61 protein-coding genes and 1 riboswitch (1 of these 62 only partly in view) are annotated in these 57,671 nt (G+C 34.4%); of the genes, 25 read left to right on the forward strand and 36 right to left on the reverse strand.

Annotation, left to right across the window (positions count from 1 at the left end):
* The 3 genes in view from rplI to rpsF are tightly spaced (at most 12 nt apart) and all read right to left on the reverse strand, a layout consistent with a single transcriptional unit that may run on beyond the window.
* Window positions 1–177, reverse strand: the 5' end (the start) of a protein-coding gene (gene rplI / locus CLV90_RS12695; RefSeq protein ID WP_133687839.1) for a 50S ribosomal protein L9. It extends 276 nt beyond the left edge of the window; the window shows 177 of its 453 coding nt (coding positions 1–177); its start codon is at window positions 175–177; the stop codon falls past the left edge of the window.
* A 12-nt stretch (window positions 178–189) separates the two neighbouring features.
* Window positions 190–486, reverse strand: a complete 297-nt coding sequence (rpsR, locus tag CLV90_RS12700; RefSeq protein ID WP_027067300.1) for a 30S ribosomal protein S18 — start codon at window positions 484–486, stop codon at window positions 190–192.
* 5 nt (window positions 487–491) lie between these two features.
* Window positions 492–833, reverse strand: coding sequence for a 30S ribosomal protein S6 (gene rpsF, locus CLV90_RS12705; protein WP_027067301.1), 342 nt, complete (start codon window positions 831–833; stop codon window positions 492–494).
* A 230-nt stretch (window positions 834–1,063) separates the two neighbouring features.
* On the opposite strand from rpsF, the gene CLV90_RS12710 reads away from it, so the two are divergent.
* Window positions 1,064–1,756: a LytR/AlgR family response regulator transcription factor gene (locus tag CLV90_RS12710; protein WP_027067302.1), complete on the forward strand. Its 693-nt coding sequence runs from the start codon at window positions 1,064–1,066 to the stop codon at window positions 1,754–1,756.
* A gap of 55 nt (window positions 1,757–1,811) precedes the next feature.
* Here CLV90_RS12710 and priA read toward each other — a convergent pair whose 3' ends face one another.
* From priA to nadC, 4 genes are read right to left on the reverse strand one after another with little or no spacing between them, the layout of a single operon-like run.
* Window positions 1,812–4,268: a replication restart helicase PriA gene (gene priA, locus CLV90_RS12715; protein WP_133687995.1), complete on the reverse strand. Its 2,457-nt coding sequence runs from the start codon at window positions 4,266–4,268 to the stop codon at window positions 1,812–1,814.
* A gap of 2 nt (window positions 4,269–4,270) precedes the next feature.
* Window positions 4,271–4,711, reverse strand: coding sequence for a DUF2147 domain-containing protein (locus CLV90_RS12720; protein WP_133687840.1), 441 nt, complete (start codon window positions 4,709–4,711; stop codon window positions 4,271–4,273).
* Window positions 4,701–5,675, reverse strand: coding sequence for a YihY/virulence factor BrkB family protein (locus CLV90_RS12725; RefSeq protein ID WP_133687841.1), 975 nt, complete (start codon window positions 5,673–5,675; stop codon window positions 4,701–4,703). The genes CLV90_RS12720 and CLV90_RS12725 overlap by 11 nt, the downstream gene beginning before the upstream one ends.
* Window positions 5,676–6,533, reverse strand: coding sequence for a carboxylating nicotinate-nucleotide diphosphorylase (gene nadC, locus CLV90_RS12730; RefSeq protein ID WP_133687842.1), 858 nt, complete (start codon window positions 6,531–6,533; stop codon window positions 5,676–5,678).
* Window positions 6,534–6,598: 65 nt separating this feature from the next.
* Here nadC and rlmH point away from each other — a divergent pair, with 65 nt between their 5' ends.
* Entirely contained in the window at window positions 6,599–7,072 is a 474-nt protein-coding gene (gene rlmH, locus CLV90_RS12735) for a 23S rRNA (pseudouridine(1915)-N(3))-methyltransferase RlmH (protein WP_133687843.1), read from the forward strand.
* 28 nt (window positions 7,073–7,100) lie between these two features.
* On the opposite strand, the gene CLV90_RS12740 is transcribed toward rlmH, so the two are convergent.
* The 6 genes from CLV90_RS12740 to CLV90_RS12765 all read right to left on the reverse strand — a co-directional run bounded on the left by CLV90_RS12740 (window position 7,101) and on the right by CLV90_RS12765 (window position 12,774).
* Window positions 7,101–7,919, reverse strand: coding sequence for a type IV pili methyl-accepting chemotaxis transducer N-terminal domain-containing protein (locus tag CLV90_RS12740; RefSeq protein WP_133687844.1), 819 nt, complete (start codon window positions 7,917–7,919; stop codon window positions 7,101–7,103).
* Between the two features lie 170 nt (window positions 7,920–8,089).
* Complete coding sequence (gene serA / locus CLV90_RS12745; RefSeq protein WP_133687845.1) at window positions 8,090–9,982, reverse strand: phosphoglycerate dehydrogenase; 1,893 nt, start codon at window positions 9,980–9,982, stop codon at window positions 8,090–8,092.
* Between the two features lie 141 nt (window positions 9,983–10,123).
* Window positions 10,124–10,912, reverse strand: a complete 789-nt coding sequence (locus CLV90_RS12750) for an alpha/beta fold hydrolase (protein WP_243835416.1) — start codon at window positions 10,910–10,912, stop codon at window positions 10,124–10,126.
* A gap of 11 nt (window positions 10,913–10,923) precedes the next feature.
* Window positions 10,924–11,619 (reverse strand): DUF3307 domain-containing protein, encoded by a 696-nt coding sequence (locus tag CLV90_RS12755; protein WP_133687846.1) that lies wholly within the window; start codon window positions 11,617–11,619, stop codon window positions 10,924–10,926.
* Between the two features lie 2 nt (window positions 11,620–11,621).
* Complete coding sequence (locus tag CLV90_RS12760; RefSeq protein ID WP_133687847.1) at window positions 11,622–12,227, reverse strand: SatD family protein; 606 nt, start codon at window positions 12,225–12,227, stop codon at window positions 11,622–11,624.
* Between the two features lie 94 nt (window positions 12,228–12,321).
* Complete coding sequence (locus CLV90_RS12765; RefSeq protein WP_133687848.1) at window positions 12,322–12,774, reverse strand: methyltransferase family protein; 453 nt, start codon at window positions 12,772–12,774, stop codon at window positions 12,322–12,324.
* Between the two features lie 59 nt (window positions 12,775–12,833).
* Here CLV90_RS12765 and CLV90_RS12770 point away from each other — a divergent pair, with 59 nt between their 5' ends.
* From CLV90_RS12770 to CLV90_RS12790, 5 genes are all read left to right on the forward strand, one after another.
* A complete protein-coding gene (locus CLV90_RS12770) occupies window positions 12,834–13,418 on the forward strand; it encodes a non-canonical purine NTP diphosphatase (RefSeq protein WP_133687849.1) in 585 nt (194 codons plus the stop codon).
* Window positions 13,408–14,052, forward strand: a complete 645-nt coding sequence (locus CLV90_RS12775; protein ID WP_133687850.1) for a DUF4337 domain-containing protein — start codon at window positions 13,408–13,410, stop codon at window positions 14,050–14,052. Before CLV90_RS12770 ends, CLV90_RS12775 begins: the two co-directional genes overlap by 11 nt.
* 158 nt (window positions 14,053–14,210) lie before the next feature.
* The gene (locus CLV90_RS12780) at window positions 14,211–16,064 is read left to right on the forward strand and encodes a DEAD/DEAH box helicase (RefSeq protein ID WP_133687851.1); all 1,854 of its coding nucleotides are present in this window, start codon (window positions 14,211–14,213) and stop codon (window positions 16,062–16,064) included.
* A gap of 74 nt (window positions 16,065–16,138) precedes the next feature.
* Window positions 16,139–16,909: a carboxypeptidase-like regulatory domain-containing protein gene (locus CLV90_RS12785; RefSeq protein WP_133687852.1), complete on the forward strand. Its 771-nt coding sequence runs from the start codon at window positions 16,139–16,141 to the stop codon at window positions 16,907–16,909.
* Between the two features lie 51 nt (window positions 16,910–16,960).
* Window positions 16,961–18,652, forward strand: a complete 1,692-nt coding sequence (locus tag CLV90_RS12790) for an alpha-amylase family glycosyl hydrolase (protein ID WP_133687853.1) — start codon at window positions 16,961–16,963, stop codon at window positions 18,650–18,652.
* Between the two features lie 14 nt (window positions 18,653–18,666).
* Here the strand turns inward: CLV90_RS12790 and CLV90_RS19295 are convergent, their stop codons facing one another.
* The 4 genes from CLV90_RS19295 to CLV90_RS12805 are packed head-to-tail and all read right to left on the reverse strand — an operon-like array spanning window position 18,667 to window position 20,257.
* Complete coding sequence (locus CLV90_RS19295) at window positions 18,667–18,843, reverse strand: VOC family protein (RefSeq protein WP_166638578.1); 177 nt, start codon at window positions 18,841–18,843, stop codon at window positions 18,667–18,669.
* A gap of 3 nt (window positions 18,844–18,846) precedes the next feature.
* Window positions 18,847–19,029, reverse strand: a complete 183-nt coding sequence (locus CLV90_RS12795) for a VOC family protein (RefSeq protein ID WP_133687854.1) — start codon at window positions 19,027–19,029, stop codon at window positions 18,847–18,849.
* Window positions 19,030–19,031: 2 nt separating this feature from the next.
* Entirely contained in the window at window positions 19,032–19,559 is a 528-nt protein-coding gene (locus tag CLV90_RS12800) for an SRPBCC family protein (protein WP_133687855.1), read from the reverse strand.
* Window positions 19,560–19,600: 41 nt separating this feature from the next.
* Window positions 19,601–20,257 carry a TrmH family RNA methyltransferase gene (locus CLV90_RS12805; protein WP_133687856.1) on the reverse strand — a complete coding sequence of 219 codons (657 nt, stop codon included), beginning with the start codon at window positions 20,255–20,257 and terminating at the stop codon, window positions 19,601–19,603.
* Window positions 20,258–20,305: 48 nt separating this feature from the next.
* Between CLV90_RS12805 and CLV90_RS12810 the strand changes: the two genes are divergently transcribed.
* The gene (locus CLV90_RS12810) at window positions 20,306–20,992 is read left to right on the forward strand and encodes an SIR2 family NAD-dependent protein deacylase (RefSeq protein WP_133687857.1); all 687 of its coding nucleotides are present in this window, start codon (window positions 20,306–20,308) and stop codon (window positions 20,990–20,992) included.
* Here CLV90_RS12810 and CLV90_RS12815 read toward each other — a convergent pair.
* On the reverse strand, window positions 20,961–21,434 hold the full coding sequence (locus tag CLV90_RS12815; protein ID WP_133687858.1) for a heme-binding domain-containing protein: 474 nt from the start codon (window positions 21,432–21,434) through the stop codon (window positions 20,961–20,963). The two genes, CLV90_RS12810 and CLV90_RS12815, sit on opposite strands and share 32 nt — an antisense overlap.
* Before the next feature lie 34 nt (window positions 21,435–21,468).
* Between CLV90_RS12815 and CLV90_RS12820 the strand changes: the two genes are divergently transcribed.
* The 3 genes from CLV90_RS12820 (at window position 21,469) to CLV90_RS12830 (ending at window position 24,512) form a co-directional block, all read left to right on the forward strand.
* Window positions 21,469–22,035 (forward strand): adenylosuccinate lyase, encoded by a 567-nt coding sequence (locus CLV90_RS12820; protein WP_133687859.1) that lies wholly within the window; start codon window positions 21,469–21,471, stop codon window positions 22,033–22,035.
* Between the two features lie 125 nt (window positions 22,036–22,160).
* Window positions 22,161–23,504 carry an adenylosuccinate lyase gene (gene purB / locus CLV90_RS12825; RefSeq protein ID WP_133687860.1) on the forward strand — a complete coding sequence of 448 codons (1,344 nt, stop codon included), beginning with the start codon at window positions 22,161–22,163 and terminating at the stop codon, window positions 23,502–23,504.
* A 126-nt stretch (window positions 23,505–23,630) separates the two neighbouring features.
* Window positions 23,631–24,512, forward strand: coding sequence for a mechanosensitive ion channel family protein (locus CLV90_RS12830; RefSeq protein WP_133687861.1), 882 nt, complete (start codon window positions 23,631–23,633; stop codon window positions 24,510–24,512).
* Between the two features lie 74 nt (window positions 24,513–24,586).
* On the opposite strand, the gene CLV90_RS12835 is transcribed toward CLV90_RS12830, so the two are convergent.
* The 6 genes from CLV90_RS12835 to CLV90_RS12860 all read right to left on the reverse strand — a co-directional run bounded on the left by CLV90_RS12835 (window position 24,587) and on the right by CLV90_RS12860 (window position 28,296).
* Window positions 24,587–25,396: a mechanosensitive ion channel family protein gene (locus CLV90_RS12835; RefSeq protein WP_133687862.1), complete on the reverse strand. Its 810-nt coding sequence runs from the start codon at window positions 25,394–25,396 to the stop codon at window positions 24,587–24,589.
* Between the two features lie 160 nt (window positions 25,397–25,556).
* Window positions 25,557–26,096: a DUF4252 domain-containing protein gene (locus tag CLV90_RS12840; RefSeq protein ID WP_133687863.1), complete on the reverse strand. Its 540-nt coding sequence runs from the start codon at window positions 26,094–26,096 to the stop codon at window positions 25,557–25,559.
* Between the two features lie 62 nt (window positions 26,097–26,158).
* Complete coding sequence (locus CLV90_RS12845) at window positions 26,159–26,701, reverse strand: DUF4252 domain-containing protein (protein ID WP_133687864.1); 543 nt, start codon at window positions 26,699–26,701, stop codon at window positions 26,159–26,161.
* Between the two features lie 105 nt (window positions 26,702–26,806).
* A complete protein-coding gene (locus CLV90_RS12850) occupies window positions 26,807–27,361 on the reverse strand; it encodes a DUF4252 domain-containing protein (RefSeq protein WP_133687865.1) in 555 nt (184 codons plus the stop codon).
* Between the two features lies 1 nt (window position 27,362).
* The gene (locus CLV90_RS12855; RefSeq protein ID WP_133687866.1) at window positions 27,363–27,800 is read right to left on the reverse strand and encodes a hypothetical protein; all 438 of its coding nucleotides are present in this window, start codon (window positions 27,798–27,800) and stop codon (window positions 27,363–27,365) included.
* Complete coding sequence (locus CLV90_RS12860) at window positions 27,787–28,296, reverse strand: RNA polymerase sigma factor (protein WP_133687867.1); 510 nt, start codon at window positions 28,294–28,296, stop codon at window positions 27,787–27,789. The genes CLV90_RS12855 and CLV90_RS12860 overlap by 14 nt, the downstream gene beginning before the upstream one ends.
* Window positions 28,297–28,513: 217 nt before the next feature.
* Here CLV90_RS12860 and CLV90_RS12865 point away from each other — a divergent pair, with 217 nt between their 5' ends.
* Complete coding sequence (locus CLV90_RS12865; protein ID WP_133687868.1) at window positions 28,514–30,043, forward strand: S41 family peptidase; 1,530 nt, start codon at window positions 28,514–28,516, stop codon at window positions 30,041–30,043.
* A gap of 27 nt (window positions 30,044–30,070) precedes the next feature.
* Window positions 30,071–31,540 carry a S41 family peptidase gene (locus CLV90_RS12870; protein WP_133687869.1) on the forward strand — a complete coding sequence of 490 codons (1,470 nt, stop codon included), beginning with the start codon at window positions 30,071–30,073 and terminating at the stop codon, window positions 31,538–31,540.
* 62 nt (window positions 31,541–31,602) lie between these two features.
* On the opposite strand, the gene CLV90_RS12875 is transcribed toward CLV90_RS12870, so the two are convergent.
* Entirely contained in the window at window positions 31,603–33,474 is a 1,872-nt protein-coding gene (locus CLV90_RS12875; RefSeq protein ID WP_133687870.1) for a TonB-dependent receptor plug domain-containing protein, read from the reverse strand.
* Window positions 33,475–33,545: 71 nt separating this feature from the next.
* Window positions 33,546–33,803: riboswitch (cobalamin riboswitch) on the reverse strand.
* 46 nt (window positions 33,804–33,849) lie between these two features.
* Between CLV90_RS12875 and CLV90_RS12880 the strand changes: the two genes are divergently transcribed.
* From CLV90_RS12880 to CLV90_RS12905, 6 genes are all read left to right on the forward strand, one after another.
* Window positions 33,850–35,022, forward strand: a complete 1,173-nt coding sequence (locus tag CLV90_RS12880) for an ABC transporter substrate-binding protein (protein WP_243835418.1) — start codon at window positions 33,850–33,852, stop codon at window positions 35,020–35,022.
* Window positions 35,023–36,054, forward strand: coding sequence for a FecCD family ABC transporter permease (locus CLV90_RS12885; protein ID WP_133687871.1), 1,032 nt, complete (start codon window positions 35,023–35,025; stop codon window positions 36,052–36,054).
* Between the two features lie 96 nt (window positions 36,055–36,150).
* Window positions 36,151–36,852, forward strand: a complete 702-nt coding sequence (locus tag CLV90_RS12890) for an ABC transporter ATP-binding protein (protein WP_341777693.1) — start codon at window positions 36,151–36,153, stop codon at window positions 36,850–36,852.
* Window positions 36,853–36,963: 111 nt separating this feature from the next.
* Entirely contained in the window at window positions 36,964–38,313 is a 1,350-nt protein-coding gene (gene rmuC, locus CLV90_RS12895; RefSeq protein WP_133687873.1) for a DNA recombination protein RmuC, read from the forward strand.
* 34 nt (window positions 38,314–38,347) lie between these two features.
* The gene (locus CLV90_RS12900; RefSeq protein WP_133687874.1) at window positions 38,348–38,713 is read left to right on the forward strand and encodes a 6-phosphogluconate dehydrogenase; all 366 of its coding nucleotides are present in this window, start codon (window positions 38,348–38,350) and stop codon (window positions 38,711–38,713) included.
* 29 nt (window positions 38,714–38,742) lie between these two features.
* Entirely contained in the window at window positions 38,743–39,288 is a 546-nt protein-coding gene (locus CLV90_RS12905) for an acyl-CoA thioesterase (RefSeq protein ID WP_133687875.1), read from the forward strand.
* On the opposite strand, the gene pgl is transcribed toward CLV90_RS12905, so the two are convergent.
* On the reverse strand, window positions 39,269–39,994 hold the full coding sequence (gene pgl, locus CLV90_RS12910; RefSeq protein WP_133687876.1) for a 6-phosphogluconolactonase: 726 nt from the start codon (window positions 39,992–39,994) through the stop codon (window positions 39,269–39,271). The two genes, CLV90_RS12905 and pgl, sit on opposite strands and share 20 nt — an antisense overlap.
* A gap of 34 nt (window positions 39,995–40,028) precedes the next feature.
* A complete protein-coding gene (gene zwf, locus CLV90_RS12915) occupies window positions 40,029–41,561 on the reverse strand; it encodes a glucose-6-phosphate dehydrogenase (protein WP_133687877.1) in 1,533 nt (510 codons plus the stop codon).
* A gap of 184 nt (window positions 41,562–41,745) precedes the next feature.
* Between zwf and gndA the strand changes: the two genes are divergently transcribed.
* The 3 genes from gndA to CLV90_RS12930 are packed head-to-tail and all read left to right on the forward strand — an operon-like array spanning window position 41,746 to window position 44,091.
* Window positions 41,746–43,146 carry an NADP-dependent phosphogluconate dehydrogenase gene (gene gndA / locus CLV90_RS12920; RefSeq protein WP_133687878.1) on the forward strand — a complete coding sequence of 467 codons (1,401 nt, stop codon included), beginning with the start codon at window positions 41,746–41,748 and terminating at the stop codon, window positions 43,144–43,146.
* A 10-nt stretch (window positions 43,147–43,156) separates the two neighbouring features.
* On the forward strand, window positions 43,157–43,693 hold the full coding sequence (locus tag CLV90_RS12925) for a DUF3124 domain-containing protein (protein ID WP_166638579.1): 537 nt from the start codon (window positions 43,157–43,159) through the stop codon (window positions 43,691–43,693).
* Between the two features lie 59 nt (window positions 43,694–43,752).
* On the forward strand, window positions 43,753–44,091 hold the full coding sequence (locus tag CLV90_RS12930) for a GIY-YIG nuclease family protein (RefSeq protein ID WP_133687880.1): 339 nt from the start codon (window positions 43,753–43,755) through the stop codon (window positions 44,089–44,091).
* A gap of 6 nt (window positions 44,092–44,097) precedes the next feature.
* Here CLV90_RS12930 and CLV90_RS12935 read toward each other — a convergent pair whose 3' ends face one another.
* Entirely contained in the window at window positions 44,098–45,318 is a 1,221-nt protein-coding gene (locus CLV90_RS12935) for a Pycsar system effector family protein (RefSeq protein WP_133687881.1), read from the reverse strand.
* A 67-nt stretch (window positions 45,319–45,385) separates the two neighbouring features.
* Window positions 45,386–46,663 (reverse strand): hypothetical protein, encoded by a 1,278-nt coding sequence (locus tag CLV90_RS12940; protein ID WP_243835420.1) that lies wholly within the window; start codon window positions 46,661–46,663, stop codon window positions 45,386–45,388.
* A 213-nt stretch (window positions 46,664–46,876) separates the two neighbouring features.
* On the opposite strand from CLV90_RS12940, the gene CLV90_RS12945 reads away from it, so the two are divergent.
* Complete coding sequence (locus CLV90_RS12945) at window positions 46,877–48,502, forward strand: long-chain fatty acid--CoA ligase (protein WP_133687882.1); 1,626 nt, start codon at window positions 46,877–46,879, stop codon at window positions 48,500–48,502.
* Between the two features lie 47 nt (window positions 48,503–48,549).
* Here CLV90_RS12945 and carB read toward each other — a convergent pair whose 3' ends face one another.
* The gene (carB, locus tag CLV90_RS12950) at window positions 48,550–51,402 is read right to left on the reverse strand and encodes a carbamoyl-phosphate synthase large subunit (RefSeq protein WP_133687883.1); all 2,853 of its coding nucleotides are present in this window, start codon (window positions 51,400–51,402) and stop codon (window positions 48,550–48,552) included.
* Window positions 51,403–51,491: 89 nt separating this feature from the next.
* Window positions 51,492–51,659, reverse strand: coding sequence for a 50S ribosomal protein L34 (gene rpmH / locus CLV90_RS12955; protein WP_027067351.1), 168 nt, complete (start codon window positions 51,657–51,659; stop codon window positions 51,492–51,494).
* A 254-nt stretch (window positions 51,660–51,913) separates the two neighbouring features.
* Between rpmH and CLV90_RS12960 the strand changes: the two genes are divergently transcribed.
* Complete coding sequence (locus tag CLV90_RS12960) at window positions 51,914–52,429, forward strand: DUF2892 domain-containing protein (RefSeq protein WP_133687884.1); 516 nt, start codon at window positions 51,914–51,916, stop codon at window positions 52,427–52,429.
* 3 nt (window positions 52,430–52,432) lie between these two features.
* Here the strand turns inward: CLV90_RS12960 and CLV90_RS12965 are convergent, their stop codons facing one another.
* Both CLV90_RS12965 and CLV90_RS12970 read right to left on the reverse strand, forming a co-directional pair.
* On the reverse strand, window positions 52,433–53,389 hold the full coding sequence (locus CLV90_RS12965) for a lytic transglycosylase domain-containing protein (protein ID WP_133687885.1): 957 nt from the start codon (window positions 53,387–53,389) through the stop codon (window positions 52,433–52,435).
* Between the two features lie 65 nt (window positions 53,390–53,454).
* Window positions 53,455–54,117 (reverse strand): alpha/beta hydrolase, encoded by a 663-nt coding sequence (locus CLV90_RS12970; protein ID WP_133687886.1) that lies wholly within the window; start codon window positions 54,115–54,117, stop codon window positions 53,455–53,457.
* Window positions 54,118–54,295: 178 nt separating this feature from the next.
* Here CLV90_RS12970 and CLV90_RS12975 point away from each other — a divergent pair, with 178 nt between their 5' ends.
* Window positions 54,296–54,592 (forward strand): GNAT family N-acetyltransferase, encoded by a 297-nt coding sequence (locus CLV90_RS12975; RefSeq protein ID WP_133687887.1) that lies wholly within the window; start codon window positions 54,296–54,298, stop codon window positions 54,590–54,592.
* A 33-nt stretch (window positions 54,593–54,625) separates the two neighbouring features.
* On the opposite strand, the gene mtaB is transcribed toward CLV90_RS12975, so the two are convergent.
* The 3 genes from mtaB to CLV90_RS12990 form a co-directional block, all read right to left on the reverse strand.
* Window positions 54,626–55,954: a tRNA (N(6)-L-threonylcarbamoyladenosine(37)-C(2))-methylthiotransferase MtaB gene (gene mtaB / locus CLV90_RS12980; protein ID WP_133687888.1), complete on the reverse strand. Its 1,329-nt coding sequence runs from the start codon at window positions 55,952–55,954 to the stop codon at window positions 54,626–54,628.
* An 84-nt stretch (window positions 55,955–56,038) separates the two neighbouring features.
* Window positions 56,039–57,214, reverse strand: a complete 1,176-nt coding sequence (locus tag CLV90_RS12985) for a GlmU family protein (protein WP_133687889.1) — start codon at window positions 57,212–57,214, stop codon at window positions 56,039–56,041.
* A 143-nt stretch (window positions 57,215–57,357) separates the two neighbouring features.
* Window positions 57,358–57,630, reverse strand: a complete 273-nt coding sequence (locus tag CLV90_RS12990; protein ID WP_133687890.1) for a type B 50S ribosomal protein L31 — start codon at window positions 57,628–57,630, stop codon at window positions 57,358–57,360.
* Window positions 57,631–57,671: the final 41 nt, after the last annotated feature.

Genomic DNA, 57,671 nt, shown 5'->3' on the forward strand with positions numbered 1-57,671 from the left:
TTTCTCTTTGTGTGCTCTTTGCTTTAAGTTTTCAGCTAAAACTTTTTTAGCAGAAACAGTAGCCATAGCAGCTAAGCCTTGAGGTATAAGGAAATTTCTTCCGTAACCATTCTTAACATTTACTACGTCGTCTTTAAAACCTAAATTTTGTACGTCTTCTTTTAATATCAGCTCCATGATTCTTTTCTTTTATTTTAATAAATCAGCAACATATGGCATTAACGCCAAATGACGAGCTCTTTTTACGGCTTGTGCCACTTTTCTTTGATACTTCAATGAAGTTCCAGTAAGTCTTCTAGGTAACAATTTACCTTGCTCGTTTACCAACTTCAATAAAAAATCAGCATCCTTATAATCTACGTACTTAATACCAGATTTTTTAAAACGACAATACTTCTTCTTAGTGTTGGTTTCAATGTTTAATGGAGTAAGATACCTGATCTCTCCATCTTTCTTTCCTTTTGCCTGTTGTTGTAATGTTGCCATAATACTTAAGCTTTAGCGGTTTTGTTTCTTGTTCTTCTTTTTTCTGCCCATGCAACAGCGTGCTTGTCCAACTTAACGGTCAAGAAACGCATAACACGTTCATCTCTTCTAAACTCCTGTTCGTAAGGTGTAACTACCTCACCAGTGTTAGTAAATTCAAACAAGTGGTAAAAGCCACTCTTTTTGTTTTGAATTGGGTAAGCTAATTTCTTTAGCCCCCAATTCTCTTTAGCTACCATTTTGGCGCCATTGTTAATTAAGAAATCTTCGAATTTCTTAACTGTTTCCTCTATCTGAACATCAGATAGAACGGGATTCAAAATGAAAACAGTTTCGTAATGGTTCATATTATATTTGTTTTTAAAGAGTGCAAAAATAGATATTTTTTTAAAATAATTATAAGAAATGCGAATATTCTTCGTTATTGAATGGTAACAACATTAAAAATTAAACCAAATCTTAAACATATCATCATTACCAATTACACGATCAACAGTGCATTGTTCACATCTTTTGTTGCAGTTCAGCTTGTTTTTTCTGTTCTTTGTCGATGATTTAACCCCACAAATCAACCCTTATGAAGTTAAGAAGTATCATCGTTGACGACTCATCTATGCAAAGGATGGCCGTTGCCAAGTTGGTAAACAATCATCCGAATTTGACTATGGTAGCTGAGTACAGTAATGCTATCGAGGCTAAAAACGGAATCAAGAACCATGAGATCGATCTTATATTTCTTGATGTTGAGATGCCAATTATTACAGGATTCGACCTACTCGAGTCACTAGAAAACAGTCCTCAGGTAATTTTGATTACTGGTAAACCAGATTATGCACTTAAAGCATTTGACTATGATGTAACGGATTATTTACATAAACCGATTACCATGGCACGTTTTGATGCATCTGTTAAAAGAGCTGTTGCGAACTACGAACAATTGCACAGAGTTAATGAAGACGAAGAGCACATTTTCGTAAAGAGTAACCTAAAGAAAAGAAAGGTTATTTTAAATGATATTAAGTGGATAGAAGCACTTGGTGACTACATTAAACTAGTAACTGATGAAGCAAATATCGTAATCTTATCAACAATGAAGTCTTTTGAAAAGCAATTGCCAGAAGATAAGTTTTTAAGAATTCACAAATCATACATTATCAACCTAGAAAAGGTTGAAAAATTCAACAGTAAAAATGTTGAAGTTAGCGGTAGATCAATACCTCTAAGTAGAAATAAAAAGACAGAACTAGCCGAAGCGCTAAGTAACGTATAATATATGGTATAATTTTACTTTCAAAAAAGACCGCTACTTAGCGGTCTTTTTTAGTTTATATATGGTCTACATTATAAATGACTCTAACACTTCTGTACATTGCCACTGCTTTAAACGATTTTTCTATTCGCCTAATATTTGCTTTTGTCTGTGCTAAAGAATGTGCTTTCTGAACTTTAATTACGATATGTTTTAAATACTGATTTCTAATTCTCGCCACTGGCGGATATTCAGGTCCTAAAACAGTACCACCAAAATTAGTACGTAATGCCCCTGCAAACCAATCTGCAGCTTCATTCAGCACATTGTAATTTTTATGTTTAAAAGTTACCTTAATAATTCTATTTACCGGTGGATATTTAAATTGCTCTCTTTCATACAGCTGCTCGGTATACATACCCTCATAATCACTAGTAGTTACTTGTTTTAATATTTGATGATACGGATTATAGGTTTGAATAATAACACGACCTCTTTTTTTGGTTCGCCCTGCCCTACCCGATACTTGCGTTAATAATTGATAGGTTCTTTCATGAGCGCGATAATCAGGAAAATTTAGTAATGAATCTGCATTCATTACTCCTACCAAATTCACATTTCTAAAATCGAGACCTTTAGTGATCATTTGGGTACCTACCAGAATATCTAACTCGTGTTGCTCAAAAGCCGTAATTATCTTTTCATAACCGTGTTTGCCCCGGGTAGTATCTAAATCCATTCGACCAACCTTAGCTTCTGGGAATAATGCTGAAACCTCTTTCTCTATTTGCTCGGTACCAAAACCTTTGGTATCTAAATCTGGACTGCCGCATGCAAAACAAATTTCTGGTAATGCCGTATGATGACCACAGTAGTGGCAACGTAATTGATTTCTATATTGATGATACGTTAAACTTACATCGCAATTTGGGCATTGTGGCGTATGACCACATGTTAAACACTCCATTAATGGTGCAAAACCTCGTCTATTCTGAAAAAGTATGATTTGCGCACCTTCTTTTAAAGTTTCTTCCATTTCCATAAAAAGTCGCTCAGAAAAATGTCCTTTCATCTTTCTTTTTCTAGAAGCTTCTTTAATATCTACCAACTCCATTTCTGGCATTAGCACATTTCCATAACGTCTTGTTATTTCTGCATAACCATATTTACCTGTTTGCACATTGTAATAACTTTCTACACTTGGTGTTGCCGAACCTAATAGAATATTTGCCTTATGTAAATGACCTAATACTATTGCAGCATCTCTAGCGTGATATCTTGGTGCCGGATCAAATTGTTTAAAAGAACTCTCGTGTTCCTCATCTACAATGACCAACCCTAACTTACTAAAAGGCAAATACATTGCCGAGCGTGCACCTATTACCAATTGCGCTTTAGGTTTTGCTTGCAAAACATTTTGCCAAACTTCTACACGTTCCTGAACATTATATTTAGAATGGTAAATAGCAATTTTTTCACCAAAATACTCTTGCAGCCTACCTATAAGTTGTGTAGTTAAGGCTATTTCTGGCAATAAATACAATGCCTGCAACCCCTTTTCAAGACATTCTTCTATCAGTTTTACATAGACTTCAGTTTTACCCGAAGATGTTACCCCTTTTAATAAGGTAACTTTATTGGCTGCAAAAGAAGCTTTTATATCTAGTAAGGCTGTTTCTTGATATTCATTTAAATTTTTGGTATCAGAATTATCTGGCTCACCATCATAATTGACCCTATCGGTCTTAATAAAATATTCTTCTAAAATACCCTTATCTACTAGCGATTTTATTACCGCTTTAGAGCTGTTGCTAGATTTCTCCAGTTCAGAAACCTTTATCGGATTTTGACTTTTTCCTTGTAATTGAAATAAGGAAAGTACTACTTGACTTTGCTTTGGTGCCCTGGTAAGTGAATTTAATAATTCTTCTAATTTTTCATCAGATGTATGCTCTGCACCCAATTTAACATACCGAACCAACTTTGGTTTATATTGATCATATACTTCTTCTTTTAAAACAATTACCTTTTTCTCTAATAATCGTTGAAGAATTGGTAATACATTTTTACGGTCTATTATAGAGGAAACTTCTTGAACCTTTAATATAGATTGATGTTGTAATGCTTCGAATACTAAAAACTCATCATCTAAAAGTTCATTTTCATCTATTTCGTATTCTGTATTTCTAAGAACTAAGGTTTCACTTTCTAACAAGAAAGCGCTAGGTAAAGCACTGCGCACCACTTCACCCAAAGTACACATGTAATAAGAAGCTATCCACTCCCAATGTTTAAGTTGGGTCTCATTTACGATGGGGTATTCATCTAATAATTCATGAATCTCCTTTGCCTCATAAACTTCTGGCGGATTCTTGTGGACACTTTGAACAACGCCCGTATATATTTTTGATTTTCCGAAAGGTACCGCAACACGCATACCCGGTTTCAGCAACGCCGCCTCTTCTTCAGTTACACTGTACGTAAAACTTTTCTCTAGCGGAATAGGTAATATTACATTAATAAAGTTCGCCATAGTTATCCCTCCACACGTATCCATGTTTGGGTTCTGTAGATAAATGCCAAATACCCGCGCACTTTTAACTCATCTTCATTTTCTGGATTCAACCATATTTTAAAACGAAAAGTCATCGCCTGTTCTGGATCAAATAATCGTTTACCCTTCCATTCACCATCATCATGCAACTCACCGTCTGTAATAATTTCCATACCGGTTACGGGCTTATCTTTTAATTCTCCATCGCATTTATCACAAATCCTTCCTTCTTGTCCTTCTTCTAAAATCTTAACGACTTTGCCATACATTCTCCCTTCTTTCTTATAAATTTCAATTACGCCTTTTGGTAAACCTGTGCGGTCATCAATAGTTTTCCACTTACCAAAAACTGACTGGGCAGAAATGCTCATTGTAATAAATAATGTGAATAGAATAGTTAATTGTATGCTCTTATTTATCATTCTTTTTTGTGATTTTACGTAATGTGTTCAACGATGCGTTCAGCTCGAACCCAAGTAGCAATATATTAGAATTTAACCATATGTAGACCATTAAAATCAACAATCCTCCTAAAGCCCCATATAATTCATTGTATCTGGCGAACTTTTCAACATAAATTCCGAAGAGATATGATGTTAATAAAAACAAAGTCGTTGTCATTAAGGCACCAAAGGAAAAAAACTTTGCCTGCTTACCTTCTCTCGTACCAAAATAATAGAGTATTGCAGTAGTAAAATAAGATAGAATTATAAAGAATAATACTTTAGCAATTTGAACACCCACTACTTCATCTTCACCTAAAATATAACCGCCTTGCTTTGCTGCAAACTCAGACAAATATCCTAAGACATAAAATTCAAAGTATATATAGGCTACAAAGCCTACTATAATTAATATTGCCAAAATTAAACCTACCAATAAAGCATATAAATATTGCCTAAAGAAATGTCGTGTTAGGTCAATATGATAAGATGTTTCAAAACCTCCAAAGATGGAGTTTACACCGTTCGCAATTAAGAATATAGAAAGTAAAAATGCCGATGACAATAAGCCACCTCTTTTTTGATCTTTTATCTGTGTAAATACTTCTCCAAAATAATCACCAGTTGCACTCGGTAAAAAAGACTCTAAAAACAATTGAAACTGTACATCAAAATCGCCATGTTCAATACTTATATATGACACCAAAAAAGGTACCAAAGTCACCATAAAAATGATTAATGGAAATAGTGCCATAAATAGACTAAAGGCAATAGCACTGGCTCTAGTAGACAAAGTACCTCTTAAAATACCAAGCACATACATTTCTATAAGGTCGTAAATAGAAAGCCCCTCGAAACCTGGCAGCCTGATTTGTTTTAACAATCTGACCAACCAATTTACAATAGGAATTTTTTCTAGCTTCTCTTCGACCTCTAAAGACATCTACACCGCTTTTAAACTCAAATCTAAATTATAAACCGAATGTGTTAATGCACCCGATGAAATATAATCAACCCCGCATTCTGCATAATCTCTAATTGTATTTTCATTAATACCACCAGAAGATTCAGTTAAACATTTGTTACCGATTAATTTGACTGCTGTACGGGTATCTTCATAATTGAAATTATCAATCAAAATTCGATACACCCCTTCTGTCTCTAAAATTTCTTTGATCTCGTCTAAGTTTCTTGCCTCAACAATTATTTTTAAATCGCGATCCGTTTCTTTCAAGTAGTTTTTAGTCTTATTTATTGCCTTTGTAATTCCACCAGCAAAATCAATATGGTTATCTTTTAACATAATCATATCGTACAATGCGAATCTGTGATTTTCTCCACCACCAATTTTTACCGCCCACTTCTCTAGAGCACGAATACCTGGTGTTGTTTTTCTAGTATCTAGAATTTTTGTTCCGGTTCCTTTCAATAGATTGACGAACATATGGGTTTTGGTCGCTATAGCACTCATTCTCTGCATAGCATTCAATACCAAGCGTTCAGCTTTTAATATGCTTTGAGAACTACCTTCTACATAAAATACGATATCGCCGTGATTTACTGGCGTACCATCTTTTATTAATACTTCTATTTTTAAATTAGGATCTACAAAATAAAATACAAGCTCAGCAAAATCTACACCAGCGATAATACCTTCATCTTTTACCAACAATTTCGCCTTGCCCGTTGCCGTATCTGGTATACAAGCTAATGAGCTATGATCACCATCACCAACATCTTCACGTATGGCATTTGCGATGATCAATGTTATCTCTTCCTTAAATTGTTCTTCTGAAATCATATATATTAAATCTATTGTATTGCTAATTTACAAATCCATTTGCGAAATTGATTTACTTTTGGCATATGACTATAAAACTTTTAGCTATTGGCAAAACCGATAGCTCTCAACTACAAGAACTCATTGAGGTATATCAAAAACGATTACAACATTACATCAATTTTGAAATTGAACTCATACCTGATTTAAAAAAGACCAAAAACTTATCTGAAGACCAGCAGAAAGATAAAGAAGGCGAACTTATTCTCAAAAGATTAGCACCTACAGATGTTTTAATTTTATTTGATGAAAAAGGAAAACAGCTTACGTCTGTTGAGTTTTCTACTTTTTTACAAAAGAAGATGAATTCAGGTATAAAACAATTAGTTTTTTTAATTGGTGGACCTTACGGATTTAGTAATGAAATTTACTCGAAGGCATCTGGAAAAATTAGTTTATCAAAAATGACCTTTTCTCACCAAATGGTGCGCTTATTTATAACCGAGCAAATTTATAGAGGGTATACCATTTTAAAAAATGAACCCTACCACCATCAATAAAATCATATCCTCGGGGGTTTTAAGCATTCTACGCTTGCTTCTCGAGAGATTTAACCATATTATCAGATACACTTTCTAAATCCGTTAATTCTTCCATAAGAAAGGAGATGAGCTCTTCTTTATGTGCTACATTTTTCTCAATCTTAAGCACATGATTATAGTTCTTTATATTTTTCATGTGCCCATTAAAAGCATGTGTTTGGTGCCACGCTATTTCTTTTAATTTCTGATTTTGCATTGCCATCTTTTTTATGGATGGATTAATGAAGAAGAAAATCTCAAGGATCAATATCAACAACGAAAAAACCGCAAGCTCTAATTCTATAATCATCAGCGTTTTAATATCTTCTTCTGATGATTTTTGAAATTGATTAACAATGGTGTCCATAATTACTAAAAACTGATCTGATTCAGCTGATAATTTCTCTAAATCAATAGATTCCAATTGATTAAAGTCATTCGTTGATTTTAAAATGAAATTTAGATGAGGTTGTAGTTTATCAAAGTTTTTTTGAATTTCTTCATTATCTAATATCGGAATTCCAGTTGTATCATTACCTTCTTGTAATGATGTATTCGCATTTGCAAATTTAGCCATCTCCAAACGCAATTGACCATAATCGCATGTACCATATTTACACTCGTAAACATTTTTTACGATCGATTGCGACAACATTCTTTGCCGACCAGCTACATTTATTCTCAACGCATCTTGTCGCTGTCTAGCTAATGAATACTGTATTATAGATTGTATAATAATGGTCAATACAATTACCGTAAAAACCAACAGATAATAGTTATTGAAACTTTTACCAGATTTTAATTTAGATAAAATCTTTTTAAGCATAATTAAAGATATTTCCTACAAGTTTAAAATATACTTTAACTATAACATTGTAGAACTAAAAATGTTGTCACGAATGACAAAAAATGAACAAAAAAATGCAAGTTTTTCAACTTGCATTTTTGCACTAAAACGATTTTATATTTAAATAAGCATTACCGCTTAATTATCAACTAATAAAGCACTCTAAATTTAATGGTATTTTCTACTTTCTTTAGCGCCTTTAAGACTTCTTTATTATACTCTTTATCCAAATCTGTAATTACATAACCAACTTCATTATCTGTAGACAAATACTGGCTGTTGATATTCAACTCATACTCTGCTAACACCTTATTGATTTTAGCCATAATACCTGGTACGTTCTTATGTATGTGTAAAAATCTATGCGATTTATTCTGTTTTGGTAAACGTATGTTCGGGAAATTAACGGCATCGACCGTATTTCCAGAATTGATATAATCCATAATTTTATTAGGAACGAAATCTGCTATATCGCGCTGTGCCTCTTCTGTACTACCACCAACATGCGGAGTAAGAATTACATTTGCAAAACCCTGTAATTTTGTTTGAAAATCACCATTACTAGCTGGCTCATCTGGATAAACATCTACTGCCGCACCACCAATATGACCATCTTTTAAACCATCTGCAAGCGCATCGATATCAACTACAAAGCCTCTAGAAAGGTTAATTAGCATAGCACCTTTCTTCATTTGCTTTATTTCGCGTTCACCAATGAAGTTTTTGTTTGCTTTATTATCATCTATATGCAATGTAACCACATCAGACACATTCAATAAATCTTCTAACGTACTACACTTTACAGCATTACCCAAAGCTAATTTATCATCTACGTCATAGTAATAAACACGCATACCCATTGCTTCTGCCAATACAGATAATTGCTTACCAATATTACCATAACCAACGATACCCAAGTTTTTACCGCGGACTTCTCTAGATCCCGCTGCCGTTTTTTGCCATTGACCACTATGTATTTCCCTACTACGGTCAAATACACTTCTCATTAACATTATTATTTCACCGATAGCCAATTCTACCACTGACCTTGTATTACTATAAGGAGCATTGAAAACCACAACACCTTTCTTTTTTGCAGACTCTAAATCAATTTGTGTCGTTCCTATGCAAAAAGCACCAACAACCAATAATTTATCGGCTGCTGCTAAAACAGTTTCTGTTACCTGCGTCTTAGAACGAATACCAAGAACGTGTACGCCCTTAATTTTTTCGATCAGCTCTTCTTCAGATAAGCTATTTTTAATTAATTCTACAGAAAAACCATCTTCTGAGAGATTATCAAATGCAGCGGTGTGCACATTTTCTAATAATAGAACCTTAATTCTATTCTTTGGGTACGAGATATTTCTTGGCAACTTGTTCACAAATAAAAATTCATCTAAACTTGGTGTAACATAATCCGCATTACTTGCGGCCTTTTCTCTATGCACGTTTTCGGTATATGCAAAAAATTTATGTGCAATACCTGCTTCGCGCATGACATAATCACTGTAACCATCTCCAATCACTTGAACTTCGCCGTCCAAATTCATTTGCTTTAGGCAATCAATTTTGCCGTTATGCTGAGATAGTACATTTTTTTCATCGAAACCGATGATATTTCCTTCTTCGTCGAATTTAAACGTATTTGCATAAACTCGATCAGTTGGTATATTATATTCTTTTACAATAGGATCAATAAACTCTTTAAATCCGCAGGATATTACATAAATATCATCTGCATACTTCTCAAAAAACTCTTTATTGGCCGCTATAGATTTTGATATTTTATTTCTAAGATTTTCAACCAATCCGTCTAAATCCTCTTTCTTGGCATTTAATAGTTTAATTCTACGCTCTAAAGATTCTGTAAACGAAATATCACCGTCAATACCTAAATTGGTGATTTTTTGTATTTCTCTAATTACTTCATCTTTATTTGACCTTCCTTCTAAAGTCATTTCTGCAAGAACATCTAATGCTTCTACCCTGGTTAACGTACTATCAAAATCAAAAACGTATTTTCTACTTACTTCTACCATTCTTATTTTTTGGTTTGGATAGGAATTTTTGTCGTTAAAATAAGTAGCAAAAGTAAAAATTTAATTTATCCTGATATATGATATCTTGTAAATAAAACAAAAAGGGTATGTTATGATGTAAATTGACAAATTAACTAGCTCTTAATCTAAAAATAGAAGAGCGGCTAATGAGAAATCTAGCGTCTTATATGTACCGTTATGATCCCCAGGTACTATCTTTAATATCCCATTTTTAAAAGCATCGCTTAATTCTTGCGAATTACCGTTGTCTGTATCTTGATCTCCACAAATTATCAATACATTAACAGCTATTGTATTTAAATCGCTTACAGAAGTTACGGGTTGATATTTTTGCTGTAAATGTAATGATCGTAAATCTGCATTTATTGATTTAGCATAGTCTACCGCATCTTTGGTTTCTTCGTTTATATCGCCATCAAAAGCTTTTGCAAACATAATTCTTCGATCCCATTCGGCATTGGTAAAATCGATTCCCATACCACCTAAAACCGCTTTTTCTATACGATTGTCTTCTGTTAGTAATTTTGCTAAGACAATGCTGCCTCTTGAATAACCGATAGCCTTATACATTTTAATATTTAAAAGATTCATCAATAAAACCAAATCTTTTACCTCAGCATTATTTTGATATGCTTCTTCTTTTTGAGGTTTATCAGAATCACCATTACCACGTAAATCGGGAATAATTACTCGATATCCGGCAGCGATCAAGTCTTTTTTTAAAGCCGTTTTATTCCAAGATTTTCTAGAATTTATAAATCCGTGTAACAACAATACCGCATCTCCACTACCTTCATCGGTATAAGCAATTTGCACACCATCAAAAGATTCAAATTTACTAGATTGAGAATTAGCTGTTTTAGATAAGGCTATCATCAATAAACAGAATAAAATATACTTTGATGACATGGTGTTTTTATTTAGGATATGTACAGAAGACCCGCTAGTATTGCCAGCCCAAAACTCACCAGAGTACCAATTAATATATACTCTGTTAGTTTTCTATTATTACGCTCTTTAAGATCATTGAACCTAAAAACAGATTTTGCAGCTATTAAAAGACCTATAACTTCCCACCTACCGATTACTATAAAAATCAATACAAAGAGACGTTCAATAATACCGATGTACTTACCTGCGTTGGGGAGCGATTTGTGATCCGTTTCGATTTGATTGGACATGCCCTCTAATATCATTCCCATTATAATTGCCGCCGGATAGGTTACAAAAACAATTGCCGTTACCAAATACCAATCTAAATTTTCAAATAACGATAAGGTATGTTCGTATAAATCTGTGTAAAAAGCACAACTATATATAACCAGTATATGCAATAGCTGATCTATAAAAAACGGAATGCTTTTATTCTTAAATAATGTATTCGTATATAGTTTTAATACATCGATACCAAAATGCGCTACAGTAACTACCAAAGCAATTGCCCATAAGCTTAAATCCCATAAAAACAGCATGTATAAAGCAAAATGCAATAGCACGTGTACGTACAAAAATTTAGATGTTATCTTGTTAGATTGTTTGTGAAGTACCCACCTTGTTGGCTGTAAAACAAAGTCCCCGATTAAATGAGCCAATACTAGTTTTATAAAAATCAACATATTTATTTACTGGTAATTAATTCTTTATAATATGACAATACATCTAAAACCAAATCTAATCGAGCTCTTTTTAAACGTTGACTAACGGCTGACTGTTTTATGCCTAATTGCTGGGCAATTTCCTTCTGTGAATAATGCGGATAATCTAACGACAATGTTACAATTTCTGCAGAAACAACACTCCAATCATCCATGAAATCTAAAGCTAAACGCAACATTAGATTTAAAGTACGATCATAATCTGCATTACCTGTAGCTATACTGATGTTAATCTTACTTTCTTTTAGAGTTTCAAAATTACGTCCTGATCTTTGATATGCGGGACCATTAGATTCTGTTACCCCCGTACCTACATATGTTTCTAAACCTATGCCAATACCCATTCTTACATCTAAACCTTTAATGGTTTTAAGCATTGCTTTAATTCGGATAGCAGTAAACAAAGCATTTTTCTCGGTAACCTTTAATTGAAATTCATCTCCGCGATAAATCTCCCAATTCATTGGTGATGCCCCAAATTGGTTAAAGTAATTCTTCAATAAATCAATCCATTGCGAGCTAGGATGATTTTCAGAATTTATAATGTCACCTGTTATTATAGCTATCATAATTATTAGTTAAAACGCTAATATAAGAATTTATAAGCTAATTAATTAATATTTGTATTTATAAGTCTATTTGTCAATATTATAAGAAGCATGCTTAAAACCAACGCCTTGTTAAGATACAATAATCTTTGAACGAACGCCCGAATTTTTCTAATAGAATTCGTTCTTCGGGTATAATTTGAAACCGATTCATATACCCAACAAACCCCGCAGCAATAAGGGTATTGAAAGCATTTCCTAAAATAACGCCTAAAGCCAATAAAACTAAAAGAAGCGACAAGTACATAGGGTTACGAGAAAATTTAAAAATTCCGCCAACCACTAAATTAGAAACTTTATCTGGTTTCGTAGGATCTATAGTTGTTTTAGCTCTATTAAATTGAAAAAGTGCCCAAAGTGCAATTAAAATTCCTAGACCTACTAAAATTTTAGCGAGCAACATTCTTCCATAAAAATCAAAATAACCAATCGGTAAAAATTCTGCCAACAGGTACATCATCAATCCGAAACATAAAAAAACTAAAGCCGGTGGTACTTTTAACTCCATTTTATAAAATTACTACATTTGATGGTGTAAATTGACAAACTAGATTTCAAATTATTTTAATGAAGCTTGTATTCGCTACCCATAACCCCAATAAACTAAAAGAGATTCAGCAATTGGTACCATCATTTATCGAACTTGTTAGTTTAGACATGATCGGTTGCACTACCGATATACCCGAAACGGCAACCACCCTAGAGGGTAATGCAAGAATAAAAGCAGATTTTATAACAAATACGTATCAAATACCTTGCTTCGCAGATGACACAGGCTTAATTGTAAATTCTCTAAACGGTGATCCAGGCGTATACTCTGCAAGATATGCAGGACCTGAAAATGACGCTAATGCCAACATGGATAAACTCATGGCTAATTTATCCGACCAAAAAGATAGAAGTGCTTACTTCAATACCATAATCGCTTTAAATTTAAATGGTAAAACCCATATATTTGATGGAAGCATACATGGCGAAATTATAGAAATAAAAAAAGGAAATAACGGATTTGGGTATGACCCAATCTTTAAACCTAATGGTTACAGCGAAACATTTGCGCAACTACCTTTATCGATAAAGAACAAAATAAGCCATAGAGCGCTAGCGTTTAAAAAATTGATTACCTATTTAAATAGTATTCATGTTAAATAAAAAAGACAACGGCGAAACTGTAGTCGTATCAGTTGCATCAGAAAGAGCAGAAGCTATTGGCGGTGTTCTAATTGCCCTATTCGCAGCCTTAATGGCCATATCACAAATGGTCAATGGCGAATTAGAGGAAGAGATGATGATTGCACATAACAATGTTGTCAGTTATTCTAGTTGGTATCAATCGAAAAGTATTAAAGAAAGTTTAAAAGAAAGTGAACTTGACTATCTAGGTGCTTTAATTGAAAGTGGCATAGTCACAGAAGAAAATAAACCGGTCATAGAACAGAAAATGACTGATGTAAGAGAAAAAATAGTAAAATACGAATCTGAAAAAATAGAAATTCTATTAGGATCTGAAAAAGTAGGTAAAGAAAATTGGGTACAAGATATCGAAGGCAAAATGGGTATTATTACAGGAGTGAAGGAATGGGAACAATTAACCAAAACCTATGATTATGCCACCAAGAAATTTGACTATGCACTACTATTTTATCAGATTTGTATCGTACTTGGCGCCGTTTGCATCATAATATATGATAGTCCTGCCCTTCAAAAAGGCTTAATTGTACTCATGATTATCTTCGGTATAATAGCCACTTTCCTATCTATATATGGGTATACACTGGCTCCGTAGCATAACTTAATAATAAATTATACCGATTCAATTATTAGCAGTACCTTTGCCGCTTAATTAACGCCGCTGGTATAGCATGTGTTGCCCTGAGTCTAAATAGGTTATATACGATAATCGCTCTATGCAACATTCATATTTGCGATTTAGTATACATATTTATGACAAAGTTTGAAGCACTGGGACTGCAGAAGTCCTTATTAGATGCTATTACTGATATGGGTTTTGAAACCCCATCAGAAGTTCAAGAAAAAGCAATCCCTATTTTATTGGAAAGTGAAACCGATCTAGTTGCGCTTGCGCAAACAGGTACAGGTAAAACTGCTGCATTCGGATTCCCATTAATTCAAAAAATTGATAGTAATAGTAGAACCACACAAGGTTTAATACTATCACCTACTCGTGAACTGTGCTTACAGATTACGAAAGAAATGCAAGCGTATTCAAAATACGAGCGTAATATCAATGTAGTTGCCATTTATGGTGGTGCAAGTATTACAGACCAAGCAAGACAGATTAAAAAAGGTGCACAAATTATTGTGGCTACACCTGGCCGTATGAAAGATATGATCAGTAGACGTCTTGTAGATATTTCGAATATTGACTATTGTGTTCTTGATGAGGCTGATGAAATGCTTAACATGGGATTCATGGAAGATATCAAAGATATTCTTTCTGGTACGCCTAATGAAAAATCAACATGGTTGTTCTCTGCAACTATGCCTAGAGAAGTAGCTACTATTGCTAAAAAATTCATGCATTCTCCACAAGAAATAACTGTGGGTGCTAAAAACTCTGGAGCATCAACTGTACAACATGAGTATTATGTTGTAGGCGGTAGAGACCGTTACCCTGCTTTGAAGAGATTGGCAGATACCAACCCAGATATATTTTCAGTTATTTTCTGTAGAACAAAACGTGATACACAAAAGGTTGCCGAGAGTTTAATCGAAGATGGTTATAATGCAGGAGCGTTACATGGAGATTTGAGTCAAAACCAACGAGACTTGGTAATGAACTCTTTTAGAAAAAGACAAATTCAAATGCTTGTAGCTACTGATGTTGCTGCACGTGGTATTGATGTTGACGATATTACACATGTCATCAATTACCAATTACCTGATGAAATTGAAACATATACGCACCGTAGTGGTAGAACTGGTAGAGCTGGTAAATCTGGTATTTCTATGGTTATTATAACACGTAGCGAGCAACGTAAGATTAAAGCTATTGAGAATAAGATCAATCAAAAGTTTATTGCAAAACAAATTCCGTCAGGAATCGAAATTTGCGAGATTCAATTATACCACTTAGCAAATAAAATCAAGGACACAAAAATTAATGAGGATGTAGATGGATATTTACCTGCTATTAATGATGTACTTGAAGGAATAGACCGCGAAGAATTGATCAAGAAAATAGTTTCTGTTGAATTTACAAGGTTCTCTAATTACTACAACAAGTCTAAAGATTTAAATTCTTCTGACAGTGGCAGAAATAGAGAAAGAAGTGATGATGGAGGCGATAACAGAAGAGGTGGCGAAATACCTACAAGTGGAGCAGTTCGCTATTTTGTAAATGTTGGTGAAAGAGATGGTTATGATTGGATGACCTTGAAAGATTTCATTAGAGATACTGTAGGTTTAGGACAAGAAGATGTATTTAAGGTTGATGTTAAAGAAAGTTTTTCTTTCTTTAACACTGAAGCAGAAGTTACACAACAGATTCTAGAAAAATTTACTGAATTTAAAGTAGATGGTAGATTTGTGAATGTAGAAGTTTCTAAAAACCCCGGTGGTGGTGGTGGAAATCGCAGAAGCGGCGGAAGCGGTTTTGGCGGAGGCTATAAAGGAAAAAGAAGTAGTGGTGGCAGAAGAAGAGATGATGACCGTGGCGGAAGAGGCAAAAAAGAAGGAAGCTCTGAATCTAAAGGACGAAGACGCGACCGTAGCGAATCTAGCTCACCTAACTCAGGAAAAAGACGTAGCACCAAAAGAAAGGGAGATTTCTTTTAGTTAATTGTATATTAAAAATACGCTTCGGCGTATTTTTTTTGTTTTGTTTGCAACTTAATTACGCTGTCAATACAATGAAATATTTATTATCGATTACACTTATTTTATTTTCATTAATAGTTTTCTCTCAAGAAACAGAAGAAGGTCAACGCCTAAGTGCTGTTGTAGTCAATGCTCAATCTGGCGAACCTCTTGAGAGCGTGCACGTTGTTAACTTGAATCAGGTTTTTGGAACAATTACCAATGAAAAAGGCGAATTTTCAATCACTGCAGCGGTAAATGACACCCTTTACTTTTCTTTTCTTGGTTTTAAATCACAGAAAATAAGGGTTACGAACGATATGTTCAAATTTGAAAATACAGAAATTGCACTGACCGAACTTGCATATGCCCTAGAAGAAGTTATTGTTAGACCATATCAGCTTACTGGTTACTTAGAAATCGATGTGAAAAATCTTCCCATCAACAATGCTTATCAATATAGTATATCTGGCTTAGGCGTAAGCTATGAGGGTGGTAACAAAAACCCAAGTGCGGTAACTAAAGTTTTAGGAGCTATTCTAAACCCCGCAGATTTATTACGAAACCTTTTTGGCAAGAAACCTGCACAGATGCGTAAGCTTAGACAAATGAGAGAAGATGAAGACATTCGTAATCTTCTTGCCTCTAAGTTTGACAGAGAAACTTTAACAGAGTTCTTGCAATTAGAAAAAGTAGATATTCAAGACATTCTTAATAACTGCAATTATTCAAAATCTTTTATCACCACAGCCAATGACCTTCAGATACTTGACGCCATTAGCAGCTGTTATGAAGAGTACAAAGTTTTGAATAGAAAGAAATAATATTTTTTAAAACGGAATCCTTGTTATAGTTTTATTGCAAATAACAGGAAAATGAAAAACGTATTCTTATTAGGGCTATTATCTATAGTATTGATTTCTTGCCAACCTAAGAGCAAAGAAAAATCAGAAACTATTGCTGTAGTTAAAGATTCAGTTGAAACCCCTAAAAAGAACCCCAATTTTCAATGGGAAGCTGCTACCGTTTATTTTCTACTTACCGACCGATTCAATAACGCAAATACTGCTAATGATCTAAATTTTGAGCGTGACGAAGAAACCGGAGAACTTAGAGGTTTTTTAGGCGGAGATATTGAAGGCATTACAGAAAAAATTAAAGATGGCTATTTTACAGACCTAGGAGTAAACGCCATTTGGTTCACTCCGGTTGTTGAACAGATTCATGGTGCCACAGATGAGGGTACTGGTAACACATATGGCTATCATGGCTATTGGGCAAAAGACTGGACAGCCATAGATCCAAATTTCGGCACCGATAAAGATTTAGAAACTTTAATTGAAACTGCTCACCAGAACGGTATTCGAATTTTACTCGATGTCGTTCTAAATCATACTGGTCCTGTTACTGAAAAAGATCCTGTATGGCCAGCAGAATGGGTACGTACCTCCCCTACTTGCGAATTTACTACTTACGAGAATACTACAGCGTGCACATTGGTTGCCAATCTTCCAGATATATTAACTGAATCAGATGCCGCAGTTAATTTACCCGATGCACTTTTAGCAAAATGGAAAGCCGAAGGTAGACTAAGCGAAGAATTAGATGAGCTTGAATTGTTTTTTGATCGTACCGGTTACCCAAGGGCTCCTAGATTTTACATCATTAAATGGCTAACCGATTATGTTCATAAATATGGTGTAGACGGTTTTAGAGTCGATACTGTTAAACATGCCAATGAAAATTCGTGGGCAGAATTGTACAAAGAGGCTTCTACTGCTTTTGACCTTTGGAAAAAGAAAAATGCCAACAAAGTATTAGATGGCAACCCTTTTTATATGGTCGGGGAAGTTTATAATTACGGAATTTCTGGAGGACAAGAATTTGATTTAGGCGACAAAAAAGTAAACTATTTCGATAATGGATTTAAGAGTCTTATCAATTTCGAATTAAAGAACGATGCCAATAGTGACTATGATACTATTTTTACCAAGTACAGTAAACTACTGCATACCACTTTTAAAGACAAAAGCGTTTTAAACTATCTTACATCTCATGATGATGGTCAGCCTTTCGACCAAGAAAGAACAAACCCTAAAAGAGCAGCGAACGTATTGCTATTGACCCCTGGGGCATCACAAATATATTATGGTGATGAAACTGCTCGTAGTCTAGTTATTGAAGGTACGCAAGGTGACGCTACATTAAGATCGTTCATGAATTGGAACGAGCTAGACAGCCTACCAAAAGCAAAAGAAACCTTAGCCTATTGGCAGAAATTAGGAACTTTTAGAAATGACCACCCATCTATAGGTGCTGGTATTCATAAGAGGATTTCAAAAGCACCATATGTATTTAGCAGATACTTTAGTAAAGATGATTTTGTAGATAAAATAGTTATCGCTTTAGACGCCCCTAAAGGGAAAAAATCTATTTCTGTAAAGGGTATCTTTGGCGATGGCACAAAATTATACGACCGCTTTTCTGAAACTGAAGTAACAGTCAACAAAAACAAAGTGTTGTTAGATAATGACTTTGAAGTCGTCTTGTTAGAACTTCGTAACTAGAACTTTAATTGATATCAGGCATTAGAATGCACTGCAATTCTATTGCCTTCGGTATCTTTTAAAAGCCCCATAAATCCGTGTCCGTCACCTATTTCAGTTTTTGGCTGCAATACGTGTCCCCTGGCTTTTTCAACTTTTCCTAAAACAATGGCGGCATCGTCGCATGCAAATAAACAAGTAGCCCTTCCCATTGGCTAGGTATATTGGTTTTGCTGAACCAAAGCACCATTAGCCTGACCCAAAATCTGTTTGTCTGGGAATAGACCCATTTCAAATTCTCCGAAATTGTTCACTGCAATGCTAACATTTAAAATAGACTTATAGAACTTTTGAGCTCTGGTCATGTCTGCTACAGGAATTTCATACCATGCTATCATTTCTAACTATTTAAATTATGTTTAAGACTCTGTAACCCTTCTTCAAAATCCTTACCTACCATTTTATCCATAGACTTGAACAACATCATTATACTCATAGGAAACTTGTTCTTACCAGAGAATCCCCAGCTAACTTTGCACCTATTTCCATCCAAATCGTCAAGATCCATATAGCAATCTGATCTTGACTTATACGGCTTTAAGAATCGTAAATCTTGTTCTATGCGCCTACCCTCATCTATTCTAGTAATTTCTTGTTCTCCCTCACCTACATCTTTATTTCCGCTCCAATGGCTAGTAGCACCAACTTCACCATCGACACCCGTATATGTCAGTTTCATATTAGGGTCTTTTTTAGCCCAAGGAGACCATTCTTGTTGCTTCTTTAAAAACTTCAAATGCTCCCAAACTTTTTCTGGTGCATGCTCCAATTCAATACTCCTCGAAACCTCATAGGTTTTTGGTGCAATGAGAGCTAGAAAAGTTATTAAAACGAATACTACTGCAATAATTATAAATACAGTATACATGGGCTGGTTAATTAGCTATTAAACAACAAGTTAAACAAAAATTAATTATCAGACTTATATCTTTCTAAAATATCATCGATACTCTTTATTGACTTTTTAGTCCAGTTTAATCGTCTTTCAAATATTTCTTCATCGGTTAATTTCCAATCTACATCTGAAGCTTTTAATTTTGTTGTTAAATGCTGAAGTATAATTGCTGCTGAAACAGAAATATTAAGACTTTCCGTAAAACCTACCATGGGTATTTTCAAATAGGCATCTGACTTTTCTAATACATAATCGCTTAATCCATTTTTCTCTGTCCCAAAAAACAAAGCTGTTTTACCATCTAGATTAAAATCTTGTAAAAGCGAACTATCTGCATGCGGACTAGTAGCTACAATTTTATATCCTTTTTCTCGCAACGAATCAATTACTTGTTTTGAATTTTGATATCGTTTTATATCTACCCATTTCTGCGCGCCCATGGCAATTTCCTCATCTAAATGTTGTCCGTTTCTATCCTCAATCAAATGCGCAGTCTGTACACCGAAAGATTCACAACTTCTTACCACTGCACTTGTATTGTGCATTTGAAAAACATCTTCTACAGCGACCGTTAAATAGTTCGTTCGCTGAGCCAATATTTCATTAAATCGCTGTTTTCTATTTTCTGAAATAAATTCTTCTAAATACGCTAAAAGCTTCAAATCAATCATGCGCACAAGATAAGAAAAGTATATTTTTATGCCTATCATTAAGACCTCATGAAAAATATAGTCGTATTAACTGGTGCAGGAATTTCTGCCGAAAGCGGATTAAAAACTTTTAGAGATGCTAATGGTTTGTGGGAAGGGCATGATGTCATGGAAGTCGCCACACCAGAAGGTTTTGAGAACAACCCGGCTTTGGTCTTAGAGTTTTACAACCAAAGAAGAAGACAACTATTGACCGTTGAACCTAATGCGGCCCATAAAGCACTGCTTGATTTAGAAGCGCACTACAATGTACATATCATTACCCAAAACGTAGATGACCTTCATGAACGTGCCGGTAGCTCAAATATTCTTCACCTACATGGCGAATTATTAAAAGCTAGAAGCATTTCTTCTGCAGAAGATATTTTTGAATGCACACATGATATTTTACTTGGTGATACCTGTAAAAACGGATTTCAACTTAGACCACATATCGTATGGTTCGGCGAGGCAGTTCCTCTTCTAGAAGATGCAATAGCCATAACCGAAAAAGCAGATTATTTAATCATTGTCGGTACATCGATGCAGGTATACCCAGCAGCTGGTTTAATTGATTTTGTACATAGCGGCACACCCATATATTTTATCGACCCAAAACCATCTATCACAGAATCTCACAAAAAAAATTTAACGATAATCACGCAAAATGCGGTTGACGGTTTGCCTACTTTGGTTGCTTCCCTAATTGATAAATAATTCGCGTCTGCCTTACCCACTCTACCAATTTATTAACTTCATTGGCAGTAAGCTCTGTGTTTTTATGAAATAAGGTGTATTGAGATAAAGGCATATTGCCATTAACCACTTCCTCTTCTATCTCCCCTAATAAATGATCTTTTTTATCTAAAGAATAATTTTCCCATTCAGAAAAATTTAAATGTTCTTTACCTTCCTTAACATGATCTGCAAGCAAAAATGAAATCGGGGCAATATTATTATACCACGGGTACTCTGTATTATTGCTATGACAATCATAACAAGAAGTTTCAAATAGACTTTTAAGTTCAGTTGAAGGGTTTGTCTGCTTTATAAAAGCTTCTGTATGCTTGCCGGCTGTTATATTTTTTGTAGGACTGAAAAACTGCATGGCAACAAACACAACAACGACAGTTAGGATAATTTTTTTTAGTAATTTCATATTTGGGGGAAATGAAAATTAAAGATACAATTTTATGACCAAGGAAGAACTTTATGAAGCATTGAATTATGTAAATGCTTCAAGAGAGAATCGTACTAAAATGGCATCTAAAATTGAAGGTAATCCGCATTTAATTCCTATTCTTATTGAAATAATTAAGGAAGACACAGACCCTATATCATGCAAAGCGGGCTGGGTTTTAGAAAGTGTTGCCAAAATAAATTTGCATTATATTTTAAAACATATTGATGTATTTACAGAGTCGTTAAAATATATTTCATTAGAGTCTTCTGTTCGTCCGGCTTCAAAAATCTGTCAGTTATTGGTGTTAAACGAATTTTCAAAAAAATCAGTTAAATCAATCCAAAAATTAACTACAGATCACCTAAATGCTATTACCGAAGTTGCTTTTGATTGGCTTATCGGAGAATATAAAGTTGCCCCAAAAGCATATTCAATGACTACCCTTCTTTTAATTGGCAAAACAATAAATTGGATCCATCCAGAATTACAGCAAATACTAAAGAAAAACTATGAAAGCGGTAGTGCTGCATATAAGGCAAGAGCAAGAATGACCTTAAAAGTTCTAGAAAATAAGTAGTGTATTTAAGAAGCTTTAAAAATTGTTCATTAAATCATTGTAATTGCCCATAACTTAAAGTACTTATGGTTTTAAACTTTGATACGATTAGGTATATTTGCCCCTTATTAATTTAACCATTGATTATGTCTCTTAATGCACTTAATGCCATTTCACCTATAGACGGTCGTTATAGCTCTAAAACCAAATCTTTATCTGCTTACTTTTCTGAAGAAGCACTAATAAAATATAGGGTTAGAGTTGAAATAGAGTACTTTATTGCACTTTGTGAGATTCCCTTACCGCAACTTTCTTCTTTCGATACATCAAAATTTGATGCCCTTAGAAAAATTTATCTTGATTTTTCTACTGCAGATGCCGAAGAAATAAAAGAGATAGAGAGAACTACCAATCATGATGTTAAGGCGGTTGAATACTTTATTAAAAAAGCTTTCGATGCTTTAAATTTATCAGAATACAAGGAGTTTATCCATTTCGGATTAACTTCGCAAGACATCAATAACACCGCGATTCCGCTTTCTATTAAAGAAGCGATGAACGAGGTGTATGTACCTCAATATTTTGAGTTACTTGAAAAATTAGATGTATTGATTTTAGAATGGTCAGACATACCAATGTTAGCTAGAACACATGGTCAACCTGCTTCTCCTACACGATTAGGAAAAGAAATTATGGTTTTCGTAGTTCGCTTAAAAGAGCAGTTCAATTTGTTGAACGATATACCAAGTGCAGCAAAATTTGGTGGTGCTACGGGTAACTTCAACGCTCATTTAGTAGCCTACCCTTCGATAGATTGGCGAGCTTTTGGTCAACAGTTCGTTCAAGAGAAATTAGGTCTTCAACATTCGTTCCCAACTACGCAAATAGAGCATTACGATCATTTAGCTGCTTTATTCGATGGTCTTAAACGTATTAACACCATTATCTTAGATTTAGATCGAGATTTCTGGACATACGTATCTATGGATTATTTTAAACAAAAAATTAAAGCTGGTGAAGTTGGATCTTCGGCGATGCCACATAAAGTGAACCCTATAGATTTTGAAAACTCTGAAGGTAATTTAGGTATAGCCAATGCACTTTTCGAACATTTATCTGCTAAGTTGCCTGTATCTAGATTACAGAGAGATTTAACCGATAGTACGGTTCTTAGAAACATAGGTGTGCCATTTGCACATACTATTATTGCTTTTCAATCTACTTTAAAAGGATTGAATAAACTACTTTTAAACAAAGTGAAGTTTGAGCAAGATTTAGAGAATAACTGGGCTGTTGTAGCTGAAGCTATTCAAACTATATTAAGACGTGAAAGCTACCCTAATCCATACGAAGCTCTAAAAGGACTTACACGTACAAACGAGAAAATCAACAAAGATTCTATTTCCAATTTTATCGATACATTAAAAGTATCTGACGAGATTAAAAAAGAATTAAAACAAATATCACCAAGTAATTACACTGGAATTTAATCCAGTTTTAATGCATTAAAACTTTTCTTTAGTTCATATACTTCAAATCGCCCGTTTAGGGCGATATGCATTTTAGAATACGCCTCACATCATATATATTTCGAGTGAACGTAAAACTAAAATTAAATGCAAACAAATTTCTCAGTTGAAGAGTCGGTTAGTAATTTATGGGATAAACTTGATGGTTGGTTAGAAGCTATCATCTTAAAATTACCAAATTTAGCCATGGCAGTTTTGGTAATGTTCTTATTTTACTTTCTGGCGCGAGGAATACGCAAAGTACTTAAAAGAACAATTCTTAGAAAAATATCTCAAGTCTCTATTCAAGAGATTATTGCTAAAGTCGTTTTTGTGGCGGTTATCTTAATCGGATTTTTTATCGCCCTAGGTGTTTTAGATTTAGACAAGGTCTTGACAAGCATATTAGCTGGTGCAGGTGTTGTTGGTCTTGCCGTAGGTTTAGCACTGCAAGGAACACTTAGTAATACCTTTGGAGGACTCATACTTTCGTTTATGCCACAGCTTAAAATCAATGATTTTATTAATGCTGATGGTGTGTCTGGTTTTGTTACCGAAATAAGTCTACGAAACATCATACTGAAACAGCCAGATAATAATGTAGTGGTTATACCTAACTCTAAATTTATTGATGGATCTTTCATCAATTACTCCATGAATGAAAGAAACAGAATTTTTGTGAATTGTGGTGTTGGTTATGAAAGTGACCTGCAAATGGTCGAGGATTTAACCGTGAAAATTATTGCAGACAATTTTAAGCAGAATGATAATGAATCGGTGGAATTCTTTTTTACCGAATTTGGCGATAGTTCTATCAATTTTATGGTTCGCTTCTGGGCAGATTGTGTTAATGTAAAACAAGAGCATGCCGCAAGACATAAAGCAATTAAAATAATCAAGAAACATTTTGATGAACGTGATATCAATATTCCGTTTCCAATCAGAACATTGGACTTTGGAAAAAACAATCTACAGATTGCTAAAGATTAAATAGCTATTATAGAGCTAGATTAAAAAACCCCGTTGAATAAGTTCAACGGGGTTTTAACTAACTAGACTTGATTTTATTTATTGATTTGAACTTCATGTGGATAAGGAATTTCAATACCTGCACCATCTAAAGCTTTCTTAGTTCCTTCAATTGTTGCGAAGTAAACATCCCAGTAATCTTCTGGCTTACAAAAAGGGCGCACTGCTAGGTTTACAGAGCTATCTGCCAATTCAGATACATTTACTGAAGGTGCTGGATCTTGTAATACTTGTGGGTTTGCCTTTAACATTGCCAGTAACACATCTTTTGTTTTTTGTAAATCTGAATCATAAGCTACGCCAACTGTAGTATCAACTCTAATTTTACCTTCTGCCGTGTAATTTACTATGTTACCGTTCGCCATAGCACCATTAGGTACAATCGCCAACTTATTTTCAGGTGTAATCATTTTTGTTGTAAAAATCTCAATCTCTTTTACATTACCTAATACTCCTTGAGCCTCTATTAAATCGCCAATTTTATAAGGTTTGAAAATAATAAGTAATACACCACCAGCGAAATTAGAAAGAGAACCCTGTAATGCTAAACCAATAGCCAAACCAGCTGCCGCAATTACTGCTGCAAAACTTGTTGTCTCAACACCTAAGGTTGAAATAACCGTAATAATTAAAAAGATAGTAAGTGCCCATTTTGCTAAATTCAGCAGAAACTTCTTTAGCGATTCATCATACTCTTGTTTGGTCATGCCTTTGTTTGCTAAACCAATCAATTTCTTTATTACCCAAGAACCAATAATGTATATTAGTATTGCTCCAATAATTTTTGGGCCAAATTCCATTGCAAATTCAATTCCTTTGTCAATCCATACTTGTGCGCTCTCCATTTTAAAATGTTTTTTTAGGTTGTTTATATATTGTCCTCACTTTTTATGACACCATTTTTATCGAATGGTCACATTAAAAATTGATAAAATAAATTTTTAACCTAAAAAAAAACCACTGCAATTATGTAGTGGGTTGTTTATGAAATAGTTAGAATATCAATTATCCCTTTAACAAATCTCCAAGTTTTTCTAATCCTTTACCATCAAAATCAGATTTTTCCATAGCCTGAATTAACTGAACAAAACTAGCTGGGTTCATATCATCACCTAATACTCGAACAAGAATTAGTCCTTTTTCATCATTATCTCCATAAATTATTAACTCATCTATGGTATCATCATCACCCTTTAACTGCAAAGTTGCCTTTCCTATTGAAGTATTCATTTTCATAAGTTCACTATAGTCATCATCTTTCAAGATTGATTTAATAGCAGCTTTTTGTATCTGATAATCTGCTTCGTTTTCAGGTTTCTTTTGAAATGCCAGTATATTCAACTTTTTAAGTGAAGAAGCTGCCTCTAGTTCTGTTTGGGTCAAATTTGCCTTTTCTAAATTCAAAAGACTAGAAGGTAAATCGAAGGACATAAAATTAGGATTTTGTGCACTTGCTATATAATACTCTTGTAGACTCTGCTCTGACGAGCATGAGGATATGGTAAAACCTATTACCAACATCATTAACCAATATGCTTTTTTCATAATATGTTGTTTTAATTAAATAAAGACCTTCCTATTACTCGAAAGGTCTTTTGTATACTGTATTATTTACCTGATGCCTTATTTAGGTCCTTAGGTAAATCCATTTTACTGGTCAAAGTACCTATTTTATTCAAGTCAATATCGCCAGTTAGGCTTACTAGAACCGTTTCAAGCTTTCGTCCGTTATGACCTACTTCGATATCGCCTAAACCACTAACAAACATTAATAGCTCTGACACATGGTCTTTCTTTGAGCCATCTCTAACATAAAATTTTACGTTTACATCTTTGTCTTTTACCCGCATCAATTCTTCTAACTTAGAAGATTTAAGGTATTTCTTTACCGTTGACGTCATGTCTGCAGAAACCGATGCATCTTCGGTCATGAACACCTTTACATTTTTGAGTCCGCTGGCTACTTCCATAAATTCTTTCGCCTCGGCATCATCACTCATACTACCTAATTTAGAAACCAGGTCGATCATTCCTTTGTTTACAATTACAGATCCTACATTATCCATATTCTCATATTTGTCAAATACAGATTGTGAAAAACCAAATACAGGTAAAATTGCCATTAAAAATACTACTGCTACTTTTCTCATGATTGTTGTTTTTAGTGCCTTGCCTTTAATTAGGAAAGGCGATTGATGAATTGATGAATACTTAACTTGCATTGAACCTATTAAGTTCAATGCAAGCTATTTTGATTAATTTACTTTTTTAGATGCTTTACCCAATTGATCGCCACCTGGCAGATCCATTTTTTCGGTCAATTTTGAAACTGAGCGTAGATTTATATCACCTGTTAATGATAATAAAACAGTTTCAAGTTTTCTACCGTCAATATCTATGTCTTTATCTTTTAAACCGGTTACGAACATTAAAAGTTCTTTTACATGATCGCTATCCTTACCTTCCTTTACGTAAAACTTCACATTAGAGCTACCATCACGCACTCTCATAAGTTCTTCAAAAGAAGAGCTACTTAAACGATTGGTAACCCACTTGTCTACATCTTTAGAAATAGCTGCATCTTCGGTGGTAATTACCTTAAAACTGGTAATAGAGTTCACCAATTCAAAAAATTCTTTAGCTTCGGGATCATCTGAACTTACGCTCATTTTACCCAACATCTGAAACATTTTTGGCTGCATGGCCACAAAGGTTACCTTATCATTATCCTCATACTTTTCAAATATATCTTGAGCATTGATAATTACAGGGGCTAACACCATAAGAGTTAATACTAGTATCTTTTTCATCTTAGTTATTTTTCGTTAAAAATTTATTCGTTGTTTTTTCAAATTCTTCTAAATGATACAGTTGCTCTGTACCTTTATTAAAATTCATTGCCAATAAGGCTAACGCCTCCTTTGCAGATTCTATTTCCTCTGGTGTATACTCATCTGCTAAAGTAACAGGAGGTGGAGTAGGCTGATAAAAATAAAGCCCGACCATAAAGACTGCTATCGCCGCAACAGATACCCATTTCAAATAATTTCTTCTAGGTTTTAATGGCACTGGCTTTGTAAAGCGTTCTTTTTTTGCTTTTGAAAAGTAATTGAACAAAGGCGCATGCTGCTCTAAATGAGGAGCGACATCATCTTCTGAAAAATACCTTCTCAGCTTTTCTTCTTCAGCAACCGTAGTGGTCGCTTCAAAATACTTTTCTATTAATTTTTCTATGTTATGCAATTCCATAATTATGCTTTTCCATTAATTTTTCCCTTACGGTTTTTCTAGCTCTAGATAAGGCTACCCGTATGGCTGTAGGCTTCATATCTAATAATTTTTCTATTTCTTCATATTCGTATTGTTCTACATCTCGCAATTGTAATACCATTTTTTGTTGCTCGGGCAATTCTGCCATGATGCGTTCTACCCAATTTATGCTATCCTTTGCCTCTAATTCGCTTTGCAACGATGTACTAGCATCTGTATAATTACTGTGTACCAATTTTAAATTACCAGCTTGTTTAGATTTTAATCTATCTAAACAAAAGTTTTTTGTCATTGTCATCGCAAACGCTTCTACATTATTATATGATTCCATTTTATTTTTCTTGGACCATAATTTAATAAGAATCTCTTGCGTAGCATCTTCAGCCTCTTCTGTTGACACCAATAATCTTTTGGCCAGACGGTACAGCTTATCCTTAAAGGGCAATACAATATTTAAAAACTCCGTTTGTTTCATTTTGGTTTGGCTGTTTGTAAACTTTCATATCGGTCTACAAAAAGAAGACGAAGTACAACGATTTTTGTTACAATAAATTTTTAATTAAAATACTTGTAAGTAACTTTAACAACCTTATACTAATTATTTACGTACTTACTTAGACGTATGTCCATGTATTATCTTGACAATTCTATTTCTTAGAATATTCGTAAACTTGAAAAAAAATAAAAAAACTATGAAAAAATTTTTCTTATCCCTCCTTTGCTTAGGCTTTGTTATTACATCTTGTAATAATGATGATGATACGGTTATTGAAGAAGAAGTAATTGAAACTCCCGAAGAAGAAGTAATTGTTGATATTGAAGTACAGAATTTTTTCTGGCAGACTTTAAACCTTTACTATTTTTGGCAAGGTGATGTGCCAGATTTGGCAGATGATCGCTTTGATACTCAGATTGCATATGAAGATTACTTAACTGAAAATTCTGACCCGGTAGATTTATTGGAAAATAAATTATTATTCTCTGAAGATAGATTTACCTTCTTTAGTGATGATTATACCGAATTAGTAAATAGTTCTGCAGGTGTATCTAAAAGTAACGGACTCCAATTTGGTCTAGGTCGTATTTCTGGTACTGACGAGGTGTTTGGTTTTGTTGAATACATCGTTAAAAATTCTAATGCATCAGGACAAGATATTAAAAGAGGAGATTTATTTATTGGCGTTGATGGTCAAACTTTATTTTCTAACAGAGAAAATCCTGCAGATAACAACCTTGATTTACTTTTTGGAGACAATGATACCTACGCTTTAAACATGGCCGAAATCGTAGATGGCGGTATTAGCCCAAGTGACAGAAAAGTAACATTGACAAAATCTGAAGGATTGGTTGAAGACCCCATTCACGTAAGTAATGTCATTACTTCTGGCGATAAAAAAATCGGCTATCTAATGTATAACCAATTTGTTTCTGGCTCTGAAAATGCGTTAAATGCCGTATTTGCAGATTTTGTTGCACAGGGTGTTAACGATTTAGTATTAGATTTAAGATACAACCCAGGCGGTAGAGGCTCTACAGCTGCTGTACTTGCCAGTTTAATTAAAGGCACAAATACTTCAGACTTACTTTATAAAACTGTGTATAACGCAAAATTACAAGCAGAGTTCGGCAGCTCTACAGAAAATTATTTTGTAAGTACAACAGGGACATTTGATGGTAACTCTGATGCTCCTTTAAATACACTAAATTTAAATAGAGTTTATACCATTGCAGCAGAGGGTTCTGCTTCTGCAAGCGAGTTAGTAATGGTTGGTTTAGCTCCATATATTGATGTTGTTCATATCGGTGGTACTACGGTTGGTAAAAATCAAGGATCGGTTTTATTTGTTGATGACCCAGAAGGTGGTAATGTTTATGACGCTGAGAGAGTTGAAAATATAAACCCTAACGTACAATGGGGATTACAGCCTATTATTAGTCAAGTTGAAAATAGTGCTGGGTTTACTGATTATGTAGATGGTTTAGTGCCTGATATTGAACTTGATGAAGATATTACAAACTTAGGTGTTCTTGGTAACGAAAACGAACCTTTGCTGGCTAGAGCAATTCAAGAGATCACAGGGGTTAGTGGTAAAAGTAATTTTGAAGTATTAATACCTGCTAATGTGGTTTCTAGTTCTAAGCTTTATAATCCTAGAAATACTGTACTACTATTAAACAATAGTGTTCCTGTTTCTAAAATTCCTTTAACTGAAAAGAAATAAATTTAAAACATTTCAGTTTCCCTAATTATGAAGAAGATATTAATTCTATTAGTTACGCTTGTTTGTTTCTCTTGTTCAAAAGACGATGATTTAAACTTGCCAAACTCAGTAAACCCAGATGGATCTGCTGATGTTGAAGTACAAGACTTTATGTGGAAAGCCATGAATTTTTGGTATTTCTGGCAGGCAAATGTTGATGATTTAGCAGACGACCGTTTTGAAAACACAGAAGAGGGTAGAGCCGATTATACTACCTTTTTAGATTCTGGCAATAATCCAGGCGATTTCTTTGAGAGTAAATTGCAGTTTATAGATGACCGTTTTAGCTTTTACAATGACGATTATCGTGATCTTACCAATTCTCTCGCAGGCATATCTAAAAGTAATGGTCTAGAATTTGGACTTGTTCAGTTTCAAGATAGCGAAGATCTTTTTGGTTTTGTACGTTATATCGTACCCAATTCTAATGCCGCTACAGTTGAAATTCAACGAGGCGACTTATTCACAGGTGTTGATGGTCAAACTTTAACCTTATCTAATTACCGTGAATTACTTTTTGGTGCTAATGACACCTATATTTTGAATATGGCTAATTTCAATAATGGTAATATATCACCTAATGAAGTTGAAATATCATTAACAAAAGAAGAAGGTTTAGCTGAAAACCCTGTGTTTTTATCAAAGTCATTTACTATTGGTGGTGAAAATATCGGATACATTATGTACAATCAATTTACCAACGAATATGATGATGACCTGTACGCAGCTGTTGAAGATTTAAAATCTGCCGGTATTACAAATTTGGTTATGGATCTCCGTTACAACCCTGGTGGTTCTGTAAATACTACTCGCCTATTGGCAAGTATGATTTATGGTACTAATACAGAAGATATATTTCTAAGAAAAAGGTACAATGAAAAACTACAAGAGCAATTTAATGATAGCCAATTAGAAATCTATTTTGCCGATAAGGTAAATGGTCAGACTATTAACTCCTTAGGGTTAACAAAGCTGTACGTTCTTACTTCTACTAGTTCTGCTTCGGCAAGCGAATTGTTGATCAACAGTTTAGAACCTTATATGGATGTTATTCAAATTGGTGGTGTAACTAGAGGAAAAAACGAATTCTCAACTACACTGGTAGATGATCGTGATAATTCTTACTTGTACACTCCATCAAGGGTAAACAATATTAACCCAGATAATCAATGGGCTATTCAACCCTTAATAGGTAGAAATGAAAATGCTGATGGTTTCTTTGACTTTACAAGCGGTTTAGTGCCTGATCATCCTTTACAAGAAGATTATAGCAACTTGGGTATTTTAGGCGAGCAAAACGAGCCTTTGTTAGCGAAGGCAATTGAATTGATAACAGGTGCTACCGGTAAACGCGATTTTACCGTTGAATATCCAATCAATATTATTAGCAGTTCTAAAGAGAACAGCCTAATAAGCGATAAAATGGTAGATGATACGGTTTATGATTTAGAGTTCTAAAATACAACCAATCATAAAATAAAGAGAAAAGGACAGCCAATTGGTTGTCCTTTTTTTTTGGATTACAAACTCAACTTAAACCCTAAACGAACATTTCGTCCCTTAGTGGTAAACGAAACTACCTCTGTATACTCTTCATTTAAAAGATTATCGACTGCAAAGAATGCAGTTAGATTACTACAAAACTGATGTCTCAATTGTAAATTTGCTAAACTAAAACTATCTAAAGTTACGTTTGAAAATGTAGCAAAATCAATATCGGTTCTATCGGATACGTACTGGTAAGAGAGTCCAACATATGTCTTCTCTTTTATAGCATACCCAATAGTAGCGTTGATTTTACTTTTAGTTACTCTCAGTGCCAATTCTTCTTTAGAATTGGTATACGTATAATTAGCATCAAACGAAAGACCTTTTGCTAGTTCTGAGTTCAAGCCTACTTCTAACCCATCAAAATGTGCGATTTCAGCAGCGTTTCTATACAGACTCTCAAAAGTAACTGGATCAATGGTTTCAAAAACTATTCGGTCATCTTCAGTTCTATTAAAATAAACGGCATTGATTGTAAAAGCATCTGAAACTTTAAATTCAATACCTCCTTCTAAAGTAGTATCTTCTTCTGGATCTAATTCAGGATTTGCCCCAAACGGACCATATAATTGCGATAAGTTGGGTGCAATGTATGATGTGGCATAACTACCCATAAACTTTAAATATCCTTCATTGATACTAATTCTGTATGACGGATTAATGTTATATATAAAATTAGAACCGTATTCGCTGTGATTGTTTAATCGTACACCTGCATTTACATTAATTCCCTGCTCACCAACATACACCGCATTTAAATAAGGATCAATTGTATTGGAGTTGTATTCTTCAGAGAATAAGGTTTTGTTGTCTATATAGTTTACCCCAACTATCGTGTAAATATTTTCTGAAAACGTGTACTTATTAAAAACATCCAATACATAAGATTGTGAATCGTAAGTTGCAGGAAAACTAGATTCGAAAGATCTCGTAATCTGATTAAATGCCGTATTTACATTAATACTCCCGTTTTCATACTCATATTTAGAACTTAACCCAAATCTAGATTGCTCGCTTGTAAAATAAAAATCTGCATCTTCAATAGGGAAACCGTTATCAAAATCGCTATTCAATTTGTTATAGAAGGCCGATGCATTTAGCTCAAAGCGTTCAGAAAATTGATATCCTACTTTTAAGTTACCATCTATTCTAGAAACTTCGTCTGATTCTGTACCTATTGCAGCCGATAATCCATCTGTAAATTGGTGTCCTCCAGATGCTAAAACAGATAAGTTTCCATGCTTAGCTGTTAAGTTTACCGTATTCGAAATATCAGAAATATTATAATTCTGATCATCTTCCGTTTGGTTGGTTCCGAAACTTGAAATGACATCTAATGCAAGACCTTCTTTCTTCGCTTTCTTCGTCGTAATATTAATTACCGCCGTTGCTGCTGAATTTCCATAAAGCGTGCTCGCTGCGCCTTTTAAAATTTCGATACTTTCAATTTGAGCAGCATTCAATAATCTTAAATCATACTCTGCACTTGTACCCGATGGATCAGATACTTGTATACCATCAATAATGACCAAAACTTGGCGATTATTACCGCCTCTAACAAAGGTAGAAAGGTTCTGACCAGCATAACTTCTGATACCGTTAATTTCAATTCCGCTTTTTGTGTTAATAATTTCAGCAACCGAACGTCCCTGGTTTTGTTTCAATTCTTTTTGAGAAATAGTAATTACGGTCTTACCCGAATTTTCACGCTTTAATTCAAAACGCGAATCACTAACGACAACCTCATCTAATTGTAACGTTTTTGTAGAATCTTGCTCTTGCTGTGCTCCTACTTTTGCACATAACAATACAGTGACCGCAGGCCACAATAAATAATTTTTCATTCGTTTAAATTCATAAACGGGAGCGTAGTATGTCTGTACCCATACGCAAACTTTTATCCCGAAAGTTTAACATTGTTTGTTTGAATAAGGCAGGTCTCCTGACTTGTTTAATACTATTCTGCCTTCCCATGTTTTCCAAACCGGTTTGGATCCCAAAGTGACTTTGAAGAAAATAGTACCTTCTTTAAAAGAAGTATCAAACAAAATCTATTTGCCAATAGATAGGTTTGAAATAAACTTACAGTTGCGGGAACAGTTCTAGATTTTCACTAGATTCCCTTTTAATCTCATTACAAAAAGCAATGAAAACCAAAATTCACGGCGAAAGTAAACATTTAGTTTAATCTTTCTAAGTAAACTTTTATAATACTACTTTTGAAAAATAGACAAACTACCACCATGTTTAAACACTTACTTTTTATTAGTTGCCTTATTTTGCTGTGCGGATGCAAGCAAGAGAAAAAAGACCCATTTTCGAATCAAACCTCTACCGGTAGTACATCTATACGGTATGCTAATGGTTTTGAAATTGAAACTCAGAGTAGTGGTATTACTATCATTAAGGTCTTAAAACCTTGGGCAAATGCCGAAACTACGCACACATATGCTTTAGTCCCCAAAGAAATACAAGCAAGCGTAACCCTAAACAAAAATGAATATGATGCCATCATTTCAACACCTGTAGAAAATATCGTGGTAACCTCAACAACTCATATTCCTGCTTTAGAAGAAATGGGAGTTTTAAATAATCTTATTGGCTTTCCAGACACCAAATACATTTCTTCAATAGCAGCAAGAAAATTAATTGATGCCGGGCAAATTAAAGAATTAGGTGTCAACGAAAGTATAAATACAGAGGCGGTTCTAGCTTTGCAGCCAGATCTTATATTCGGCTTTGCCATTAACGACGGTAACAGTACCTACGAAAGCATACAACGTGCTCATATTCCTGTAGTTTATAATGGCGATTGGGTAGAAGAAACTCCTTTAGGTAAAGCCGAATGGATTAAGTTCTTCGCTCCGTTTTTCAATAAAACCGAAGAAGCTGATACTATTTTTAATAAAATTGAAGCATCTTACCTAGAAGCCAAAAAGCTAGCTTCTGAGTCTAAAAACAAGCCTACGGTTCTAAGTGGAGCCATGTTTAAAGATATATGGTATTTACCTGGCGGAAAAAGTTGGGCGGCGAATTTTCTTGAAGATGCCAATGCAGATTACCTGTGGAATTCTACAGATGAAAACGGAAGTCTTTCGTTAAGTTGGGAGAGCGTTCTTGATGTTGGGCAACATGCCGAGTATTGGATCGGACCTGCACAATTAGCCACTTACCAAGAAATGGAATCATCTAGTCTGCATTATACACAGTTTGATGCCTTTAAAAACAGAAAAATATTTACAACAGCAAATACAAAAGGTGAAACCGGGGGAACGTTATACTATGAACTGGGGCCGCAAAGACCAGACCTTGTTCTAAAAGATTTAATTCATATTTTGCACCCAGGGCTACTGCCAAACTACGAACCCTTCTTTTTTAAGCCACTACTTTAATTGTCAAAAAAATCAACATACAATTTTCATTTCATAGCCTTACTAGTCGTATTGCTATTATGTTTTATTGTAAATATTTGCTTAGGCTCTGTAAACATTTCATTCTTAGATACGCTAAAAACGTTATTGGGAACAGCAACTAAAGACTCATCTAGCTACTATATCATTTGGGAATATAGACTACCAAAAGCGATAACAGCTATATTGGTGGGTGGCGGACTATCACTTAGTGGATTGTTGATGCAAACCTTATTTAGAAACCCTTTAGCAGGTCCATATGTACTTGGCATTAGTTCTGGCGCTAGTTTAGGCGCTGCGCTCTTAATTATGGGAACTTCACTATTTTCTGGCGCATTTACCTTTTCCACCTTTAATGACATTACACTTGCAATTGCATCTAGTCTTGGTAGTTTTCTAGTATTAGCACTAGTTCTTGTAGTTGCAGCTAAAGTGAAAGATACTATGGCACTACTGATTATCGGACTCATGTTTGGCAGTATAACAGCAGCTATTGTAAGCGTACTTTCATATTTCTCTAAAGCTGAAAAATTACAACAATACATTTTTTGGTCATTTGGTAGTTTAGGTAATTTATCTTGGGTGCAATTACTAATAGTCGCGCTTTGTACTATAATAGGTATTTTTCTAAGCATCATTTCCATTAAACCTTTAAATGCTTTTTTACTTGGCGAGAATTACGCTAAGAGCTTAGGTATTGGTTTACAAAAATCGCGTTATATTATCATAGTAGCCACAGGGTTACTTGCTGGATCCATTACTGCCTTTGCTGGGCCAATTGCTTTTGTCGGTTTAGCCGTACCTCACATTACCAAACAACTATTACACACTACGGATCATAAAATTCAAATACCTGCTGTACTTTGTTGTGGAGCGATATTAATGTTGGTTTGCGATACCATTGCCCAACTACCGGGCTCGGTAAGTGTTTTACCCATTAATGCTATAACTAGTATTTTTGGAGCTCCGGTAGTAATATGGTTACTTGTACGAAAAAGAAAAATGATATTTTAATATAAAACTAAAGTCATCATCAACAACAAATTAAATAGTATTTTACAAGTTGCCGACCTATCTATTGGGTATGACAATATAGTCATTGCTTCTGCTATTTCTTTTGAACTACAGAAAGGTGAACTTGCCGCTATTGTTGGTGTAAATGGCATTGGTAAATCTACATTACTTCGTACGATAGGCAATTTTCAACCTAAAATATCTGGCTCTATACTCTATGAAGAAAAAGATTTAAATACATATAACGAACTGCAAATAGCTTCTAAAATAAGTGTGGTACTTACAGAACCTATTGCATCAAAAAATCTATCTGTTTATGAGTTATTGGCTTTGGGCAGACAACCATACACTAATTGGTTAGGCAAATTGGCTAATGACGATATTTCAATTATTAATAAAAGTATTGCTCTTTTAGAATTAGAGCCTTTTTTAGATAAAAAATGTTTTCAGTTGAGTGATGGTCAATTACAACGTGTACTTATTGCTCGTGCCCTAATTCAAGATACCGATATTATTCTTCTAGATGAACCTACTACTCATTTGGATCTATACCACAAAGTTCAGATTTTAAAACTACTAAAATCTATAGCGCATGAAACGAACAAATCCATTTTGTTTACAAGCCATGAAATTGAACTCGCTATTCAATTATGCGATAAAATGTTGATTTTAGATGGAACTAACAATGCTTTTGATCAACCTTGTAATCTGATAGCAAATAACAGTTTTGATTCCCTCTTCCCCACTGACACTATTTCTTTTGACCCAAATACCGGTTCTTTTAGAATTAAGAAATAGATATTTTAACATATATAAGAATTTAGATATGGTATGTTAATTAAAATATACCGGCTCTTTTAAACTTTACTATGCAATCAAGTATCTTTACCCGATTACGTTAGCACACCGATGAACGAAATTTATATTTATTTACTAATAGGAATCCTTTGTCTTGCCATCGGATATTTTTTGGGTAACTATATTCAGCTTCTAAAAACAAAATCTCGTCAAAGTACTTTAGAAGAACGCGAGCAGCAAATGCTTAATAACCTTTCTGTTTTTCAGGATAGATTAAAAGAAAGTGAGAATCGTAAACTACAGCTACAGGCAGATAAAGAACAATTAGGCAATCAGATTGTACGCTATCAGGCAGATTTAGAAAACTTGCAGCAAAAGAATAAAGAGCAAAAACAGGAAGTTGAAAAGCTTCAAGAGAAATTTACGAAGGAGTTTGAAAATCTTGCCAATAAAATATTAGAAGAAAAGAGCTTAAAATTTACGGAACGTAATGAGAAGAATATCAAAAACATTCTTACTCCGTTGAATGAAAAAATCCTCCTTTTTGAAAAGAAAGTCGAAGAAAGCCAGAAAGAAAACATCAGTATACATTCTGCCCTAAAAGAGCAGTTACTAAACCTACAGATCCAAAACATTAAAATTACCCAAGAAGCAGAGAACTTGACCAAAGCCTTAAAAGGTGACAGTAAAATGCAAGGTAACTGGGGCGAGCTGGTATTGGAGCGTGTGTTAGAGAAATCTGGTTTGGAAAAAGACCGTGAATATAACGTTCAACAAAGCTTTACTCGAGAAGATGGCAGCCGCGTATTACCAGATGTTATCATCAACTTGCCTGATGGTAAGAAAATGGTGGTGGATTCTAAAGTATCCTTAACCGATTACGAGCGCTATGTAAATGCTGAAGATGAACTCAGAGAGAAGTTCTTAAAAGACCATATCAACTCCCTTAGAAGGCATGTAGATCAATTATCTGCCAAGAAATATGAGGATTTGTATGAAATGGAGAGTCCCGATTTTGTTTTAATGTTCGTACCTATTGAACCTGCCTTTGCTATTGCAATAAATCAAGATAATTCTTTATACAATAAAGCTTTTGAGCAAAATATTATTATTGTTACCCCTTCAACACTTCTTGCTACCTTGCGCACCATTGATAGCATGTGGAATAATGAGAAGCAACAACGAAATGCTATTGAAATAGCACGGCAAGCTGGTGCTCTTTATGATAAATTTGAAGGCTTCGTTGGTGACTTAATGAAAGTAGGCAAAAAGATGGACGATGCTAAAGATGAATACCGTGGCGCAATGAATAAATTAGTCGATGGGCGTGGCAATATCATCACTAGTATAGAAAAGCTTAAAAAAATGGGTGCGAAAGCAAAAAAATCGATTCCCGAATCATTAATTAATCGCGCGATTGAAGATGACGATTTCGAAGAAGAACCTAAATTAAAATTATAATACCAACCATTAATAATATATTAAAACTAAACACATGAAAAAGATAGTATCATTACTTTTATTAAGCGTAGTCGTTATTGGTGCGCTGTATTACGCCTTTATATACTTTGTTACCTTTAGTGAAGGTGTACGTTCTGGAGAACTCATAAAAATTAGCCACAAAGGTGTCTTAGTTAAAACTTGGGAAGGTGAAATTAGCCAAGGAATTTCAGGCGCTCAAATATTCTCTTTTTCTGTATTGGATAAGGATAAAGAGGTTATTGATAAACTTCAAGAATACCAAGGTCAATATGTAAAAGTAAGTTATGTTGAAAGATATGCTACGTTCTTTTGGTTAGGCGATTCAAAATATTTTATCACCGAAGTACAAGCAGAGAAATCGCCACATTTTAGAAATTAGATATTACTTTAAAAAATTACTACATCCATATGGAAAAGTTTAAAAGCGTAAGAGAGTCTAGAGTTTCTATAACAGAGTTGATGCTTCCCTCCCATTCTAATTTTGGAGGAAAAGTACATGGCGGATATATATTGAACCTAATGGATCAAATTGCATTTGCTTGTGCTTCTAAACATTCGCAACAATACTGTGTTACAGCATCGGTTAACCGAGTAAATTTCTTAAACCCTATTGAAGTAGGAGAATTGGTTACCTTGAAGGCAAGTATTAATTATACAGGGCGTACCTCTATGGTAGTTGGTGTTCGTGTGGAATCTGAAAATATCACCTCAGGAACAAAAAAACACTGTAACTCCTCTTACTTTACCATGGTAGCTAAGGGAACAGATGGTAAAAATGTTCCCGTACCAGGATTAATAATTTCTGATGATCAAGGAGTCAGAAGATTTGCACGAAGCAAATACCGCAAATTAGAAGCTCAAGAAAGAGACACTAAATTTGAATCTAAAACTTTTAATTCAGAAGAATATATTAAAGAATTGGAATCTGAAAATATTAAGATTGAGATGAAGTAAGAAGCTTTGCCGCGGCAGCATCTAAAAACCAGACCAAGTCTTTTGTTTTAGGTGCTACGTGACTTGCAGGGTATTCTAAATAGCCTTCTTCTCTATCAATAATAATCTTTACCTTTTCTGCCTTGCTTTCTCCTGTCACCAAAAAAGCTACAGTTTTAGCATTATTGATTATTCTACCGGTAAGAGAAACTCGCCTTTGACCAGATTCTGGATGAATAGCAACTTCGCAATTATCGGGTGAAACCCAAAGATTGATCTCATGTGGAAAAATAGATGCCGTATGACCGTCATCACCCATACCAAGGATCACTAAATCGAATTGTGGTAACCCTAATGCTTTAGGTAATTCTTTATCCAACAATTCGCCATATCGTTTTGCTTCTTCCTTAGGGTCGTTTTCTCCTTTTATTCGATGAAAATTCTCCTCTGGTATATCTACTTTAGAAATGAGGTGTTCTACCGTCATTTTATAGTTACTCTCATCATCCGTGGGTGCTACACATCTTTCATCGCCCCAATACAAATGAATGTTTTTCCAATCTACATCAGTAGAAAACTGTTCAGCTAATACGTCAAATACAATTTTAGGCGTACTACCACCGGACAAGGCTATGTGAAAAGCCTTCTGAGTATCTGATTTTTGAATCAAATATTTAGAAAACTCTTCAGCAACCTTTACTTTATTTTGATATACTTTTAATTCCATCTTCTCTCAACACTTAAATTAATCTTCTACCCTACTAGCAAATTACACAGTAGCCAGATTCATCTGCTAAATTTTCGCTAGGGTTTCTCCATTCTCCCACTCCTTCAATAAGCTCGTTGGCATTCTCTGGTCCCCAATCTCCGGCTGCATAACCGTACATTTTTACATCCTTACCATTTTTCCAATAGTCTAAAATAGGATCTACAAATGCCCAAGCTGCCTCTACTTCATCTGCTCTAGCATACAGAGTGGCATCCCCCTGCATAGCATCTAATAAAAGACGCTCATAAGCTTCCATAACATGAGTTTCCGTTAAACTAGAATAGTAGAAATCCATATTTGCACGCTCTACCTCAAAGCCTTGCCCAGGTACTTTCACTCCGAATTTTAACAGTATACCTTCATCTGGCTGAATACGGATAATCAACTTATTGTCCTTATTATTTATACCAGACTCTTTAAAAATTTGATGATGAGGAGTTTTAAAATGTATAACTACCTCAGTAACTTTTGTAGGCATACGTTTTGCCGTTCTAACATAAAAAGGTACATCTGCCCAGCGCCAGTTGTCTACAAAGAATTTAATAGCAGCAAAGGTTTCTGTAGTTGAATTTTCATCAACACCTTCCTCTTCACGATAGCCTTTTACTTCTTGTCCGTCAATTTTTGAAGCTACATATTGCGCTCTGATGGTATTATCAAAAAGCGTCTTTTCATCATTCATTATTTTAAGTGACTTCAACGCCTTCAGTTTTTCATTACGAATCTCTTCGGCATCAGCACTCAGCGGCGGCTCCATAACAATTAAAGCAACAATCTGTAATAAGTGACTCTGAAACATATCTCTCAATGCCCCAGATTTATCGTAATAGCCACCTCGTTTTTCCACACCTACGCTTTCGGCATTGGTAATTTCTATATGGTGAATGTAATTTCTGTTCCATAATGGCTCGAATATACTGTTGGCAAAACGGGTAACCAATAAGTTCTGAACTGTTTCTTTACCTAAGTAATGGTCAATTCTGAAAATTTGACCTTCTTTAAAATAGGTATGTAAACCTTGGTTTAATTCTTTGGCAGATTCTAGACTATAACCAAATGGTTTTTCAACTATAATTCTTCTCCAACCAGAAGTTTCATCATTTAAACCTTGGTCAGATAGATTTTTGGCTATGGGCTCATATAAACTTGGCGGTGTAGATAAATAGAACATATGATTACCGTCAGTACCATATTTCTGATCTAAATCAGATATACGCTTTTCTAAACGTTCATATGATGTGTCATAATCGGAACCTAAATCTTCGTAAAAAAGTTTGTCAGCAAATTTTTGAATATAATCTGCATCAAATTCTTTTCGTTCTTTTTCTAAATAAGGACTTTCTAAAACTACCTTATTTCTAAATTTTAAATCGCCCAAATCACTTCTGCTAACACCAAGGACTACAAAATTATCAGGAAGGTCATTTCCCTTATATAAATTGAATATTGCTGGTATCAATTTTCTTGCCGTTAAATCTCCAGATGCCCCAAAAATTACGAGCATTTGATTTTCTGTCTTCTTCATTATAGGTTGATATTCTTTATTCTTCAAATATCTTAAAAAGTAAGCCATTATAGGGCGTTATTAAGATACATTTTGGATTTAAAGTCAATATTTTAAATTATTTTTGATTCTCATTATGTTACGAACAATAAATAATTAAGAATTGTAACATTTTGATGTATTCTAATTATAAAACATTCAATTTATGTATGATTTTGGTTTAGTAGGTCTTGGAGTAATGGGACAAAATTTTATCCTCAATGTAGCTGACAACGGATTTTCTGCCTACGGATATGATTTAGATAATGAAAAAGTAGAGGCTTTAAAAACTTTAGGAGGAGATGAAGAAAAAGTAAGCGCTTCAAGCAACATAAAGACGTTTGTAAAAAACTTAAAGCAACCACGTAAAATAATGTTATTGGTACCTGCCGGTAAAATTGTAGATGGTGTTATAGAATCGCTTTTGCCACATATTGATAAAGGTGATATTATAATTGATGGAGGGAACTCTTTCTTTACCGATACTGATAGAAGAGAAGCTTATTTACAACAAAGAGGCATTAACTTTTTTGGAGCAGGTGTTTCAGGTGGTGCTAAAGGTGCTCGAAAAGGTCTGAGTATTATGCCAGGTGGTTCAAAATCTGCATACGAACATATTAAACCAATTTTTGAAGCAGTATCCGCTAAATATAACGGCGAACCTTGTGTTGCTTATTTAGGACCTAAATCTGCCGGAAACTATGTAAAAATGGTTCACAACGGTATTGAATACGGATTAATGCAGCTGACTTCTGAAATTTATGATGTTCTTAAAAAAGGTGGCGACTATAATAACGATGAATTACACAACACTTTCGCAAAATGGAATTCAGGAAGATTACAATCTTTCTTAGTTGAAATTACATCTGAAATATTCGAGCAAGAAGATGACTTGGTAAAAGGACGACTAGTTGATCAAATTTTAGATAAAGCAAAACAAAAAGGTACTGGGAAATGGACAAGCCAAAATGCAATGGATCTTGGTATACCAGTACCATCAATAGATGTTGCCGTTAGCATGCGTGAACTCTCTGCTTTAAAAGATGAAAGAATTAAAGCTGATGCTTTATATGACAGACCATCTGTAGCACATATGGATAAAGAGAAATTAGAAGCGATTACCGAAAAAGCGTTATACTTTTCATTCATAATTACATACTCTCAAGGTCTTCACCAATTGGCAGATGCATCTAGAGAATACGGATACGATTTAGATATTTCTGAAATTGCCAAAATATGGAGAGCTGGTTGTATTATTCGTGCTGGTTTATTAGCCGATATTACTGAAGCTTTTAAAGCTGAACCTAATTTGCCAAACCTTTTACTTTCTGCAAATTTTGTAAGCAAAGTTAAAGACACCGTTGGTGCTGCTAGAGAATTGGTTGCTTTTGGTGCACAAAACGGAATACCGTTACCTGGCCTATCAAATTCATTAACTTATTTTGATGCGTATACTTCTAGCAAATTACCTTTGAACTTAATTCAAGCGCAACGCGATTATTTTGGCTCTCATACTTATGAACGTTTAGATCGTGAAGGTATTTTTCATACAGAGTGGGAAGATTAAAAATCAACATTTGAAAAAAATAAAATCTATTTTAAATCGCATTTGCCTTTCAGTGGTTATTGTAGCCACAATTGTGTCTTGTAAAGAAGTTTCAAAAGAAGAAATTCCGGTTGAAGTTCTTGATAACCATGCATTAGACAGAAAGGCAAATACGGTTTTAATAGATTCTCTAGTTAGGCAAGTTTATGTACCTATTTATTCTGACATTTACAATCAGACGAGAGATACAAGAACTTTGCTTACCGCAACTTTAAGCATCAGAAATACGAGCTTAAAAGATAGCTTGTTCGTTAGTAAAATCGATTACTATAATACCGAAGGCGATTTGGTACGAAGCTATATCGACTCCCCTATATACCTTACTCCAATGGAGTCTATTGATTATGTTATTGAACAACAAGATACTTCTGGCGGTAGTGGGGCAAATTTTTTGATTGATTGGTATTCGAAAAAACAATTAAACCCATTATTTCAAGCAGTTATGGTTGGCGGTTTAGGAGCACAAGCTTTTTCTTTTACTACAGATGGTATTGAGATAATTGAGTAAATTCAAATATCACTTTGATTACTATTAGCAATCTTTAGTCTAAAATTCATACTGCATTTATGTATTCTATTTACGTCATTGAATTATCTAAAAAAGTATTCACCGAAAATAGAAAGTTTAGAGAAGCAAATCCGCAATTTAATGGTGTAGTTGAATGTCTATATGTCGGCATGACAAGCAAAACCCCTAAAGAACGATTTGACCAACATAAAAATGGGTCTTTGAGTAAAAAGGGGCATAATCTATCTTCTAAAATTGTACAGAAATACGGCTTGTATTTACGCGGCAGTCTTTTTAATCATATCGACCCCATTAAAACCAAAGCTGAAGCTTTAAAAATGGAAGAGCAATTGGCACTTGAACTTAGACGTAAAAAATATGCGGTGTGGTTTAATTGATTTCTCTTATTTAGGTAAAGGAGTAACTGCATCTAAAAGTTCGTCTTCCATTCCGTAATACTTTAGTGCAAACCCGAATGCTACTACAGATAAAATTATGCCAATAAGAAATATGGTATATGTCCATCTTAATAATCTGTACTTTTCTTGCAATACCTTACCCAAGTAATACAAGTCCATACTTAACGAATCATAAATAGATTCTTTGTTCTTTATAATAGTTCTTAGTTTAGATTTAAAGTCGCTTAACTCCATCGCATGAAAATTTCCGAAGAACAAGAAATTTGTATCCTTCGCTTTAATTTCATCATCTACCACATCGTTATTGCTAACTTTTGGGCGTGTAGCAAGTACAGACATTATCATTGAAGCAATACTAAAAAGTACAAATATGACTGTTGGATAAATTAAATATGAATTTGTTGGAGAATCTAATTTCGGAATCAAATTAGCCATAAGCAAAGAAATAATAATTGCATTAACAGAAAGTAGAATGTTAGCTTTAGTATCTGCAATATCACTTAATTTTATATGGTTCCTAAGTTCTATGCGATATAGCGATTGAATTGCCCGTTGCGGACTTTCATCTTTTAACTTTGCTTTTAAAACCTCTTTCTTTTCTGTTTTTTCAGACTTCTGTAATTTAGAAATCAAGTTAAGAATATTTTCTTCTTTTTGCTCTTGCCAATTCTCTTTGGCATAGTCTGTATAATAACTATGCTGTACACGAAGTTTTTCTACATAGTTTAATCGCCAATTATCTAAATCAGGAACATCGCTATTAAAATTTTCTAATTCTAATCGCAACATCTGTAACATTTCTTCAAAACTACCTGATGCAAAAAACCAAGTGCTACCATCTTTTATAATCGCCTCTTCATCATTATTTGGCTCATCATTTTGCCAAGCACTTTTCAATAAATTGACGATAGCATCAATATCATCTTGAGCTACTTTTTGCTCGGTTAAAAATTGCGAAGCCAAAAATGCACTCTGGTCAACATGGTTATCATAGTCTACCGCATAACCTGCGTGCAAAAACCAAGCAGCTATTAATACTTGATATGAATTAATTTGAGCATTTGTATTTTGTTCAAGAATTTTTTGTGTTTTACTAATCGTCTTGTTCGTATACCCCTGACTATGAAAAAGAAAGTTCTTATTCATTTGATCTGCCAAAAGATTCTTGACATACTTTTCTACTGCATTTACCGTAGTTTGATTCATATTCGTCTATTTGATGGTTCTTTATATTCAGTAACCTAAATTGATATCCTTTAAATAAATTTAAAGGTTATTGGTCGTTGCAAGTAAAACATGCCATTTGTGCTTTGGTCATATGTAAGTCCTCTGATCCTTTTAAAGCCTCTGTCAGTTCTTCCCTCTCAACCAATTCTTGATGAAATAGAAACGCATAATCTACCAACTCATTTCGCCTATTTTTCATTTTTGCAATTAGCTCTTTACCGTCCAATGCATAAATCTCAATAGGCCATACGGCAAAGGATGATTCAATGGCTTCATCTGTTAGTAAGCGCTGTAATTCTCTCGCTTCTTTTTCAAATATAGATGGTGATATGCCTCTCATAAAATAAACATCGAAAGGGGATATTAAACCTGGTAAAAAATCAATTTCTTTTTCATAAGACTGTACCTCTGGCAGAAATGCCTGGTACGAAATTAGAGTAGGTAAAACCCCTTCTAGATTAAAAAAAGCATTGTCCCTATCGCACGGTAAGGGAATTGCATTAATGGAATCTCCTAAATTTTCAATAGCCCAACCCCATTGTTTTGAATGTCTGTCCCAATCACCAATTAACAAATCGAATAAACGAGCCCTTACTAAAGCATTATTATCGATACCCACTTTGTTAGGACTCTTCAACTTTAACTTTTGCAAATCTTCGGTATCTACGAGCGAATCCATATTTTTTTGTCCCAACCAACTGGCATTACCTTCCGTCTCATATTCTAAAAGAAATAAGCGATTACCGAATTTGTTATTATAATCAGAGAGTCGTTCTTGCTTAGGTACAAATACCAGCTTAGGCTTAGTATTTAATATTCTGGCATATTCAGAAAGTTTAGCAACCACTATTGCCGCATATGGATGTTGTGCAGATATACCATCAACTATAATATTTTCAATACCCATAGTCTCAGCAACCTTGGGTACTAATGGCGATGGATCTTTAGAAACACTTCTTAATGTCATTAGGGTACCATCATCTCTTTTCAATTTAAGTGAATGGGTCTGTTGACCGCCACCCTCTTCAAGAATTTTTATATTTCCTTCTAAATTATCCAAATACAAAATAGGAACTTTAACTGGTGTCGCCCATGCATTTCTATACTGCTCCCCCTGCATTACACTTTTAATTGCGTTTGCTTCATACAATGTACTCGCGGCAACCAAAACAGAATCATATTTTTTAAAGTCTATTTCATCGACTTTAGAAAATTCTAAAATCTCGCATGTATCAAAAGTTTTGCTCGTACTTGATAATGACCAATACGTAAGTATTCCAAATACAATTACCAAAATAACTAGACCTAAAAGAATCTTTTTCAACTGAATGGTTTAAATATTAGACCACACAAGATTAATTATAAAACATACCAAGGACTTATCTAATAAAATAAATTTTTGACCTGAAAAGAGATATGGATTAAATAAACCGTCAGATTATTATTTTCTCAATACATTGTTAAAAATTTGATGATATCTTAACTTAGAATGATTAAATTTATAAGACACGCAATTACGTAAACTAAAAGATTTTTTATGAACGGATTAATAATGGATTACCCACTTACCACTAATACCATTTTAAAATATGCAAATAGTGCATTTCCTGACAAAAAATTAATCTCTTACCTGCCGGATGGTAGTAGACATGAATATACCTATGGTCAGCTATACAAACGTTGCTGTCAACTTGCAAATGCCTTACGAAATAAATTAGGAATCTCTAAAGGAGATATGGTCGGCACATTTGCATGGAATCATTATCAACATGTTGAGCTTTATTACGGAATTCCGGGAATTGGTGCGGTTTGCCACACTATAAATATTAGATTATCATCTCAGCAAACAGAGTTTATAATCAACCATTCTGAAGACAAGGTTATTTTTGTAGATGCGACCCTTGTGCCTCTTTTAGAAAAAATTGCTCCGAAATTAGAAACTGTAGAAAAATATATTATCATCAATGCCCCTAAAGGTTTTACAACTAGTTTACAAAATATTGTGCACTATGAAGATTTAATTGGCGAACAATTAGAAACTATAGATTGGCCAGTCATTAACGAGAACGATGCTAGTGGAATGTGTTACACGAGCGGTACTACAGGAATGCCTAAAGGAGTTCTTTATTCGCATCGATCTACTTACCTGCATGCCATGACTATTCTTTCACCAAATGCTGGCAACTACAGTAATAATGACATAATACTACTCATTGTACCTCAGTTTCATGTTATGGCTTGGGGGTTTCCGTATATGTGCCTCTTAACTGGTTCAGACATGGTAATGCCTTCGCTTCACTTACGCCCAGATGCAATAATTAGAATTCTAGAAAGTGAAAATATCAATAAAGCTAACGGAGTGCCGTCTATTTGGCGTGGAGTATATGATGAAATGAAAAAGAATCCACCAAAGAAAAAACTAGCTTTAGAAGAATATTTAGTAGGTGGTTCTGCGTTATCCGCGAGCCTGATAGCAAATTTCGAAAAAGACTTTGGCATTAGAGGAGTTCAAGCTTGGGGAATGACGGAAACCTCACCACTTGGCACAGCAAGTAGACTTCAGAGAAAACATGAAGAACTTAGTGAAAAAGAACAAATTAAGGTCCGTGCGAAACAAGGAATTGAATTTCCAGGGATAGAAATGCGAATAATCGGAGAAGACGGAAAAGTAGCTCCACGTGATGGCAAAACCATGGGCGAATTACAGGTGAAGGGAGCTTGGGTCATTAAGTCTTATTTTAAAACTAATAGCCGAGAAAACTTTACCAAAGATGGTTGGTTTAGAACAGGCGATGTAAGTACCATTGATAAAAACGGCTACATGGAAATTACAGATCGTACAAAAGATTTAATAAAAAGCGGTGGCGAATGGATTTCTAGTGTTGCATTAGAACTGGCGTTAATGTCCCATCCAAAGGTTAAGGAAGCTGCCGTAATCGCCATTCCAGATAAAAAATGGTCTGAAAGACCTTTGGCTACTTTAGTATTAACTGATGAAAATAATCCTGTATCGACCGAAGAACTGAAAGAGTTTTTATCTAAAGATTTTGCCAGTTATCAAATACCTGATAACTATGTAACTATAAATGAAGTACCAAAAACTAGTGTTGGCAAGTTTGATAAGAAAGAAATTAGAAGATTGTATGCAGAAGGGAAACTTTAATTATATTAAAGTTTCCCTTCTACTATAACATAAGTCTTGAAAAAAGACTATTTACTTAAATACATTTTACGCCTTGCATATAGGTTGTAAAACTCATCATCTTTAAGACTATCTATGAACAGAATACTTTCACCTGTACTTTTCATTTCAGGACCTAAATTCTTATTCACATTCGGGAATTTATTGAAAGAGAATACAGGTTGCTTAATAGCAAAGCCTTCTAATTGAGGGTTGAAGTTAAAATCTTTTACCTTCTTTTCTCCTAACATTACTTTCGTTGCATAGTTGACATAAGGCTCTTTGTAAGCCTTTGCAATGAAAGGTACCGTACGAGACGCCCTAGGGTTTGCTTCTATGATATATACAATATCATCTTTGATAGCAAATTGAATATTGATAAGACCTACAGTATTTAACGCTAAAGCAATTTTCTTGGTATGATCTTTAATTTGCTGCATAACAAATTCACCAAGGTTAAATGGTGGCAATGTTGCATTTGAATCCCCAGAGTGAATTCCACAAGGTTCAATATGCTCCATAATACCAATGATATATACATCTTCACCATCGCAAATGGCATCTGCTTCAGCTTCTATAGCACCATCCAAGTAATGATCTAGCAATAACTTGTTATTTGGTATTTTTCTTAAAAGATCAACAACATGTTCTTCTAATTCTTCCTTATTAATTACAATTTTCATTCCCTGACCTCCTAAAACATAAGATGGTCTTACTAATAACGGAAAATCCAATTCATCTGAAAGTGTTATTGCTTCTTCAGCAGTCTCCGCTACTCCAAATTGAGGGAATGGAATATCATTCTTCTGTAATAACTCAGAAAAACTACCTCTATCCTCAGCTAAATCTAAAGACTCGAAACTTGTACCAATAATCTTAATTCCGTATTTGGATAACTTTTCAGCAAGTTTAAGCGCTGTTTGTCCGCCTAATTGAACGATTACTCCCTCAGGTTTTTCATGACGAATAATGTCATATATATGTTCCCAATAAACTGGCTCAAAATACAGCTTGTCTGCAGTATCAAAATCAGTTGAAACCGTTTCTGGGTTACAGTTGATCATAATAGTTTCATAACCGCATTCCGCAGCTGCTAAAACGCCGTGAACACAACAGTAGTCAAATTCTATACCTTGACCAATTCGGTTCGGTCCAGATCCTAGAACTACAATTTTCTTTTTATCAGAAACTATACTATCATTTTCAACATATCGTGTACCGTCTGGCTTTTGTATTTCCGCTTCAAAGGTAGAATAGTAATATGGAGTCATTGCCTTAAACTCTGCTGCGCAAGTATCTACAAGCTTATATACCCTATTTATGTTAAGCTCAGTTCTCTTATTATAAACCTCACTTTCATAACAATCTAACATGTGGGCAATTTGCCGGTCCGCAAATCCTTTTTGTTTCGCTTCTAACAATAATTCTTTTGAAATTGTTGAAATAGTAAATTTAGATATTTCCTTTTCTAAAATATAAAGCTCTTCATACTGCTTAAGAAACCACATATCAATTTTTGTGATTTCATGTATTCTACTTAATGGAATACCTATTTGTATTGCATCATAAATAACAAAAACACGATCCCAACTAGGTATGGTAAGTTTACTTATAATTTGCTCATAATTTTTGTAACCCTTACCATCGGCACCTAACCCATTTCGTTTAATCTCTAAAGATTGGGTTGCTTTATGCAATGCTTCTTGAAATGAGCGACCAATACCCATAACTTCTCCCACAGACTTCATCTGCAGACCTAAAGTACGGTCAGATCCCTCAAATTTATCAAAGTTCCAACGTGGTATTTTTACGATAACATAATCTAATGTCGGTTCAAATAATGCGGATGTAGATTTTGTAATCTGATTATCTAATTCATCCAATGTATAACCTATTGCTAATTTAGTAGCCACTTTTGCAATCGGATACCCAGTTGCTTTTGATGCTAAAGCAGAAGACCTTGATACTCTAGGGTTGATTTCAATCGCTATAATATCTTCTTTTTCATCAGGACTAACTGCAAATTGCACATTACATCCGCCTTCAAAATCACCTATACTACGCATCATATGTATAGCCATATCACGCATTTTCTGATAAGTTCTATCTGAAAGTGTCATTGCGGGGGCTACTGTTATAGAATCTCCGGTATGAATACCCATTGGATCCATATTCTCAATAGCACATATGATAACAACATTATCGTTTTTATCCCTAAGCAATTCTAACTCATATTCTTTCCACCCCATTAGGGCTTTATCGATCATTACTTCATGAATTGGTGAAATCTCTAGACCATAACTTAATTGCTCGTCAAAATCTTCTGGCTTGTACACTATAGAAGCTCCTGCCCCACCAAGTGTGTAAGAAGCTCTTATTACTAAAGGAAATCCAAATTCTTGAGCTATCTCTTTACCTTTTAAGAAAGAGGTCGCTGTAGCTTGTGGTGCCATGCCTACACCTATCTTCAACATTAGCTCTCTAAATTGCTCTCTATCTTCAGTAATATTTATTGCATCAATGTCTACACCTATTAATTCTACCCCGAAATCTTCCCAAATTCCTTTCTTATCAGCTTCTATACAAAGATTCAGCGCTGTTTGACCACCCATGGTTGGTAATACCGCATCTATTTGAGGATGAGCTTTTAATATCTCAATTATAGATTTTGTTGTTAACGGTTTTAAATAAACATGATCCGCCATTGTTGGATCCGTCATAATAGTTGCCGGGTTACTATTTATAAGAATAGTTTCAATACCATCTTCACGTAACGAACGTAAAGACTGACTACCTGCATAATCGAATTCACATGCTTGACCGATAACAATAGGACCTGAACCTATTAATAAAATTGAGTTTAAATCTTTTCTTTTGGGCATCTTACTACTTTTTATTTTGGGAATTGGACAAAAAAAAGGTGCTACTTTTAAAAAAGTAACACCTATATATTTTATAAACTATGCAATCATTATTTCTTATGTCTTGTTTCAGAGGAAACGGTCAATTTCTTTCTTCCTTTTGCTCTTCTTCTTGCAAGAACCTTTCTACCATTTACGGAAGCCATACGCTCACGAAAACCATGTTTGTTCTTTCTCTTTCTTTTTGACGGCTGATATGTTCTTTTTTGTCCGGGCATCTCTTAAACCTTTTCTATTTAATATGAAATTATTCAGAATTCTCTGTGAAACTGGGCGCAAATATACAAAGAGTTTTTTCTTTAACAAGTGATATGAAAAAAAATATTTTTATTAATCCGTACGTGACAAAACCAAGCTTTTGATTAATTTTGCCAGAATCTAAATTTAGTGCCGAAATCGCTTTATTTTATTAGGGTTATGATTAATTTCAAATTTACAATCAAACTATCATCGAGAAATAAAAACTTAAAATATGTTCAATAAAAATTTAAAATTAATCATTGCGGGACTTATAATCGCTTTTTCTGTGTACCAGTTTATAGAAGGTAACATCGGAAATGGAATATTTTTAATCTTACTATCCTTAATTTTTATTTTTCTTTATTTTAGAAACGAGATTATATTGTTAGCATTTTTAAAAATGCGTAAACAAGATTTAGCCGGCACAAAAAACTGGTTAGATAAAATTAAAAACCCTAAAGGTGCATTAACGGTTAAACAACAAGGCTATTATAACTATCTACATGGTATCATCTTCTCTCAAACTAATCTAACCCAAGCTGAAAAATACTTTAAAAAAGCACTTAAGCTTGGTCTTACGATGGATTACGATGTAGCCATGGCAAAGTTAAGCTTAGCTGGTATTTCAATGCAAAAGCGTCGTAAAAGAGAAGCGACCATGCTGCTTAACGAAGCAAAGAAATTAGATAAAAACAACATGTTGACAGATCAAATAAAAATGATGCAACAACAACTGAAGAAAATCTAAGTCTTATTTTGTTTCTCTGTAGTAACCTTTATTAGGGATTTCTAAAGTGTATTTTTTACCAGAGCCATTGTTTAAATGTGGCTCTCTTAACCATGGGTTATGTCGTTTTAGAATTTTATAGTTGATTTCGTACTCTTGTGCGAAGTCTGCAAAATCAGTAACTGGCTTATTAATCTCAACATTAAAAGTAGGTATAGCTTTATACATATCTTCTTGCTCGACATGAAAACCATACTTTTCTGGATTGGCAAGAATTTCTTTTATTGCCATAATTCTAAAAACATACCTACCGGTTTCATCGCCCAATAACAAATCCCAATAATTATCTACTTGCTGAATACCCATGTATTTATTAATAGCTCCCGGACCAGCATTATACGCAGCTGCAGTCAAAGCCCAACTACCATATTTATCTTTCCATCTATTTAAATACTTACAAGCAACCTCTGTAGACTTTTCTAAATGGTAACGTTCATCAACATTCGAATTGACCTCTAAACCATACTCCCTACCTGTTTCTCTCATTATCTGCCAAAAACCTGTGGCACCTGCTGGCGAAACTACATTTGTTAAACCACTTTCTGCAACCGCTAAGTATTTAAAATCATCTGGAATACCATTTTTAGCCAGTATTGGTTCTATTATTGGAAAAAACTTGTTCGCTCTTTTAATTAGCAACAAAGCGTTAGACTGCCAATACGTATTTACCAAAAACTCGCGGTCTACCCGTTCCATAATTTCTGGATCTTCTTGCGGAACCACTTCTCCTGCAAAATTTAAGTCTTGAGGAATATCAATTGAAGAAATTTTATACGATTTCGCTACGTTTTTCTGGACACTATCATTCGCCACAATTTTATCTTTTACCGCTATAGCATCAGTACTTTGTACCGCAAATATCAAGGTGCCTGCAACAAATACAACACCTAACAACATCAATATATTCTTAATAGTTTTCATGAATTTTATATTTAAAATTATTTCTACCCAATCTGTAGTGAACCAAAGGTATATATAGAACTATCTTATTCCAAAATAATTGTTGGCAAGTTCTCGTTAAACCACTTTGACCTATGTATAATCATAGTATGTGTACCATTGACCACAGGTATACAATTATTAATATTCGCGATAGGAAAAACTGTGTCTTTTTCGCCATGTATATGAACTAATTTTTTGCACGGCACCTCTTGTTTCCAATTTACCAACTCATTTATACTCCAATCTATATAGCTTTTATCTCTAACGGATAAATATTTTTCATACAGTGATAACCGCTTTGTTACACTTTCACCGAAAGCATATTTTACCAGTAATTCTACATTGTTCACCAACCCCGTAGGCAGTAATTTATGAACACTTGTATACCTAGCAAACATCATACGCTTTGGCAGCTCATATCTAGTTTTAACACTTGACACAATTATTACTTTTCTTACCTCTATATATTTAGTCATTTCTTGAACTAGGAGTCCGCCCAACGAAACCCCCAACAATACAACATTTTTATGTTGTACGAGTTTACACATATTTTTAGCGTACTCACTAAATGAAATATCTTTTGTAGGAATACTCCATTCTAACAAATGCAGTTCAAATCTCTCTTCGGGCAATTGTATATATTCAAAAATTGTAGGACTTGCTGCCATACCTGGCATACAATACACATGAATTATATTATCTATCATAGTCACGAAACGTAGTAAAAACTAGGAAATTAAGTATTTTTTAACTAGTTTTGTAAGAGAATGCGAAAAACACATGTTTTTACATGTCATATAATCTGTACAGCATTTTATAAACGAGGAATTACGATATGAGAACATCGTAATTTTTTTGTCTAATAGCAACACTAAAATTATCTATATGAACGATGTTATCATTAATGACAATTCTTTTCTGCGCCAATTTGAAACTACTGTAGATGGTCATCTTGCCAGAATTGAATATTCTTCTCAAGAACGAAAAGTTTTCCTTACCAAGTTAGTTGTTCCTGAAGAAATTACAGATGAAGATTTCAGAGAAAACTTCATCAAAGCCGTTCTAAGTATAATTCAAGAAAGAAATCTTAGGGTTGTACCAACAAGCCCACATATCGCCGGATTTCTACGAAAAAATAGAAGACAGTATAAAGAAATGCTGCCTATCGGTATTCGTATCTAAAAAATTTAAAGCCTTTCAATCGAAAGGCTTTTTTTATGCTTCTACTTGTACGTTCACAAATTCAAAACGAACCAAACCATCTTTATCTATTTCAGTAAGCCTAACTTGGTGTAAAGTATTCACCAATTCAGGATTCCAAGGTGATTTTACTTTTACGTAATTCTCAGTAAACCCATGAATATAGCCTTCTTTATTCTCACCCTCAAACAATACGGTTAACTCGTTACCTAACTGACTCTCATAGAACGCTCGTCTCTTCTTTACAGATAATCCGCGTAACATTTTACTCCTTTTACTCCTTACTTTATTAGACACAACACCATCCATTGTAGCAGCGGGAGTATTATCTCTTTCTGAATACGTAAAAACATGTAAATAAGAAACATCTAAATCATTCAGAAAGTGATACGTTTCTAAAAAATGTTCTTCTGTCTCACCAGGGAAACCAACGATTACATCAACTCCAACACAGCAATTCGGCATTACCTCTCTAATCTTCGCTACACGTTCTTTATAAAGATTTGTCATATAACGCCGCTTCATTAACTTAAGAAGATCATCACTACCGCTCTGCAGAGGAATATGAAAATGAGGGACAAATGTTTTACTTTGAGAAACAAACTCAATTGTTTCGTTCTTTAAAAGATTGGGCTCTATTGAAGAGATTCGCAAACGATGAATACCCTCAACATCGTCTAAAGCCGTAACAAGATCCAAAAAAGTATGCTCATGTTTTTTATTACCAAACTCTCCTTTACCGTAGTCACCTATATTTACACCGGTTAATACAATTTCTTTAATACCCTGCTCTGATATATCGGCCGCATTTTTTAATACATTTTCTAAAGTATCGCTTCGAGAAATACCACGCGCTAGAGGAATTGTACAGTAAGTACATTTATAATCACAACCATCTTGAACTTTTAAGAAAGCTCTTGTTCTATCACCAATAGCATAACTACCAACGTAAAAATCGGCATCTGCTATTTCACAAGAATGAACCTTACCGTGATCATTTTTGGTTAAATCGTTTATATAATCGGTAATCTTAAATTTTTCTGTAGCCCCTAAAACCAAATCTACCCCATCGACATCAGCAAGTTCTTCTGGTTTTAATTGCGCATAACAACCCACAGCAGCAATAAAAGCATCGGGATTTATCTTCTGCGCTTTCTTAACTATAGTCTTAAATTTTTTATCCGCGTTATCGGTTACAGAACATGTATTAATAACATACATATCTGCCTCTTCTGAAAAGTCTACCCTATCAAACCCCTCGTCTGCAAAACTTCGGGCTATGGTAGATGTTTCTGAAAAGTTCAACTTACATCCTAAAGTGTAAAAAGCCACTTTTTTCTTCATCTAATAATCTCTTTGAGCGTTTAAAAATACCTAAACTACAATTAGCAGTAACACGCTAAATAATTGAATTTCAATTCTAAATATTTAATACTTTCTCCATTTTTTTGTTACTTCAAATACATGGGTTAAAATATTGGCTTCAACTTCATCAAACTCCACCCCTCTTCTAGCCATCATTACTTTAGCAGCATCAAATGCTTTTGCAGGTTGATATGCCGTAAACCCAGATGCACCACCCCAACTAAAACTAGGAACAAAATTTCTAGGAAACCCAGGAACGTAAATATTCGAATTTACCCCTATCACAGTACCAGTATTAAACATGGTATTAATAGCGGTCTTACTATGATCACCCATCATTAGACCACAAAATTGCAACCCTGTTTGTTCGAAACTCTCTGTGGCGTAATTCCACAAACGGACTTTAGCATAATTATTTTTTAGGTTTGAGTTATTTGAATCTGCACCTATATTACACCATTCCCCTAACACAGCATTACCCAAGTACCCTTCATGACCTTTACTTGAATATCCAAAAATAACCGAATTACTAACTTCACCACATACTTTACTAAACGGACCAATAGTAGTTGCTCCATAGAGCTTACCGCCCATCTTTATGATAGCATTATTACAAAGTGCCAAACCACCACGTATAAGGCTACCTTCCCAAATTTCAGAATTCTTACCTAAGTAAATAGGTCCGTCGGTAGCATTTAGTATACTAAACTCAACCTTTGCTCCTTCTTCTAGAAATATACGCTCTGGGTGAATTAATTGGTTGGTACTTGATATGGGTTGACTCTTTCGACCCTTTGTAATGAGATTAAAATCGAACTGTAAGATATCTGCGTTTTTATCGAAAATATCCCAAGTATTATTGATTTGAACTATATCACCCTTAAATTCAACTATATTAAAATCACTTAATTCATCTGCAGTTTTAGAAGTTGCAGCTAAATAAGCGATTATCAATTCGCCTAACATTAGCTTTTCGCCCGACCGCAAAGCTTTAACCGCCTTTAGCAACTCGTTAGAGGGTAATACCGAAGCATCTATAAAAACATTAGAATCTTCTAGATTAACAGGATATTTTACACTTAAATATTCTTCGGTCAAAGATGTTACCGAAACTTTTAAAAATGCTTCCCAACGCTCTTTTAAGGTCATAATGCCTACTCGAATTTCTGAAACAGGACGCGTAAAAGTGAAAGGTAAAAGATGATTCCTACGAGGACCATCAAAAAGAATAAAGTTCATACAAGATGATTTTTTTCAAAATTAACAAATATCCGTAGAGCATCTATATTTAATAGATAACTTCCTTTATTTAAAAGTTAAATGCAAAAGAAACGCCTTCGAAAATTTCGAAGGCGTTATATTTAATAGTAAGAATAAGAATACTATTCTTCTTCTTTTTTCTCTTCTTTAACGAATTTCTTGTACTTGTTCTTGAACTTGTCGATACGACCTGCTGTATCCAAGAATTTAGCTTTACCAGTGTAAAACGGGTGAGAAGTTCTTGAAATTTCCAATTTTACCAATGGATACTCAACACCATCTACATCTAAAGTCTCTTTAGTGTCAGCTGTTGATTTGGTCAAAAATACTTCTTCATTAGACATGTCCTTAAAGGCCACGATTCTATAATTTTCTGGGTGTATGTCTTTTTTCATTTTAAAAACTTTAACGCACCCATTCCGACGGGCACTCATTT

The sequence above is a fragment of the Maribacter spongiicola genome (assembly GCF_004364165.1).
In the GTDB taxonomy this organism is placed as follows: domain Bacteria; phylum Bacteroidota; class Bacteroidia; order Flavobacteriales; family Flavobacteriaceae; genus Maribacter; species Maribacter spongiicola.

Coding starts and splice junctions, on each gene's coding strand:
- rpsR (WP_027067300.1), bottom strand. CDS start 486: ATGGCAACATTACAACAACAGGCAAAAGGAAAGAAAGATGGAGAGATC.
- rpsF (WP_027067301.1), bottom strand. CDS start 833: ATGAACCATTACGAAACTGTTTTCATTTTGAATCCCGTTCTATCTGAT.
- CLV90_RS12710 (WP_027067302.1), top strand. CDS start 1,064: ATGAAGTTAAGAAGTATCATCGTTGACGACTCATCTATGCAAAGGATG.
- priA (WP_133687995.1), bottom strand. CDS start 4,268: ATGGCGAACTTTATTAATGTAATATTACCTATTCCGCTAGAGAAAAGT.
- CLV90_RS12720 (WP_133687840.1), bottom strand. CDS start 4,711: ATGATAAATAAGAGCATACAATTAACTATTCTATTCACATTATTTATT.
- CLV90_RS12725 (WP_133687841.1), bottom strand. CDS start 5,675: ATGTCTTTAGAGGTCGAAGAGAAGCTAGAAAAAATTCCTATTGTAAAT.
- nadC (WP_133687842.1), bottom strand. CDS start 6,533: ATGATTTCAGAAGAACAATTTAAGGAAGAGATAACATTGATCATCGCA.
- rlmH (WP_133687843.1), top strand. CDS start 6,599: ATGACTATAAAACTTTTAGCTATTGGCAAAACCGATAGCTCTCAACTA.
- CLV90_RS12740 (WP_133687844.1), bottom strand. CDS start 7,919: ATGCTTAAAAAGATTTTATCTAAATTAAAATCTGGTAAAAGTTTCAAT.
- serA (WP_133687845.1), bottom strand. CDS start 9,982: ATGGTAGAAGTAAGTAGAAAATACGTTTTTGATTTTGATAGTACGTTA.
- CLV90_RS12750 (WP_243835416.1), bottom strand. CDS start 10,912: ATGTCATCAAAGTATATTTTATTCTGTTTATTGATGATAGCCTTATCT.
- CLV90_RS12755 (WP_133687846.1), bottom strand. CDS start 11,619: ATGTTGATTTTTATAAAACTAGTATTGGCTCATTTAATCGGGGACTTT.
- CLV90_RS12760 (WP_133687847.1), bottom strand. CDS start 12,227: ATGATAGCTATAATAACAGGTGACATTATAAATTCTGAAAATCATCCT.
- CLV90_RS12765 (WP_133687848.1), bottom strand. CDS start 12,774: ATGGAGTTAAAAGTACCACCGGCTTTAGTTTTTTTATGTTTCGGATTG.
- CLV90_RS12770 (WP_133687849.1), top strand. CDS start 12,834: ATGAAGCTTGTATTCGCTACCCATAACCCCAATAAACTAAAAGAGATT.
- CLV90_RS12775 (WP_133687850.1), top strand. CDS start 13,408: ATGTTAAATAAAAAAGACAACGGCGAAACTGTAGTCGTATCAGTTGCA.
- CLV90_RS12780 (WP_133687851.1), top strand. CDS start 14,211: ATGACAAAGTTTGAAGCACTGGGACTGCAGAAGTCCTTATTAGATGCT.
- CLV90_RS12785 (WP_133687852.1), top strand. CDS start 16,139: ATGAAATATTTATTATCGATTACACTTATTTTATTTTCATTAATAGTT.
- CLV90_RS12790 (WP_133687853.1), top strand. CDS start 16,961: ATGAAAAACGTATTCTTATTAGGGCTATTATCTATAGTATTGATTTCT.
- CLV90_RS19295 (WP_166638578.1), bottom strand. CDS start 18,843: ATGGGAAGGGCTACTTGTTTATTTGCATGCGACGATGCCGCCATTGTT.
- CLV90_RS12795 (WP_133687854.1), bottom strand. CDS start 19,029: ATGATAGCATGGTATGAAATTCCTGTAGCAGACATGACCAGAGCTCAA.
- CLV90_RS12800 (WP_133687855.1), bottom strand. CDS start 19,559: ATGTATACTGTATTTATAATTATTGCAGTAGTATTCGTTTTAATAACT.
- CLV90_RS12805 (WP_133687856.1), bottom strand. CDS start 20,257: ATGATTGATTTGAAGCTTTTAGCGTATTTAGAAGAATTTATTTCAGAA.
- CLV90_RS12810 (WP_133687857.1), top strand. CDS start 20,306: ATGAAAAATATAGTCGTATTAACTGGTGCAGGAATTTCTGCCGAAAGC.
- CLV90_RS12815 (WP_133687858.1), bottom strand. CDS start 21,434: ATGAAATTACTAAAAAAAATTATCCTAACTGTCGTTGTTGTGTTTGTT.
- CLV90_RS12820 (WP_133687859.1), top strand. CDS start 21,469: ATGACCAAGGAAGAACTTTATGAAGCATTGAATTATGTAAATGCTTCA.
- purB (WP_133687860.1), top strand. CDS start 22,161: ATGTCTCTTAATGCACTTAATGCCATTTCACCTATAGACGGTCGTTAT.
- CLV90_RS12830 (WP_133687861.1), top strand. CDS start 23,631: ATGCAAACAAATTTCTCAGTTGAAGAGTCGGTTAGTAATTTATGGGAT.
- CLV90_RS12835 (WP_133687862.1), bottom strand. CDS start 25,396: ATGGAGAGCGCACAAGTATGGATTGACAAAGGAATTGAATTTGCAATG.
- CLV90_RS12840 (WP_133687863.1), bottom strand. CDS start 26,096: ATGAAAAAAGCATATTGGTTAATGATGTTGGTAATAGGTTTTACCATA.
- CLV90_RS12845 (WP_133687864.1), bottom strand. CDS start 26,701: ATGAGAAAAGTAGCAGTAGTATTTTTAATGGCAATTTTACCTGTATTT.
- CLV90_RS12850 (WP_133687865.1), bottom strand. CDS start 27,361: ATGAAAAAGATACTAGTATTAACTCTTATGGTGTTAGCCCCTGTAATT.
- CLV90_RS12855 (WP_133687866.1), bottom strand. CDS start 27,800: ATGGAATTGCATAACATAGAAAAATTAATAGAAAAGTATTTTGAAGCG.
- CLV90_RS12860 (WP_133687867.1), bottom strand. CDS start 28,296: ATGAAACAAACGGAGTTTTTAAATATTGTATTGCCCTTTAAGGATAAG.
- CLV90_RS12865 (WP_133687868.1), top strand. CDS start 28,514: ATGAAAAAATTTTTCTTATCCCTCCTTTGCTTAGGCTTTGTTATTACA.
- CLV90_RS12870 (WP_133687869.1), top strand. CDS start 30,071: ATGAAGAAGATATTAATTCTATTAGTTACGCTTGTTTGTTTCTCTTGT.
- CLV90_RS12875 (WP_133687870.1), bottom strand. CDS start 33,474: ATGAAAAATTATTTATTGTGGCCTGCGGTCACTGTATTGTTATGTGCA.
- rmuC (WP_133687873.1), top strand. CDS start 36,964: ATGAACGAAATTTATATTTATTTACTAATAGGAATCCTTTGTCTTGCC.
- CLV90_RS12900 (WP_133687874.1), top strand. CDS start 38,348: ATGAAAAAGATAGTATCATTACTTTTATTAAGCGTAGTCGTTATTGGT.
- CLV90_RS12905 (WP_133687875.1), top strand. CDS start 38,743: ATGGAAAAGTTTAAAAGCGTAAGAGAGTCTAGAGTTTCTATAACAGAG.
- pgl (WP_133687876.1), bottom strand. CDS start 39,994: ATGGAATTAAAAGTATATCAAAATAAAGTAAAGGTTGCTGAAGAGTTT.
- zwf (WP_133687877.1), bottom strand. CDS start 41,561: ATGAAGAAGACAGAAAATCAAATGCTCGTAATTTTTGGGGCATCTGGA.
- gndA (WP_133687878.1), top strand. CDS start 41,746: ATGTATGATTTTGGTTTAGTAGGTCTTGGAGTAATGGGACAAAATTTT.
- CLV90_RS12930 (WP_133687880.1), top strand. CDS start 43,753: ATGTATTCTATTTACGTCATTGAATTATCTAAAAAAGTATTCACCGAA.
- CLV90_RS12935 (WP_133687881.1), bottom strand. CDS start 45,318: ATGAATCAAACTACGGTAAATGCAGTAGAAAAGTATGTCAAGAATCTT.
- CLV90_RS12945 (WP_133687882.1), top strand. CDS start 46,877: ATGAACGGATTAATAATGGATTACCCACTTACCACTAATACCATTTTA.
- carB (WP_133687883.1), bottom strand. CDS start 51,402: ATGCCCAAAAGAAAAGATTTAAACTCAATTTTATTAATAGGTTCAGGT.
- rpmH (WP_027067351.1), bottom strand. CDS start 51,659: ATGCCCGGACAAAAAAGAACATATCAGCCGTCAAAAAGAAAGAGAAAG.
- CLV90_RS12960 (WP_133687884.1), top strand. CDS start 51,914: ATGTTCAATAAAAATTTAAAATTAATCATTGCGGGACTTATAATCGCT.
- CLV90_RS12965 (WP_133687885.1), bottom strand. CDS start 53,389: ATGAAAACTATTAAGAATATATTGATGTTGTTAGGTGTTGTATTTGTT.
- CLV90_RS12970 (WP_133687886.1), bottom strand. CDS start 54,117: ATGATAGATAATATAATTCATGTGTATTGTATGCCAGGTATGGCAGCA.
- CLV90_RS12975 (WP_133687887.1), top strand. CDS start 54,296: ATGAACGATGTTATCATTAATGACAATTCTTTTCTGCGCCAATTTGAA.
- mtaB (WP_133687888.1), bottom strand. CDS start 55,954: ATGAAGAAAAAAGTGGCTTTTTACACTTTAGGATGTAAGTTGAACTTT.
- CLV90_RS12985 (WP_133687889.1), bottom strand. CDS start 57,214: ATGAACTTTATTCTTTTTGATGGTCCTCGTAGGAATCATCTTTTACCT.
- CLV90_RS12990 (WP_133687890.1), bottom strand. CDS start 57,630: ATGAAAAAAGACATACACCCAGAAAATTATAGAATCGTGGCCTTTAAG.